Raw genomic sequence first — 55595 nt, forward strand, 5'->3', positions numbered from 1 at the left:
CCACCGTCAGCGCCAAGGCAGCGCTGATCACGGCGGGGATCGGGAAGTTCAGTCCTCGCCCCCTTCCTGCAGCCGACGACTGGATCGGCCGCGGCGTCGAGTTCTTCGTCCCCTCGTTCGCCCCCTACCAGGGCAAGGACGTGGTCATCGTCGGCGGTGGTGACAGCGCGTTCGACTGGGCCGTCCACCTGGAGCCGATCGCCAAGAGCGTCACGCTTGTCCACCGTCGCGATGCCTTCCGTGCCCACGAGCGCACCGTGGAGCAGGTGCGCGCCAGCTCGGTGGAGATCATCACCAAGGCTGAGATCAGCGCCATCCGCGGCGGCAGCAGCGTCGAGGAGATCGACATCGCCGTCGGGGACGAGATCATCACCCGCCCGGCCCAGGCCGTGGTCGCCGCCCTCGGCTTCATCGCAGATCTCGGCCCGATGAAGGAATGGGGCCTGGAGCTCGACAAACGCCACGTCGTCGTGGACTCCGCGATGAAGACCAACTTGGACCGGGTCTTCGCGGCCGGTGACATCACCGAATATCCCGGCAAGGTGCGCTTGATCGCAGTCGGATTCGGTGAGGCCGCCACCGCCGTCAACAACGCCGCAGTTGCCATCGATCCTTCTGCGCATGTCTTCCCGGGCCACTCGAGCGAGGGCAGCTGACGTGTCGGGTCGCGACGGAGTACGGATGGACGCCCAGGAGCTCGACAACTTCCTGCGCGCCAACATCAAGGTCCAGGTCGCGACCGCCGGCAAAAACGGTCGGCCGCACCTGACCACCCTGTTCTACATCGTGCTCGACGACGGCCGGATCGCGTTCTGGACCTACGGGCGCTCACAGAAGATCGTCAACCTCGAGCGGGATCCACGGATCACGTGCCTCGTCGAGGACGGGGTCGACTACTTCGAGCTCCGCGGCGCCAGCATCACGGGCTCCGCCGAGATCGTCCGCGAGCACGACCGCATCCTCGAGATCGGGGGCGCCGTCGCAGCCCGAATGGTCGGGGTGGACTCGGTCGAAGATCTCGGGGAGATCGGCCTCGACGAAATCCGTCGACAAGCAGGCAAACGGGTCGCAGTGATCGTCACACCCGAACGGGTGGGCACCTGGGACCACAGGAAGATGAAGGGATGAATCGATGAAGGTCAAGGTTGATTTCGACCTGTGCGAGTCCAACGCACTCTGCGAGGCGCTCGCGCCGGACGTTTTTGAGCTCGACGACGACGACTACCTGGTGATCAAGCAGGACGACGTCACCGACGAGAACATCGGCAGGATCAAGCAGGCCGTAGCCGCATGCCCGCGCTCGGCGATCTCGATCACGGAGGACTGAGGCAGTGACAGCGCTCGATCTCGATGGCCGCGTCGCCATCGTCACAGGTGCCGGCCAGGGCCTCGGCCGGGCCGAGGCCGTCGAACTGGCCCGATCCGGGGCCCGGGTCGTGCTCAACGACCTTCCGGGTGCCGCCGACGAGGCCGCCGAGGAGATCCGGAGCCTCGGTGGCGAGGCACGCGTGGCCCCGGGCGACGTGGGCGAGCGGGCCACCGCGGACCTGATGGTCTCCACGGCACTGGAGGAGTTCGGCAGCCTCGACATCGTGGTGAACAACGCCGGGATCACCCGTGACCGGATGCTGTTCAACCTCAGCGACGAGGAGTGGGACCTGGTGTTGAAGGTGCACCTGCGCGGTCACTTCCTGCTCACCCGGAACGCTGCCTCACACTGGCGCTCGCTGTCGAAGGAGTCGGGCGCCCCGGTCCAGGGAAGCATCGTCAACACGGCCTCCGAGGCGTTCCTCTCCGGCTCGCCGGGGCAGGCGAACTATGCCGCGGCCAAGGCTGGCATCACCGCGCTCACCCTGTCGGCTGCCCGGGGCCTGGCCAAGATCGGCGTACGCGCGAATGCGATCTGCCCCCGCGCGCGCACCTCGATGACCGCCGCGGTCTTCGGCGAGGACACCTCCGGTGAGGCGATCGACCCCTATTCGCCGGAGCACGTCGCGCCCCTGGTCGCCTATCTCGCCTCCCCGCAGGCCGAGTCCATCAACGGCCAGGTCTTCGTGGTCTACGGCGGGATGGTTGCGCTGCTGGCTGCGCCAGTCGTCGAACAGCGCTTTGACGCGAGCGGCGACACCTGGGACCTCGACGACCTCGGCAAGCAGATCGGCGGCTACTTCGAGACGCGTGAGGACAAGAGCCGCAGCTTCTCGGCCGATTCCGTCATGCAACTGACTGTCTGAACCACCCACCCGGAAGAACGAGGAAGAACATGGGCCGATTGGCCGGCAAGACCGCAATCGTCACCGGCGGAGCACAGGGACAGGGAGCGCAGATCGCGCGCGCCTTCGTCACCGAGGGTGCGCGCGTCGTGATCGCAGACGTGGCCCAGGAGGCAGGCGAAGCGCTTGCCGCCGAGCTGGGTGAGGCTGCGGTCTTCATGAATCACGACGTCAGCAACGAGGAGTCGTGGCAGGCCACCGTCACGGCGGCGAACGAGAAGTTCGGCCCGGTCAACGTGCTGGTCAACAACGCCGGGATCCTCCGCTTCAACGCGCTCGAGTTCACCTCTCTCGAGGAGTACATGCAGCTGGTCAACATCAACCAGGTCGGCTGCTTCCTCGGGATGAAGTCCGTGGCTCGCACGATGCGCAAGAACGGTGGCGGCTCGATCATCAACGCCTCCTCCGTGGAGGGACTCGGCGGTATGCCGACACTGGTCGCCTACTCCGCGACGAAGTTCGCGATCCGCGGGATGACCAAGGTCGCTGCCCTCGAGCTCGGTCCCAAGGGGATCCGGGTCAACTCGGTGCACCCCGGGATGATCGACACCGGGATGACCCGCGTGCACGGCGGGGACGCGGCCATGGAGTTCGGTGCCTCGAAGGTGGCGCTCAAGCGGGTCGGCACGCCGGCCGACGTCGCGCCGCTCTATGTCTACCTGGCTTCGGACGAGAGCTCGTACGTCACCGGAGCCGAGATCGCGATCGACGGGGGAGCGACGGCCACCCACGCATTCGGCGGCTGACCAACCCAACTTCTCACGCCGACCCGGCAGTTGTTGACCGAAGTATGAGTCAACAACTGCCGGGTCGACGCATTGCTGCCCGGCTCGGCGGTCAACAACTGCCGGGTCGACGCATTGCTGCCCGGCTCGGCGGTCAACAACTGCCGGGTCGACGCATTACTACCGGGGGCAGACTGTCAACAACTGCCGGGTCAGCGGACGAGCAGGCGGATGGCGACGGCCATCGACTTCTCGACGTCCTCGGCAGAGGTGCGGCCGGTGACCCAGCCGACCAGCGACGAGAGCCAGACGTCACCGAGGACGCGGGCGATGGCGACCTCCTCCGAGGTCGGCTCGTCGGCACCCTGGCGGGTGCCCATGGCGTCGGTGAGCATCCCGGTCAGCATCATGCCGACGTGATGGATCTCGGCCGAGACACTGGCGTCGGCGAACATGAAGGCACGAGTGAGAGCCTCGGTGAGGTGCGGGTCCTTCTGCAGGATCCGCGTGGTCCGGCCGAGGACGAAGTTGACCCGTTCGGCTGCGGTGTCACCAGGAATGGGCTTGCCGGCGCGCTGTCCCTGGGCGTTCTCGAACTCGCGACCGAGCGCGGAGACGAGCAGGTGGATCTTCGACGGGAAGTAGCGGTAGAGCGTGCCCAGGGCGACATCGGCCTGTTCGGCGACGCCCCGCATCTGCACGGCGTCGAAACCACCGCGGGAGGCAAGGTCGATCGTTGCGTCCAGGATTCGCTTGCGCCGCTCTCGTTGAGCGGCAGATCCGAGATCGTCCTGAGTGAGCGAGTTCAGCGCATTCACGTGGCTCTCCTCTCATCAGGAACAAATGGTTCGTGGCACAAGGCACAATTCATGCGGAAATCCCTGTCCACCCTATGACGTTGACGCCTTGATCGATCCGAGCGTCTAGGCTACTGCCTCGTAGGCCATAATAGGAACACGTTCCACTTTCGGCGAATGTCGGGCGTGGCGCGCCCCCGGTCCCGACTGGCGTCGGGGGAGACGAGAAGGAAGAGGTGACCGCCATGCGCATCGCACTGCTGTCCTACCGCAGCAAGCCGCATTGCGGTGGCCAGGGTGTCTACATCAGGCACCTGAGCCGCGAGCTGGTGGCACTCGGCCACGAGGTCGAGGTGTTCTCCGGACAGCCCTATCCGGAGCTGGACGAGGGGGTCGGCCTGACCAAGGTCCCCAGCCTCGACCTCTACCGCGAGCCGGACCCGTTCCGGATCCCCAAGCTCAAGGAGTTCCGCGACCTCATCGACGTCGAGGAGTTCCTCACCATGTGCACGGCCGGGTTCCCCGAGCCGAAGACCTTCGGCAAGCGCGTCGCTCGGCTGATCAAGGCCCGCCGGGATGAGTTCGACATCGTCCACGACAACCAGGTGCTCGCCCACGGCATGGTCGACATCATGGATGCCGGGATCCCGCTGATCACCACCCTGCACCACCCGATCACCTTCGACCGCAAGCTCGATCTGGCCGCCGCGCCCAACTGGCGCAAGAAGCTCAGCACCCGACGTTGGTACGGGTTCCTGAAGATGCAGGGCAAGGTCGCCCGCCGCGCCGTGAAGATCCTGTCGCCCTCGGAGTCGTCGGCGCGCGACATCGTGACCGACTTCGGCGTCGACCCGGAGCGGATCCAGGTCATCCCGCTCGGGGCGGACGACGTGTTCGCGCCGCCGACCACGCCGCGGGTGCCGGGACGGATCGTCGCCATGGCCAGTGCGGATGCCCCGATCAAGGGTGTGGCAACCCTGCTGGAGGCGTTCGCCAAGCTGCGCACCGAGCGCGACCTCGAGCTGATCCTGGTCACCAAGCCCGAGGTCGGGGGCCGTACCGAGCAGCTCATCGAGAAGCTCGCCATCAAGGACTCCGTCAGCTTCGTCAACGGCATCAGCGACGCCGAGCTCGTCGAGGTGATGGGCTCGGCCGAACTGGCCTGCGTCCCGAGCCTCTATGAGGGGTTCTCGCTTCCCACTGCCGAGCTGATGGCGTGCGAGACGCCGTTGGTCGTCAGCCGTGCCGGTGCGATCCCCGAGGTGGTCGGACCCGACGGGCTCTGCGCCGACCTGGTTGAGCCCGGCAACGTGGAGGCGCTTCGCGAAGCGATCGCCAACCTCCTCGACGACCCGGAGCGCCGGGTCCGGATGGGGCGTGCCGGTCGCACCCGCGTCCAAGAGCTGTTCAGCTGGCACGCCGTCGCCGTGGCGACGGCAGCGGCCTACGAAGAAGTTCTCGCAGACCACCCCACGGCACCGAGCCACAATCAGATTGAGGACACCAATGCTGACCGTTGACTTCGACCGACTCGGCCTCAAGCGCGGCGAGCGCGTGCTCGACATGGGCGCAGGCGCCGGACGCCACGCCTTTGAGATGTACCGCCGCGGGGCAGACGTGATGGCCTTCGACCGGGACGCCGACGAGCTGGCCAACGTGCGCGAGCTCTTCTCCGCGATGAAGGAGACCGGTGAGGCACCTGCCGGTGCCGAGGCGGACATCAAGGAGGGCGATGCCCTCCAGTTGCCCTTCGCCGACGGAGAGTTCGACCGCATCGTCGCCGCCGAGATCCTCGAGCACATCAACGAGGACGTGCGCGCGATCGAGGAGCTGGTCCGCGTCCTGCGTCCCGGTGGCACGCTGGCGATCTCGGTGCCCCGCTGGCTCCCAGAGGTGATCAACTGGAAGCTCTCCTCGGACTACCACAACGCCGAGGGCGGGCACATCCGGATCTACACCGACCACGAGCTCATCGACAAGGTCACCAAGGCCGGACGCCCCAATGACGGGACCCCGGGCGAGGCGATGATCTTCGAGGGCAAGGGCTATGCCCACGGCCTGCACTCGCCGTACTGGTGGATCAAGTGCGCGGTCGGAGTGAACAACGACGACCACGCCCTGGTGAAGGCCTACCACCAGGTGCTGGTGTGGGACATCATGAAGACCCCTCGCTGGAGCGTCGCCACCCGGTTGGCCGAGAAGGCCCTGAACCCCGTGATCGGCAAGAGCATGGTCCTCTACTTCCGGAAGCCGGACGTTGCCTGAGTCGGCCCCGGAGGTTGCCCCGGACACCCCCTCGGTCCCCGGCATCCTGAGCGTCTTCGACGTCATCGAGACGGCGAAGTCCATCACGGCCATGCAGGAGCCCGACGGGGCGATCCCGTGGACCACCGGCGAGCACACCGACGTGTGGAACCACGTCGAGGGTGCGATGGCGCTGCTGGTCGGGGGAGAGCTGGAAGCCGCCGAGCGCGCCTACCAGTGGTGCGTCGACACCCAGCGCGACGACGGCTCCTGGCCGATGAAGATCGTGGCCGGCGTCGTCGAGGACCACAGCTCCGAGACCAACATGTGCGCCTATCTGGCAGTCGGCGTCTGGCACCACTGGCTGGTACGCCGTGACGTGGCGTTCGTGCGCCGGCTCTGGCCCACGGTCCGTCGGGCGCTGGACTACGTCGTCTCGATGCAGCTGTCCTTCGGCGGCATCGCCTGGTCCCAGGAGTGGGTCGACGGTGCGCCCGCGAAGGTCAACGAGGAGGCCCTGCTGGCCGGCTCGTCGAGCATCTACCAGGCCATCCGCGCCGGGGCAGCCATCGCCGAGCTCCTCGACGATCCGCAACCCGAGTGGGAGCTGGCCGGTGGCCGGCTGGCACACGCGATCCGTGAGCACCCGGACGAGTTCCTCGACAAGGCCCAGTTCTCGATGGACTGGTACTACCCGATCCTGGGCGGCGCGGTACGCGGTGAGGCTGGGTTCGACCTCATCGCCGAGCGTTGGGACACCTTCGTCGAAGAGGGCCTGGGCATCCGCTGCGTCAGCGAGAACCCCTGGGTCACCGGGGCGGAGACCTGCGAGCTGGTGATGGCCCTGGACGCCCTGGGCGATCGTGACCGCGCGCTGCAGCTGCTGGCCGACATGCAGCACCTGCGCGACGAGGGTGGGCGCTACTGGACCGGCTACGTGTTCCCCGACAAGGTGAACTGGCCACCCGAGCACACGACGTACACGGCCGCAGCGGTGATCCTCGCCGTCGACGCCCTGGGTCACGGCACGGGCGGCTCGGACATCATGCGCGGGGCCACCTTCGGCCCGCACTTCGCCGAGATCGCCTTGGAGTGCAGCTGCGCCTCAGCCGACTCGCTCTCCGGCCGCGCCTGAGGTCCGCTCCAGGACGCGCATCGAGCCCAGCGCCTCCACCTCGGTGAAGGCGCCGCTCTCGAGCGCGCGCAGGAACACGTGGTACGGCGCCTGGCCACCGTCGGCCGGGTCGGCGAACACGTCATGGATCACCAGCCGGCCGCCCGGCTGGATCCAGTGCGCCCAACCGGTGTAGTCGTTCTGCGCGTGCTCCTCGGCGTGCCCTCCGTCGATGAAGAGCAACGACAGGGGAGTGCGCCAGTGCGGGCTGAGCGTCGTCGACTTCCCGATCACCGCGATCACCTGCTCCTCCAGGCCCGCGCGGGCGATCGTGCGGCGGAAGAACGGCAGCGTGTCCATCAACCCGGTCTCGGGGTCCACGACCTCGGTGTCGTGGTGCTCCCAGCCGGCCTGGTTCTCCTCCGAACCCCGGTGGTGGTCCACGGTGAAGAAGACCCCGCCGACCTCGCGGGCGGCCGCACCGACATAGATCGCGGACTTGCCGCAGTAGGTGCCGACCTCGAGGCCGGGCCCGGTGCTGAGCTGCTCACGTGCAACGCGGTGCAGGAGGAGGCCCTCGTCCTCTGGCATGAAGCCCTTGGCGGCTCGGGCGTGGGCAAGCAGTTCGGCAGGCATCTCAACGGCGGTCACGGCGACAGCCTAGTGGGAGTGCGCGGTGCGGGAACCGCCCGGGCATGGCAATATTGGAACACGTTCTAGTCGACCACGTCTCTTGGAGTTCCCTTGTCCCTCGGCATCAGTGACGACCACCGCGAGCTCGGCTCATCGGTGCGCAAGTGGGCGGCCTCGCTCGCTCCCCTCGACGACGTCCGTGCGGCCGAGGAACGGGTCGACGAGCCGTTCGAGCGGACCTGGCAGGCCGTCGCCGAGATGGGGATCACCAGCATCGCGGTGCCGGAAACCGACGGTGGGGGAGACGGGTCGCCCCTCGAGCTCGCCATCGCCCTCGAGGCGTGCGCCCACGAGCTGGTCCCGGGAGGCCTGCTGGGCACCTCGGTGGCAGCACTGGTGGCTCCGCCGATCGCCGGCGCCGTCTCGGACGGTTCGGCACGGGTGGGTCTGGGCCTCACCGGTTCGCTGCGCAGCGAAGGGGGCAACCTCACCGGGACCGTGGACGTGGTCTGGGACGCTCCCGGCGCCACCCACCACCTCCTCGGCGACACCGACGACCAGTGGTACGTCGTACCCGCGGCTGCGGTGAGCGCCTCACCCTCGTCGGGTCCGGACCTGACCCGCAGGTTCGGCTCAGTGACCGTGTCAGTGCTCCTGTCCGAGGCAACGCCTGTCCCCGGTCTCAACTCGGCCAAGGTCCGCGAGGCGGCCGTCGCACTCGCCGCCGCCGAGGCCTCCGGCATCGCTCGCTGGTCCCTGGAGACCGCGGTGGCCTATGCCGGGGTGCGCGAGCAGTTCGGCAAGCCGATCGGCTCCTTCCAAGCGATCAAGCACCTGTGCGCCGAGATGCTGGAGGTCGCCGAGGCGGTCACCGCCGTGGCCTGGGACGCCGCCAACGCCTTCGGCACCTCGCAATCGGCCTACGCCGCCGACGTGGCCGGCGCGGTCGCCTTCGACGGCGCCGTGAAGCTGGCCCACGACTGCATCCAGGTCCTGGGTGGGATCGGGTTCACCTTCGAGCACGACGCACACTTCTATCTTCGCCGCGCCACGACGCTGCGCAACCTGCTCGGCTCCTCCGACAGCTTCGCCACCAGCCTCGCGGGGCGCGCGGTGGCGGGGGAGCGACGCAAGGTCGAGATCGACTTCGACGGCGCCGACGCCGCGGTGCGCGATCAGGTGCGCCCGATCGTGGCCTCGATCGCCGACCTGGACGACGGCGGTCGACGAGCCGCCCTCGTCGAGAGCGGGCTCTTCATGCCGCACTGGCCAGCGCCGTACGGCCGGGACGCCTCCGCGCTGGAGCAGTTGGTGATCGACGACGAGCTCAGCTCCGCAGGGGTTAGCCGTCCGGACATCAGGATCGGAGCCTGGGCGGTGCCGACGATCCTCGCCCATGGCACCGAGGAACAGCGGGAACAGTTCGTTGCTCCCACCCTGCGCGGGGAGATCACCTGGTGCCAGCTGTTCAGCGAGCCCGGAGCCGGGTCGGACCTGGCCTCGCTGCGTACCCGCGCGACTCGTACCGAAGGAGGCTGGCTGCTCACCGGGCAGAAGGTCTGGACCTCCCTTGCGCGCGAAGCGGACTGGGGGATCTGCCTGGCGCGCACTGACCCGGATGCCCCGTCCCACAAGGGGATCACCTACTTCCTGCTGGACATGCGAGCCGAGGGCATCGACATCCGGCCCCTGCGGGAGATGACCGGCGACGCGCTGTTCAACGAGGTCTTCCTCGAGGACGTCTTCGTCCCCGACTCCCAGGTGGTCGGCGAACCGGGCGGGGGCTGGAAGCTGGCTCGCACGACGCTGGCCAACGAACGCGTCGCGATGGCCGGCGCCAAGCTCGACGTCAGTGTCGAGCGCGCCGTGGCGCTCTGCGGCGATCGACCCGAGACCCACCCGCGCACCGGCCACGCCGTCGCACTGGCCACCGTGTGCGGCCTGCTCGCCACGCGCTCCACGTTGCGGTCCCTGGAGGGCCAGGGTCCGGGTGCCGAGTCCAGCGTCTCCAAGCTGCTGGGCGTGAGGAACCGTCAGGACGCATCCGAGCTGGTCGTCGAGCTGCTGGGAGACAGGGTCGTGCTCGGTGGACCCGAGGTCGAGGCAGCAGTCCACGAGGCGTTGCTGACCCGATGCCTGTCGATCGCCGGTGGCACCACCCAGGTGCTGCGCAATGTCGCCGCGGAGCGAATCCTGGGCCTGCCCCGCTGATCGGGCACGCCTGGCTCCCGAGGTGCAGCCTCGGGTGTGGCCGGCTCCCGGTCAGCGCGACTGGGAGTCGGCCTCAGAGGCTGCCTCGGCTTCGGCGTCGGCGATGATCTGCTCGGCATCGGCCTCGGCCGGGTCCACGCCTTGGCGATAGCCGTTCCAGTGCCAGTGCAGGTAGCGGTCGATCGCCTTCACCACGTGGCCGCAGCGCACTGAGTTGAAAATGTCGTAGGCGTGCTGTGCGCCGGGGAGCTCGGCATACACGACTGAGGCACCGCCGACCTGCCGCAGCTTCTCCACGAAGAGGCGTGCCTGGTTGACGTCGACGAGGGTGTCGTTTGTGCCGTGCATGACGAAGAAGTCCGGTGCCCCAGGCTTGATCCGCAGGAGCGGCGAGGCGGCCTCGAAGTCGTCCGGGGCGTCGCGCCACTTCTTCTTCAGCACCCGCGGACCCAGGAACCGGTCGCGCATCGCGATCGCCGACTTCAGGCCCGTGGCGCCAGCGAAGTCATAGACCCCGTAGTGCGGCACGGCGACCTGGACGCTGGTGTCCTTGTCCTCGAAGCCCGGCTTGAAGTCCGGGTCGTTGCCGGTGACCGCGGCCAGTGCGGCCAGGTGCCCGCCCGCGGACCCACCGGTGATCGCGATGTAGTTCGGGTCGCCACCGTGGTCGGCGATGTTCTCGCGGGTCCAGGCGATCGCCTTCTTCACGTCGATGATGTGCGCGGGGAAGGCGCTGCGCGGAGACAACCGATAGTTGATGGCCACACAGACCCAGCCCTTGCTGGCGAGGTGGGACATCAGCGGTAGGCCCTGCTGGCTCTTGTCGCCGATGGTCCAACCGCCGCCGTGCACCTGGAAGAGCACCGGCGCGTTGTTGAGATCGACGTCGCGGGGACGATAGATGTCCAGCTTGCCCCGGCTCCCGGTCGTGGGGTCATAGATGATGTCGCGGAGCACCTCGACGCCCGGATCGACGATCCGGAACGGATTGACGAGCTTGCGCCAGTTCGTCTTCAGCTCGGCTGGGCTGGGGGCTGCGTCCAGTCGTTCGACGTAGTCCACGCCGATCCCCTCGACCAGCGCCTCCTCCACGCCGTCCTTGACCTGGTTCGCGCTGCGCATGATGTGGACGAATCCGGCCGCATTCGCAGCGGCCAGGGCCAGGCCGAGGCGACTACGACGCTTGGGCGTCAGGTGCGTCAGCGTGTCCGCCGCGGTCAGGGTGAGCAGGTGCGGAGCGAGCTCGTTGGTGATCCATCCCGCCGCGAACGAGGGGATGCCGACGCGGAGCCCGTGCGAGGGGCGCAGTGCGTTGGCGATCAGGGCAGAGGTGATGACTTGTCGACGTAGGTAGGCCACGAGCGCGATGTTAGTGGGCGAGGGAGACGGTCAGTAGTCGAACCGGTCACAAACTAGAACAAGTTCTATTCAGAGGGGTACGATTCGGACATGGACCGACTCAGTGGGCTCGACGCCAGCTTCCTCTATCTCGAGACACCCGAGCAGTTGATGCACGTGTGTGGCCTGATCGTCCTCGATCCGACCACAATGCCTGACGGGTACACCTACGAGGCGTTCAAGGACCACCTCGAGGACAGGGTGAGCGACGTCCCTGAGTTCACCCGTCGGCTGCGCCGGGTCCCGCTCGACCTGGCGCACCCGATCTGGGTCCCCGACCAGCACTTCGACATCGATCACCACGTGCACCGACTGGCCCTGCCGCAGCCGGGCGGCTATGACGAGCTGGTCCAGCTGTGCGGCCATCTCGCCGGCCTCACCATGGATCGAAGCCGGCCGCTGTGGGAGATGTGGGTGATCGAGGGCTATCAGGACAAGGTCGTGGTCTTCTCCAAGATGCACCACGCCACCGTCGACGGGGCCTCCGGATCGAACCTGATCTCCCACCTGTGCAGCCTCGAGCCCGACGCACCGCCGGTGTCGGCGGGGGAGCGCAAGGAGCACGGCCGGAGCGCACGCGGTCTGGAGCTCTTCGGCCGCGGAGTGCTCAGCACGGTCACCAAGCCGCTTCAGATCCCCTCACTGCTACGACCCTCGGCGGCCCTGGTCACCAAGACTGTCGCACGAGCACGCGCCGGCACTGCCATGGCCGCACCGTTCAGCGCCCCCCGGACCTCCTTCAACGGCACCATCACCCGGCGTCGCACGATCGCCTTCGCCGACCTGCCCCTCGACGAGGTGCGGGCCCTGAAGGCCGCCACTGGCGCCACCGTCAATGACGTCGTGCTCACCATCGCCGGGGGAGCGCTGCGCCACTACCTGGAGGATCGCGGGGGACTGCCCGAGACCCCGCTGATGGCAAGCGTGCCGGTCTCCGTGCGCAAAGCCACGCAACGAGGCAACGGCGCCAACAAGGTCTCCGCCCTCTTCGCCAGGCTGGGCACGGACATCGAGGACCCGTTGCAGAGGCTCGAGGTGATGTCGAGCGACAACCGGAACGCCAAGGAGCACCAACAGGCCATCCCCGCGGACGCGCTCCAGGACTGGGCGGAGTTCGCAGCGCCGCAAACGTTCGGGCTGGCTGTGCGCGCCTATGCCGGGCTGCGCCTGGCCGAGAAGCACCCCGTGGTGCACAACCTGGTGATCTCCAACGTGCCCGGTCCACCGATCCCGCTCTACTTCATGGGAGCCAGGATCGATGCCCTCTATCCGCTGGGACCGGTCTTCCACGGCGCCGGTGTCAACATCACCGTGATGTCCAACAACGGCCAGCTGCACGTGGGCGTGATCGCCTGCCGCTCCGCGATGCGTCACCCCGAGGACCTGGTCAAGCACTTCGGTGAGGAGCTCACGCGGCTGCAGGAGGCTGTCGCCGCACGCTGAGTCCCGCTCACAGTGCGCTCACAGTGCGCTCAGCGGGCGAAGTCCGCTGCTCGCGCATGCACGGTGGTGCACGCCTCGACGAAGGCCGGGACGAAGACCTCCGCCTCCATCACCACAGAAGCGTGACCAGCGTCGATGCCGTGGATCGTCGCTCCCGGGATCCGGCGGGCCAGGTCCAGTTGGCGCGCGGCCGGGATCACCTTGTCCCGCAGGGTCACCACGACCGCCGTAGGCACGTTGATCCGACGCAACCACGGCCGCGAGTGGTGGCGACCCAGCGATGCCACGGCGTGGGCCACGGCCCACGGACTCGTCGAGCGGAACTCGGCCAGTGCCCAGTCATGGATGTCGACTGGAACCGGGTCGTGCGCTGCGACATCCACGGCAACCTGACCTGCGACCCGGGAGCGGGACACGCCCCGCAGCGCGGCCATCGAAGTCTCCATCGCCTGGTGGAAGAGTCGCTCCGACACGGTGCCGCGGAAGCGGTCCGTCGTGGCGGCAAGGACCAGACCGGCGACCCGGTCCGGATGCTGGCGCCACGTGCGTTGGGCGATGATCGAGCCCATTGAGAACCCACCGATGATCGCCCGCTCGATGCCCAGCACGTCGAGCAGGGCAGCGACGTCATCGGCGCTGTCACTGAGTGAGAACTTCGCTGACCGAATCCCGCGACCGTGCCATCTTTGGTCGAGCGTGATCACACGGAATCGGGTCGAGAGCACCGGAATCGTGGGGAACCACGTGAGCAGGCCGGTCGTCCCGACTGCGTGCAACAGCACGACTGCCGGGGAGTCGGGGTCCGGACCCGCGGTGTCGGTGACGTATGTCGACCCGCGGCCGGGCAACTCGACCATCCGGCCCGATGGAATCTCGGCCCACGGCATGGGGGCGAGGGTGCGTATGAGACTGCGGGGGGAGGTGAACATCGATGTTCTCCTGTCCTAGACTAGAACAGGTTACAGTTTTGATCCGCGCACGTGAACACGAGGAGCCCCGGTGAATCCACACGGTGTCCAGTCCGAGACCCAGGCGGCCGTCGTCGCGGTGATGACCGAGCTCGTCGAGCGTGAGGACCTGACCTGGTCACAGCTCGCGTCTGCAGGAGTGCTCGGGCTCGCTGTGCCGGAGTTCCTCGGGGGAGAAGGACTCGGACTTGCCGAGCTCTCCGTCGTCCTCGAACGCCTCGGTGCCCGCGCATCTGACCTGCCCGCCTGGGAAACCCTGGTGGCCGGCACGCTCACCATCGCCACCGCAGGGACACCCGACCAGCAGAAGCGGCTCCTCGACGGGGTCGACTCCGGCTCCACCGTGATCGCCATCGCCCTTCGCGAGCCGGGACAAGCCTTTCCCGCCCAGCCCCAGGCCGTGGTGACCGGGTCGGGGGAGGCACTCGTGCTCAATGGCACCAAGCTCGGTGTGACGCACGTCGATGACGCGGCGCACCTCCTGGTGCTCGCCACGTATGACGGCAACCCGGCCGTTGCGGTCGTCGACCCACGCCGCGACGGGATCACCCTGCGTGCCTCGCGCAGCTCCACCGGCGCCGTCCAGCACAGCATCGACTTCAACGACGTCAGCGTGGAGCTCCTCGGTGAGGACCACGTCCTCGCGGCCCGCCTGCTCGTCGAGCACAGCCAGGTGGGCATCGCCCTGCTCGGCGCCGGCCTGGTCGCCGGGGCCCGAGACCTCACCGCCGGCTATCTCAAGGAACGCACCCAGTTCGGTCGCAAGCTTGCGGAGTTCCAGGCGGTGGCCCAGCAGATCGCCGAGGTCTACATCACCTCACGCCTGCTCACCCTCGCGGCCCAGAACGCGGCCTGGCGAGTGAGCGAGGGCCTCCCGGCTGCCGACGACCTCGCGGTCGCGACGTACTGGCTGACCGAGGACGGCCTGGTCGCCCTGCACACCTGTCACCACCTGCACGGGGGCATGGGCGTCGACGAGACCTATCCGCTGCACCACTACTACTCCCAGCTCTCCGACCTGGCGCACGCGGTCGGTGGCGCGGGCCAGGCGCTCGACTCCGTGGTCGTGGAGAGTCCGGCCGCGAAGAACCTCGAGCTCACCGAGGAGCAGCGCCAGCTCAAGGCGCAGCTGCGCGACTACTTCACCAACCTGGCCGCGCACGAGGACCACCTGGACATGATGACCGACCGCCACGGTCCGACGTACCAGCAGACCATCAAGCAGATGGGGCAGGACGGCTGGATGGGCGTCGGCTGGCCCAAGGAGTACGGCGGCCACGGGTTCGGCGAGATCGAGCAGACTGTGTTCGCCAACGAGGCCCAGCGGGCGGACGTGCACCTGCCGGCGGTGACGCTGCAGACGGTCGGACCGACCCTGCAGCGCTTCGGCACCCAGCTGCAGAAGGACCGTTTCCTCTCCGACATCCTTGCCGGTGACGTGCACTTCGCCATCGGCTACTCCGAGCCTGACGCGGGCACCGACCTTGCCGCGCTGCGCACCTCGGCGAAGCGCGACGGCGACCACTACATCGTCAACGGCCAGAAGAGCTTCACCACCGGCGGTCACCAGGCCGACTACATCTGGCTCGCGGTGCGCACGGACCCGGACGCGCCCAAGCACAAGGGCATCTCGATCCTCATCGTCGACACCCGCGACCCCGGCTTCTCGTGGACCCCGATCATCACCTGCGACGGCTCGCACCACGTCAATGCCACCTACTACAACGACGTCCGGGTCCCCGTCGACATGTTGGTCGGCGAGGAGAACGCCGGTTGGAAGCTGATCACGACCCAGCTCAACCATGAACGCGTCATGCTCGGTCCGGCCGGTCGCCTCGAAGGGCTGCGCGACCGCGTGGTCGCGTGGGCCACGAAGCACGGTGTGCTCGAGCGTCCCGACGTCCGGTCCAGCCTGGCCGAGGCGACTGCGGCATTCCGGGTGAACGAGCTGCTCAACTGGGAGGTGGCACGGGCCGCCGAGCGGGGTGTGATGCCGGTCGCGGATGCCTCGGCGAGCAAGGTCTTCGCCTCCGACCGGGTCCAGCGCATCGGCCGGATCCTGGCCGAGATCGTCCACCGCCACGGTGATCCCGGTGATCCGGGCACGGGCGAGCTGATGTCCTACCTCGACGCCCAGGCCAAGCGGAACCTCGTCCTCACCTTCGGTGGGGGCGTCAACGAGATCCAACGTGAACTCATTGCCATGTTCGGACTAGACCTCCCGCGGGTTCCGCGGTGAGCCAAGGAGATGTTGTGAACCACGACCATGACTGGATCATGGCCCAGGCCGATGCGATCAAGGCCAAGGGACCGACCGCGCCTCGCGCCGGACGTGACCCGATCAACCAGCCGATGATCAACAACTGGCTCGAGGCGATGGGGAACACCAACCCGCGCTACAGCGCCGGTGAGGCCCCGCCCTCGATGGCCCAGGTCTGGACGATGAAGGGCCTCAACCCGACGCCCGGTGTCTTCGACCCGCTGCACGCCGCGATGGGCACGCTCAACGAGGCCGGTTTCACCGGGGTGCTGGGCACCAACTCCAGCCAGACCTATCGGCGCAACCCCAGGGTCGGTGAGGAGGTCTTCGTGACCACCGAGCTGGTCTCGGTGGTCGGCCCGAAGAAGACCGGCGTGGGCCAGGGCTACTTCGTCACCTCGCGCAACAACTGGTACGTCAATGGAGCCGACGGCGAGCCGGAGCTGATCGCCGACATGGACTTCCGCGTGCTCAAGTTCGTGCCCGGGCCGCGCAAGAAGCCGAACACGTTCGTGCTCTACCCGACGCGCAACCGCGACACCCAGTTCTTCTGGGACGGCACGGCCGCCGGCGAGCTCCGCATCCAGAAGTGCAATGCGTGCGGCGCCCTGCGTCACCCACCCGGTCCCACCTGCCCGGAGTGCCTCACCTTCGATCGCGGGTACGTCGTCTCCTCCGGCCGCGGCACGGTCTTCAGCCACGTCGTGCACCACCACCCGCCGATCCCCGGCCACGAGCTGCCGATCCAGCTGGCGCTGGTCGACCTCGAGGAGGGTGTGCGGATGCTCGCCACCGTCGACGGCGTCCCTACCGACGAGCTCGAGATCGGGATGGAGGTCGAGGTCGGCTTCCGCACCATCGACGAGGACCTGACCCTGCCCGTGTGGCGCCGTCCGGGCAGCTCTGCGCAGGCGGATGCGTCCGACGCGACGGGTGATGAATCGCCCGCCAGCGACCCGAAGCCTGAGAGCACCCTTGTCGGCACTCCGACTCCGGGACAGGCGCTCCCCGAGTGGAAGCTGCCGATCACCCCGACCCTGGTCGTGTCCACCGCTCTCGCCACTCGCGACTTCCAGGACGTGCACCACGACCGGGTCCTGGCCCAGTCCTATGGCTCGCAGGACATCTTCATCAACATCCTGACCAGCAATGCCCTCGTCGAGAAGTACGTCACCGACTGGGTCGGCCCCGACGTGGACATCAAGTCCATCTCGATCCGCCTCGGCGCACCGGCATACCCGGATGACGAGTTCACGTTCAACGGATCGGTGGCCAGCGTCGAGGGCAACCGCATCGTGCTCGACATCGTCGGCAGCGTCTCGCTCGGCGCCCACGTGACCGGACAGGTCACCCTCGAACTCCAGGAAGGCTCCTGATGGGAATCGGACTCAGCGGCAAGGCCGCAATTGCGGGTATCGGCGCAACCGAGTTCTCCAAGGAATCCGGACGCTCCGAGCTCCAGCTCTCGGCGGAGGCCATCAAGGCCGCGCTCGCCGATGCCGGCCTCGCGCCCTCGGACGTCGACGGCATGGTCACGTTCACGATGGACACCTCCTCGGAGATCGCCCTGGGGCGTGAGCTGGGACTGGGCGACCTGAGGTTCTTCAGCCGGATCAGCCACGGTGGAGGGGCCGCCTGCGGCACCGTCCAACAGGCCGCGATGGCCGTGGCGACCGGCGTGGCCGACGTCGTCGTCTGCTACCGAGGATTCAACGAACGTTCCGGCCAGCGCTTCGGCCAGACCGCGGTCTGGGCGAATGCACAGGTCAACACCAACGGGCTCGACAACGCGTGGAGCTATCCGCACGGACTCACGACCCCGGCAGCGACCGTGGCGATGCAGGCACGCCGCTACATGCACGAATATGGCGCGACCTCTGAGGACTTCGGCCGGGTGGCTGTCGCCGACCGGCGGCACGCGGCCACGAACCCGAACGCGTTCTTCCACGGCAAACCGATCACCCTCGAGGACCACCAGGCCTCGCGGATGATCGCCGACCCGCTCCACCTGCTCGACTGCTGCCAGGAGAGCGACGGAGCGGTGGCGTTGATCGTCACCTCGGTCGAGCGCGCCCGCGACCTCGCCCAGACGCCTGCAGTGATCGCGGCCGCAGCCCAGGGGAGTGCGGCGAACCAGTTCGTGATGACCTCCTACTACCGCGACAACATCGGCGTCCCGGAGATGGGCGTCGTGGCACGCGAGCTGTGGGGCCAGTCCGGTCTTGCCCACGAGGACATCGCCACCGCCGTGCTCTATGACCACTTCACCCCCTACGTCCTGATGCAGCTGGAGGAGCTCGGCTTCTGCGGTCGGGGCGAGGCGCCTGGCTTCGTGGCCGACGGCGGCATCGAGCTCGGTGGTCGGCTTCCGGTCAACACCCACGGCGGCCAGCTCGGTGAGGCCTACATCCACGGCATGAACGGGATTGCCGAGGGTGTGAGGCAGATCCGCGGTACGTCGGTGAACCAGGTCATCGGTGTGTCCGGTGTCGGTGGGCCCCAAGGGGCCTCCAACGTGCTGGTCACGGCTGGTACGGGTGTGCCGACCAGTGGCTTGATCCTGTCCCGCTGATGCTGTTGCGCTGACCCCCGCTGACTTCGCACCCCTGACTTGGGGTGGGTTGTCAGGCGCGGGGTCAGCCTGCGTCGCGAGAGATGGCCAGCGTCGAGCCGGTGCGGTGCTTGGTGACTGACAGCCTGGTCGGGATCCGGCTGCGCATCTCGGCCACGTGGCTGACCACGCCGACCACCCGGCCCCCGTCGCGAAGCGTGTCGAGGGTGTCCATCACGTCGTCGAGGGTGTCGGAGTCGAGCGACCCGAAACCCTCGTCGACGAAGAGGGTGTCCAGATCAGCACCCCCCGCCTCGCGGGTGACCACGTCGGCCAGGCCCAGTGCCAGGGCAAGTGAGACCACGAAGGTCTCACCGCCGCTGAGGGTCGCCGGGTCGCGCGACTCGCCGGACCACTCGTCCCTGACCAACAGGCTCAGCCCGCCACGGGTCTCACCCGCGCCACGGCGTGCGGTGTGCTCCAGGGTGTAGCGCTCGTCGCTCATCTGACCCAGCCGCTCGTTGGCCGCGGCGACCACCTGGGAGAGCCGCCAGGCCAGGACATAGGCGGAGAGCCGCATCCTCAGCTCGTTGTCGGCGGCAGTGCCGTGGACCAGTGCGGCCAGATCGGCGGCGACCTTGTGCGCTGCCCTCGCGGGTTCCCACTTGGCGATGGCAGAACTCAGGTCGGCCGAGAGTGCGGTGAGCCGTTGATCGGCCGTTCGAGCGACGTGGAGCTCGGTGACTGCTGTCTTGAGCGCGAGCTCGAGGCGCGCGAACTCCGCGTCCAGAGCACGCACCTCGGGTGGCGCGAGCTTCTCGGCGGCGACAACCTCGGGATCGTCGAGGCCGGCTCGAGCCTGCTGCTCGGCGGATTCGTGAGCAAGGATCGCTGCGGTGAGGCTCTCGGTCTGATCCGGACCCAGCAGGCCCTCGGCCGCCTCGTCGACGGAGTCGAAACCGCTCTCCTGCAACCAGTCGTCCAACGCTCGTGCGGCGTCCTCGGCGGCCCTGGCCGTTGCCGCCGCGTCGTCGGCGCGCTTCAAGGCTTCCTCGCAGAGCCCGGCCAGCTCCTTGGTCGCCGCGATCAGAGTGGTCAGGTCCGGGTGGTCACCGCGAACTGCGTCGATCTCGGCCGTGATCTGGTCTGCCCGAGCCTGGTCCGAGGCTGCTCGTTCCGAGAGCGTGGCCAGCTCGACCTCGATGGCAGCGGTGTCCTGACGAACGCCTTCGAGAGTGCGCACCGCCAGCGCCAGCGCCGGTTCGAGCCGGCGGCACAGGGCAACCGCCTCACGCACGGTGACCAGGTCGGCGGCGACCTCGTCCTTCTCCGTCTGCAGGTCCTCGATCGTGGTGTCGCCGATCTCGCCCTCGAGCTGAGCGACGACGATCGCGAGCTCACGGACCTTGCCGTCGGTGGCGGTGCGGTTCAGCTCCGCATCGTCCACGAGACGGCGAGCTTCCTTCTCCGACTGCGCGGAGGGGGCGCCGGGGGTGGGCTCGGCCTTGTTCGGGTGATCATCCGACCCGCACACGGGGCAACAGCCACCGATGGCCAGTCCGTGAGCCAGCTCGGCTGCCATTCCGGCGATGCGCGCCTCGCGGATGGACAGCCAGTCCTCCTTGAGTCGCAGGCACTCGTGAACCACGCGGTCGTGTTCGACGCTCGCTTCTGCGAGCTCCGTGCGCACCCCGGTCAGGCGCTCAGCCTGTGCGATGCGATGTGCCAAGGCGTCGTACCGCGCTTCGAGTGTCTCCACGCGACTCGCCTGGTCGGAGGCTGTCGCAAGTCTGCGGGTGAGGTCCTCGATCCGGCCGGGGAGCTCGGCGGCCTGTGCCGTGAGGTTCTCGTGCCGGGTCGCGAGCTCGTGTGCCGAGCGCGTCCCGGCAGCCAGCGAGGCACGCAGTGCAGCCAGCTCGGGCTCGCGGGGGAGCAGGGCGCCGGCGACGGCGATGGTGCGCCGCGCCTCGTCGGCCGCTTCACGCAACGTGGTGTCTGTTGGCTCGTCCTGGCCCAGCGCCACGGCTGCAGTCACTCGGGCCGTCAGGGCAGCAGCGGCCGCGGCCTCGTGCTGTTGACCCGCGGCCAGGGCGTGCCGGTGCAGTGGCGCCATCGGCGCCGCACGGCGGGAGAGCGCGAGCCGCGCCTTCCTCTCCTCGTGCAGACTCCGTTCGGACTCGACCTGATCGAGTTGGGCGCGTGAGCGGGCGGCCCGGGACTGCAGGTCTGCGACCCGGTGGCCGCTGTCCCGGGCGGCACGGGCGGACTCGGTCGCGGACTCGACCGTCTCGGCGTGTGCTCCGGCCTGAGCGAACTTGTTGTCGGCGTCCTCGACCAGGCCCGCGACCCAGGACTGCACCAGCCCGTCGTCGAGCACTTCGGCGAGGTCGTCGCTCGCCCACGTCTCAGGCAGGGACTCACCGCTGGCCTCCTGGACCCGGTCCAGGACGCTCGCCACACCGCGTTGGTGCGAATTGACCTCACGGTTGAGCTGGCGGGCGTGCTCACGCAGCCACTGCTCGATGTCCTCGAAGCGCTGGGTGCTGAACAGGTGCTGGAGAAGCTTGTGCCGGTCCTCGGAGCGGGCCCGCAGGAAGGACTGGAACTCGCCCTGTGGCAGCAGTGCCACCTGGCAGAACTGAGTCATGTTCATGCCGACCAGCCCGGTGATGACGTGTCCGGTCTCGTCGAGCCGGTTGGAGAGCGCCGACCATTCGCCACCGAGGCGCTCCTCGAGCACGACGTGCGCCTGCTCCGGGGTCAAGCCCGTGCCGCGCTTCTTCGGTCGGCTCCATGCGGGCGAACGGGTGATCCGGAACCTGCGGCCCGACAGCGTGGTCTCCAGCACGACCCGTGGCGCCACGCCGGGCGCCGCCGTGTCACAGCGCAGGCGCTTGGCTCCGGCCCGGTCGCCCGGGACGTCGCCGAAGATCGCGAAACAGACCGCGTCGAGCACCGAGGTCTTCCCCGACCCGGTGGCCCCGGAGAGCAGGAAGAGCCCGGCCTCGGAGAGCTGGTCGAAGTCGACCTCGACGGTCTCGGCGAAGGGGCCGAAGGCGGTGATGCTCAGATGGTGCAGACGCATCAGCCCACCACCGTGTCCAGGTCGCGGTCGGGGGAGCACGAGTCGCAGGCGTCACGGAGCAGTGCGGACTCAGCGTCCGAGGCCTTCCTGCCGCGCAGCTCGTCGACAAAGTCGAGGGCGATGTCGTGATCGGAGCGTCCCGGTGCGAGGCGTGCGCTGGGCAGGCCGGAGCGCGACCCGTTCGCAGGCGCGAAGGACAGCACCAGCGTGTGCGGGAATCGGCGGCGCAGACGCTCCATCGCCGCCGACGGCCGGATGTCGTCGGTCAGGGTTGCCTGGACCCATGCGTCCTCGTGCCGGGACAGGGCCCGGTCCTCGAGCAGGTCCTCGACGGTTCCGGTGATCCGGGCCAGACGACGTGGGACCGGCGCGTCGACGAACTCGGCCGTGCTGAATCCCTGGGCGTCGAGCTCGACCAACCATGACCCCTTGCGGTGATCGGTCTCGGAGAACGAATAGGCCAGTGGGGATCCGCTGTAGCGGATCGAGTCGGACAACGTGTGCCTGCCGTGCAGGTGGCCCAGCGCGACGTAGTCCATGCCGTCGAAGACGTCGGTGGGGACCATGCTGACTCCGCCGACACTGATGTCGCGCTCCGAGTCACTCTCGACGAGAGCGCCCGCAGTGGGGGAGACGAACGCGTGGGCCATCGCCACGCTGCGCACGCCGGGTCGCGCCGCGCGATCGGCGTTGACGCGTCGCATCGCCTCGACGAGCGCAGCCTGGTGGCTCCTGCCGGGCAGGGCCCAGGGTTCGCGCACCAGGTCGGGGTCGAGATAGGGCAGTCCATAGACGGCGACCGGGCCGTGCTCGTCATCGACGATCACCGGTGTTCCGACCGAGCTGGCGCTGGTGCGGATGTGCACGCCGGCGGCGTCGATCAGCTCCGAGCCGAAGCCGAGGCGTTGTGCCGAGTCGTGGTTGCCGCTGGTCACCACGAGGCGCGCCCGTGAGCGGGCGATCCTGGTGAAGGTCTCGTTGGCCAGTCGCACTGCGTCGACCGGCGGCAGGGCACGGTCATAGACGTCACCGGAGACCACGACCAGGTCGACCTTCTCCGACTCGACCACCTCGAGCAGGTGGTCGGCGTACGCAGCCTGGTGCCCAAGCAGCCCTTCGCGGTGGAAGGAGCGGCCAAGGTGCCAGTCGGAGGTGTGGAGGATGCGCACAGGAACAACCTAGATCGGAGCACCGACAGCCTCCGGGAGGGCACGCCCGCAGTAGCCTTCTGCCCATGGCCCACACGCTCGACCGACTCGGTTTCGCGGCCCTGAAGGGCACCCGGCACGTGGCCCGGGAGACGGTCAGGCTCGATGCCGACGGACCGGTCGGGGACCGGGAGTGGTGCCTGGTCGAGCAGGAGACCCGTCGGGTGCTTCGCACGGCCGCCCGCCCGCTGATGCACGTCACGGTCACTGCCGATGGGGATCACCTCCATGTCGCCACCGGGGACGGGCACGCGGTCGAGGGTCGCGTCACTGTCGCCGGCGAGCCGATGCTGGTCGACTACTGGCGACGTCCGGCCACGATCACGCCGTACGCCGGGGCGCCGGCCAGCTTCCTGGCCGAGCTGGTGGACCGCCCGGTGCTCCTGGGGCGGGCCCGTCGCGGGGACGTGGTCTATGGGGCCCCGGTCAGCCTGGTAGGCGCGGCGTCCCTGGCGGACCTGGCCGAGCGACTCGGGCGTCCCGAACTGGCAGGAGAGTCGGAACGATTCCGCAGCACGTTCCTGGTCAGGACCGACGAGCCATGGATCGAGGACACCTGGCTGGGACTGGAGGTCGTGCTCGGCGAGGCGACGATCCGGATCAACGAGCCGATCGGCCGGTGCGCGGTGCCGAACCACAACCCGCTCAGTGGCCTGAGCGATGCCTCGACGCTCAAGGCACTCGCAGGCTTTCGCCCGCGCAACCACCGCGGCGAGCCACTGCTGGGCGTGGACGCGCACGTGGTGACGCCGGGGACGGTCAGGGTGGGAGACCCGGTGCAACTGGTGCTGACGGCCGACGGTGCCCGCTAGGCGCCGAACGCCTCGCGCACGGCAACGCGGCGCCGCAGCTCGTCGGTCATGTCGACCAGGTTGCGTCGTACGGTCAGGTCCAGGCCCTCGCTCTCGATGACCGCACCGGCGCGTTCCAGGGTGGAGCTCTGCAGCGAGGTCATTGGGAAGAAGTAGGCGACCACGTCACCGAGCACCCACCCCGAGTGGACTGCCGCGATGCCGGGCAGCTCGTCGAAGTAGCGATCGACGTAGGGCGCCGTCACCTCGTCCTGACCAGCGCGCCAAAGCCCGGTCCCACACGCGATCAGCTCATAGTTGCTGGCGTCCACCGAGCCGTCGAAGCGCTCCCAGGCCCAGGCTTTCGCCTCGGCGTGGGGCAGGCTGGCAACGGCCCTGGCATGGTCGACGCCGGCCTTCGTGGAGGGGCTCTCCGCGAGCTGCCGGTCCAGGTCGTCACGGCCCACTGCGTCCAGGGACGCGAGCCGGACCAGGATGCGCCAGCGCAGGTCGTCGTCGATCTCGACTCCGTGCGGCAGCTCCGACTTGCCCAGCCAGGCGTTGAGCAGCTCGGTGTCGCTTGCGGAGTCGACCGCCCCCTGGAAGGCGGCCAGCTGGACGGTGGTGCCGGCAGTTGCCCGCTCGAGCAGCGAACGGCAGCCGACATGCAGCGTGTCGAGCGCGACCTTTGGGTCGGTCGCGAGAGCGACGGTCTTGCCGGTCAGGAACGGCAGCGTGTAGCTCAGCGCGTCATCGTTGTCCTCGCTCGGCAACGCCGCCGAGGCGACGTCCAGCACGTCGGCAGGAGAGATCAGGGCGTTGTGCAGCCCGTTGCGCACGGTGTTCCAGATGCTCGAGCGGAGCATCGGGTCGCTCGTGGTCGCCATCGTCGTCTTGTACGCCGTCAGCGAGACCGGATCGGGCAGCGGCAGGGCCCAGGTGTCCTGGTCGGGGTCGATCAGGACACCTGTCTCCGGCCCGACCGGGAGCGGAGTGGTCGGCTGCGAGATCGTGATGGCGGACCGCTCCCAGGCGCCAGAGGGCTCCGCGGTGGCGACCTGCACGGTGTGCGCACGCTCGGCGGGGTGCTCGCTGGGTGGCGTCTTCACGATTGCACCGGCCTGGCGGTCCAGCAGCAGCGCGTCCGGCCCGGCGGTACGCAACCAGTTGCTGGTGAAGTTCGAGAGGTCACCGGCCCCGGCCCGCTCCCAGGACGCGAAGAGGTCGGCCATCGTGGCGTTGCCGAAACGGTTCCGCTCGAAGTGGTCGATGGCGCCGGCGAAGAAGACCTCATCGCCCAGGGAGGCGTTGAGCTGGCGCAGGATCGTGGAGCCCTTGGCATAGGAGATGCCGTCGAAGTCCTGCAGCGCAGCCACCGCGTCGACGGCCCCGTTGCCCGCGACCGGGTGGGTGCTCGGCCGCTGGTCCGCGACGAGTCCCCATTGCCGGCGCGCATAGGAGACGTGCACCCACGCGTCGTCGTACTCCGTCACGTCGGCGGTCACCCGGTTGCCCATGTATTCGGCGAAGGACTCGTTGAGCCACAGGTCGTCCCACCACTTCGGGGTGACGATGTTGCCGAACCACTGGTGCGCCATCTCGTGCGCGACAGTCGTGGCGCGCTGGATGCGTTGGCTCCTGGTGACCTTGCTGGTGAACACGAGCGGGTCACGGAAGGTGACACAGCCGGGGTTCTCCATCGCGCCGGCGTTGAACTCGGGCACGAACGCCTGGTGATAGTTGCCGAACGGATAACGGATGCCGAAGAGGCGGTGGAACTCGTCGAAGCACTGCCGGGTCAGGGTGAGCAGCTCGTCGGCGTCCTTGTCGAGGTGCTCGGCGATCGAGCGACGTGCGCTCAAGGAGAGCGGGATGCCGTCGTGCTCGTCGTGGATCATGTGCCACGGGCCGGCCACCAGGGTGACGAAGTAGGTCGAGAGCGGCTGGGTCTGCTCGAACTCCCACAGTGCGGATGATGAGCCGCGCTCCACCTGGGTGCCGGGGGCGTTGCCGATCACGGTCCAGTCGATGGGTGCGGTGACGTGGAAGGTGAACGGCGCCTTCAGGTCGGGCTGGTCGAAGCAGGCGAAGATGCTCGGGGCTGCGTCCATGAACGACATCCCGTAGACATAGGCGCGACCGTCTGCGGGGTCGACGCTGCGGTGCAGTCCCTCGCCGTCGTTGCGAAATGGCATCACCGCGTCCACGACCAGCTGGTGCTCGCCGGCGGTGGCGGTGATCGGGAGCCGGCCCCGTTCGACCAGGTCCGGGCTGATCTCCGCGCCGTCCAGGGTGATCCGGTGGACGTGGGCCGCCTTCAGGTCGACGAACGTGTCGCCACCCTGGCTCGTGAAGGTGATCGTGGTCAGGGACGTGAACGTCTTGTCGTCGGCGGCGAGGTCGAGCACGACGTCGTACGCCGTCACCTCGATCAGGTCGAAGCGCTCGACGGCCTCGGTGAACTGGAGGCTGCGGTAAGGGCTGCTCGATTCGGTCACACCGTCACCCTAGCGGCGTCGCGAGGACCGGGCCGATGGTGGGGGAGATCACCCGAGAAGTGGCAAGAACCGATAACTGTACCGGCTAGACTGTAAGAGTCGCAGACGCGGCACACAATTACATCTACACTGCGCAACGGCGCGCAGGGAGACGAAGGAAATCATGAAGGCGCAGCTGTACGTGGCACAAGGAATCGTCGCAGGACGGGTCCACCACGAGCAGGATCCCACCTGGCTCCGTCAGGTCCAGCTGGCTCGGGCCGAGGCCCGGGCCGAGCGACGCGCGCGCCGCGCCCGCCTCTGATCCCTTCTCCGCACAACAGCACTGGCCCCGGACGATGTCCGGGGCCAGTGCTGAGTCAAAAAACGGTCAGGCCTGTGGCGCGAGGGCGAACTGCACCCCGCCCTGCTGGTCGACCGCGGCGTCGAGGACCTTGTCGCCGAGCTGTTCGGCGGCGGGCGCGTCGAGGAAGATCGTGGCCCCGTCCTGCTCGACGACTTCGTCGCCGGGCTCGGCAGCGCCCACGGCGTTGACGGCGAAGGCCTGTTCGGCATCACTGGAGATCCGGAGTCCGGCAGTCTCCTCGGCCTGGTTGGCGATTTCCTTGACGATCGTGCTGGCGTTCTCGGTGAGGGTGAGCATGTGCTCTCCTTACGCAGATTGCGTGCATGACGACTACACCATTGCGCGGCCACCGGGCGTATGCAAGGCGACGTACGGCCGGTGCGCCCTGCATTACCATCTGGCAGGCTCGACCCATGAGCGAGAACGAGACACTGCGCAGCGTCGATCTGGAACGGATCGGCATCGCCCGCTACAAGGCCGTGAACAGCCGTGGGGGAGTGCTCCCGATCGGCAGCGGCGAGGACCCGGACTTCACGCCCGTCGAGCTGCTGCTGGCTGCGATCGCCGGTTGCAGCGCCATCGACGTGGACCTGATCACCGGCAAGCGCGCGCAGCCCGAGGCCTTCTCGGTCCACGCGAGCGGCGACAAGGTGCGCGACGAGAACGGCAACCACCTGACCAATCTGCGGGTCACCTTCGACATCGCTTTCCCCGACGGTGAGGACGGCGACCGGGCGCGGGAGTTCCTGCCGCGCGCGATCGAGCAGAGCCGTGATCGGCTGTGCACGGTGAGTCGCACCGTCGCCCTCGGGTCGCCCGTGGAATTCGGTCAGGACTGACCTCCGGCGGCCCTACACTGCCGCCATGCCGATTCCTTCCAGCCTGATCGACCACCCCGGGCAGATCCCGTCCCAGACCGGACGCCGGTTCGTGGTCACCGGTGCCACCGGCGGACTCGGCATCGAGCTGACCCGTGCCCTGGCCACAGCGGGTGCCGACGTGGTCATGGCCGTGCGGAACACCACGGCAGGCGAGCAGGCCGCCGAGCGGGTACGTCGTACCGGCGCGCCCGGGAGGGTCGAGGTGAGGCAGCTCGACGTCGCCGACCTCGCGTCCATCCACGCCTTCGCCGGCGACCTCGAGCAGGTCGACGTGCTGATCAACAATGCCGGGATCATGGGTGTGCCTCAGGGGCAGACGGTCGACGGCTTCGAGATGCAGATCGGCACCAACCACCTCGGACACTTCGCCCTGACCAACCTGGTGCTGCCCAAGCTGACCGACCGGGTCGTGCTGCTGGGCTCACACGCCCACTGGTCCGGTCGCCTCGACGTCGACGACCTCGATCACGCCACCCGCCGCTACGGCGGCTATCCGGCCTACGCCCAGTCGAAGCTGGCCACCCTGCTCTTCATGGGCGAGCTCCAGCGGCGACTGACCGCTGCCGGCTCCTCGGTGCGTGCCGTGGGCGCTCACCCCGGCTACACCGCCACTGGGATCACGATGCACACCGGCAACGGTCTCTTCACCTCAATCAGCCGGTTGGGCAACCTCGTGGCCGGGATGAAGCCCTGGCGCGGGGCATTGCCGGTCCTCGCCGCTGCCACGCTCGACATCCCCGGGGACACCTACCTCGGACCGCGTGCCGCGGGTGGGTTCCTCGGGTCGCCGGCACCGGCGCGGCGCTCACGCGCAGCGAGCGACACGGGCCTGGCTGCCGACCTGTGGCAGAGGTCCGCCTCGCTCACCGGCGTGGACTTCCCGCTCTGAGCCGTCCGGCTCTGGGCGTACTTGTTTCGGGCGGACCTGCTGTAGGTCAGCTCAGTCGCTGACCACCACGTCGGTCAGCGTGACCGGTGTATTGGGTGCGCCGCCGCCTGCCGGGTTGGAGCCGTCGTCGCCGGCCTTGCCGACCTCGAGGAGTCGCGCGACTCCGGCCTCGTCGATGGTCCCGAACACGGTGTAGTCGGGCTGGAAGCCCGAGTCGTCGAAGACCAGGAAGAACTGCGAACCGTTGGTGTCCTCGCCCGAGTTGGCCATCGCGATCGTGCCCTTGGGATAGGTCTCGTCACCGCTCAGCTCGTCGTCGAAGCGGTAGCCCGGCCCGCCTGCCGTGGTGCCCGTGGGGTCGCCGCATTGGAGGATCGCGAACCCGGGGGCATAGCCCAGTCGCGGGCACGCGGTGTCGTCATAGAAGTCCTGCTCCGCCAAGGAGACGAACGAGTTCACCGTGCACGGAGCCTTGTCGGCGTCGAGGGTGAGCGGGATGTCGCCGACCGTGGACTTGATGGTCACCGACACCTTGCCGGTCCGGCTGGGCTCGCTCGGCGGTGCCTTGATCCCGTCCTTGGCCGACTGGCCCTCCGGGGTGTAGGTGCAGGCGGCCTTCGTCTCCTTGCCGCTCTTCTTGGAGTCGTCGGTGTCATCACCACTGCACGCAGTGAGGGAGAGCAGGGTGACGGTGGCCAGCACGGCCAGGGTTCGCTTCAGCATGCGCGGCAGCCTACCGAGGCCCCGGCGCCGGCCGTGCGGGTACGTCGTACCCACGGATCGTGCTCGACGCCGAGGCGTGGCGACGACCGGTTGCCTCAGATGCCGCAGCTGGGTGCCGACCAGAAGATCCGGTCGGGGCGGATGTCCACGTGGACATGGTCGTTGTGATCGGGATAGCCCGGGCCGAGCAGGGTTCCGAAGCTGACGTAGCGAGCCGCTTGCGCGATCCGGCACAGGGTGGTGTTGCCGTTGACCGGCACCACGTCGATCGCCCTGCCATAGGTGTGCTGCCCCGTGCCGGAACCGCCGACCGAGCGGTCGCACGACTGCGAGCGGAAACCGGACGTGACGCGCAGCGGGATGTCACCCATCCGGTGGCGCAACGCCTCTGCGCGCCACATGGCTCGGAGCAGGTTCGCCTTGACCGTCGAAGAGCTCACCGAGCCGCCGCTGTAGCCGCCGACTCCACACCCGCCGTCCACCTCGGTCCAGGAGAAGTGGGCGGGCGAACAGTCGTCCTTCTGCAACCCGTAGAGCTTGGTGAAGGTGTCCGGCCCGGCGACCCCGTCGGCGGACAGGCCGTAGGCAGCCTGGAAGTTCTTCACGGCCGTGGTGGTCTGCGGACCATAGCTCCCGTCGACGGCCATGTTCGTGCGATATCCGGCCCATCCGGCGACCCGGATCTGCAGCTGGGACACGTCGGCGCCGGTGGCACCGGCCTTCAGGGTCCTGCTCCACGTGTAGCAGGCATCGGCATTGGCCGGAGTCGTGCTGCTGAGCACGACGAGGCCGGTCATCGCGAGTGCGATGGCAGCCAGGAGGGTGGAGAGACGACGGCGCATGGTTGAGCTCCTTGTTCCTGAGACGGCCCCCAAGGGCCCGTGGGAACAATCTGTCGCGTCCCGCTCGGTTTGGGAAGGCGCTGCAGCTCAGCAGGCCTTCTCCTCGAACTCGCCGTAGGCCGCCACCTGCTTGCGCTCCTGGGCGGTGGCCCCTTTGAGGACACTGCCCATCTGATCGAGCGAGGTGGCCTTCTGCACGAAGTCGTTGAGCCAGACCAGCCCGGCGCGGGCTTCGTCGCTCGCGTCGGTGGGCAGGAGCCGGACCAGGTCGGCGACGGCGGTCTGCAGGTCGTCGATGGTCTCGGCGTCGTTGGCGGCCTCGGCCGCGGTGCAGTAGGCGGCGTACTTGCCCGCGGGCACGCTCGGGCTCGCCGTGGCGGTCGTCGGGTCGCTGGGCGCAGCAGTCGGCGAGGTGGCCGAGCCGCTGGGGGAGGAGCCGGACGAGGCACCGGTGGTGCTCGACGCACCGCGGCCGCCCCGGTCACCGTCATCCGTCCCGCAGGCTGCGAGAGGCCCGACCGCGAGCAGGATTGCGAGACGAGCCAGGGTGGTGCGGCGCATGGGGGCTCCTTGGTGGGGGACCGGCGTGAACTATCGGTGGGGCCGTGCGACCAAACTAGGACGTGCGGGCAAGCAGGACCATCACCTCGTGGTGGTCGGTCTGCGGGAACATGTCGAAGAGCCCCGCGCTGACGATCCGGTAGTTCCCCATCGCCGTCATGTCGCGGGCCAACGTGGTCACGTTGCAGCTCGAGTAGAGGACGTGCGTGGGGCCGTGATCATCGAGCCTGCGGGCCAGGTCGGCGCCGATGCCACGGCGGGGCGGATTCACCACGACCAGGTCCGGCACCGTCTCGGTGAGGAATTCGGTGGCGTCCCCGACATGCCAGTCATGGGCGTACGTCGTCCCGGCGGCCAGCTGGGAAGCGCTTTGTCGAGCGCTCCTGATCGCCTCGCCGGAGACCTCCACGCCGATCACCCGACGGGCGCCGTGTCCGAGAGCGTGCAGCGCGAATCCACCCACTCCGCAATAGAGGTCCAGGACGGTTTCGGGACGGATGCGTGAGGTCCACTCGCGAGCCTGGGCATAGAGCGCGGCAGCGATGTGGGTGTTGGTCTGGAAGAAGCTCTGCGTCCGCAGCTGGAGGACCACGTCGTTGACCCGCATCGGGAGGGCGTCGTGCTCGGTCAGCACGATCTCCTCGGGGCCCTCGAGGATCGCCTTGTGCTCGGGTTGCAGGTTGATCGACACCACTCGCGCTTCGGGGAGGGCGGCCCGGATGATGTCGAGCTTCTCGGCGATCTTCGTCGCCTGGCCGCGCGAGCGGAGCACGAACCGGATCATCGCCTCGCCGTCGGGGGAGTGCGTGATCAGCAGGTGCTTGAGCTCACCGGTGCGGGCGGGCACGTCGTACGGCGTGAGCTCCAGGTCGGTGACGAGTTGCGGCAGACGCTGCACGATGTCGGCGAGGCCGGGCTCATAGAGACCGCACCGGGTCAGGTCCACTCCGCGTTGCTGACCGTCGAGGATCCCCAGTGTGGGGGCGCCCCTGCGGCCGCCCACGACGAGCTTCGCCTTGTTCCGGAAGCCCGACTCGGGGCCGGTCGTCGGCTCGGACCAGGGCAGTTCGGCGCCGAGGATTCCGGCGACCACGGCATGCTTGCGCCGCACCTGATCGGCATACGGCTCTCCCATGTGGGCGCACGAACGGCACACGCCCGCATCGAAGTAGCCACACTGCACGCGGCAACGATACGGCTGGTCGCCGCTGGTCTCGCCGTTGCCATTGCGTGGGGAGGATCAGGGGAGTGCGCGTGCCTGGTCGAGCAGGAGCCGGAGCAGCTCGGTGACCGTGTCGGATCGGACCCGGCGGCGATCGCCGGGCAGCATCAGCCGCAGGTGGGCATCACCACCGGGTCCACTCACTGCGACATGGACGAGGCCCACGGGTTTCTCGGGTGTGCCGCCACCCGGTCCCGCGACACCGGTGGTCGAGATCCCAAAGCTGGTCTCGAGCCGGTGGCGTGCACCTCGCGCCATCGCGAGGGCGACCGGCTCGCTCACTGCGCCGTGTTCTGCGAGCACGTCGGCGTCGACGCCGAGCTGGGAGATCTTGGCGGCGTTGGAGTAGGTGACGAAGCCTCCGACGAGATAGGCCGACGAGCCGGGCCGATCCGCGAGGCGGGCCGCGACCAGCCCTGCGGTGCAGGACTCGGCGGTGGCGACGGTGAGTCCCTTGGCCAGGAGCTCGTTGGCCAGGTCCTCGTCGAGACGATCGGGCGCCATGTCAGCGGTCAATGTGACGGGCCCATGCGAAGCAGAAGAGACCGAACGCGATGAAGCCTGCGCCCACCAGTCCGATCATTATCGGGCCGAAGGGCTGCTCCAGGACCGTCAGCAGCGCCTCGTCGAGCCCACCGGACTTCTTGGCCTCGTGGGTTGCTGCGGCATAGCCGAACAACGCGGCGACGGAGAGCACCCCGGCACCCTTGGCGACATAGCCGATCCGGCCGAGCCAGACGTATGCCGTTCCGACCTTGCCGTCGGTGCCGTCCGAGTCGATGTCCTTCAGGAACGTCTTCAGCACCCCGCGTCGGATCAGGTATCCCGCCACGATCGCAATGCCCAGGGCCACGGCACCGACGATGAACTGGCCGAGGGGGAGATCCATCAGCTTGGCGCTCGTGGAGTCGGTGGAGTCACCTTGGGAGGAGGACCGTGAGCCGACGGCCACGCGCAGCGCGCTCTGGGCGATCGCGGCATAGACGACTGCCTTGCCGAGGCTGATCAGCCGCTTGCGCAACCGCTTGCCCCCGTTGAGGTCGCGGTGCCCAACCACGGCGTCCACGAGCTGCCACAGGGCAAGGAGGACCATCCCGATCCCGATCGCCCAGACCAGCGCCTTGCCGAACGGCTGCTCGGCCAGTTGCTGGATGGCGCCGTTGCTGTCTGCCTTGCCCTCGCGATCTCCGAGGGCGAGCTGAATCGACAGCCAGCCCATGACGAGATGGACCACACCGAACGCCAGGAGGCCGACCCGCGCCAGGTGGTCGATGGCTTCGCTGTTGTCGACCTTGCGCGCAGTCTGGGTTCCGGGGGCTGTCATGGCCGAAGCCTATAGCGGTGAGCGGTGGAGCGGATCGCACGACGAGTGGGAATACGGTGGTGCCATGCCACTGACCGGTGCCGTCCGCACGGCTAAGAGAGCGCCCCTGCTGCAGATGGTGAAGACCGCCCTCGCCACGATCCTTGCCTGGATCGTGGCCGGTCTGCTGATCCCGGACGGACCCGCGCCGGTGTTCGCCGCCATAGCGGCGATGTTGGTCGTGCAGCCGAGCCTCAACCAGTCCCTGACCAAGGGGGTCGAGCGAAGTGTGGGGGTGATCGCGGGCGTCGTGCTCGCCTCGGCACTGGCCCTGGCGTTCGGCAGCGCGACGTGGGTGGTCCTGATCGCCACCGCCGCGGCCCTCGCCCTCGCCTGGGGACTGCGGATGACCATGGGCTCGGCCAACCAGGTCGCGATCAGCGCCCTGCTGGTCCTGGCCATCGGCTCCGGGACCGTCGACTATGCGCTGGCCCGGATCCTGGAGACCTTCATCGGCGCGATCATCGGCATCGTCGTACACCTGGCACTTGTGCCCCCGGTTGCGATGGTGCCCGCGCGTCGCGCCCTGGACAACTTCGGTGAGGAGATCGCCAGGTCACTCGAACGGCTCTCGGCGGATCTCTCCCATCCACGCTCACCCAAGCAGCTCGAAGCCCTGATGATCGACGCTCGCCGGCTCCATGGTGTGCGCGAGGAGACCTATGAGGCGCTTTCCGAGGCGGATGACTCGCTCGCCCTCAATCCCCGCGGCAGACGGCACCGCGACGAGGTTGCCGGCCTGAGGCAGACGGTCGACATTTTCGCGTTGATCGCCACCCAGGTGTTGGGGATGGCCCGCGCCTATGTCGATCAGTACGACGAGGGGGTGCACTCCGAGCTCGCCGTCCGCGGGATCGCCGAGGAGCTGCGACGCGCCGCCCATGACACCAGGCGACAGGTGCGCCTCACCTTGGCCGAGCCGTCCTCGCCATACGTCGAGGAGGCGCCCGCGCTCACCGCGCCGCTCACCCTGGGTGCTCCGTCGGGGATGCGGTGGATCCTGATCGGTTCGTTGATGGAGGACCTGCGCCGGATCCGCGAGGAGCTCGGGGCCCGCACCTGAGCTCGCCGCTGGGGCCGCGCGGCTGCCTCACACGAGACAGGTACGAGGCGGGGGAGAGGTGCACATAGGCTGGCTGGGTGCTCTACGAGGTTCTTCATGCCGCCGTTCCGCCAGTGGCCCGCGCCGTGTGGCGCCCCACGGTCGAGGGCGTGGAGAACGTCCCGATGACCGGGCCCGTGCTGCTCGCCAGCAACCACCTCAGCTTCGTCGACAGCGTGGTGATCCCGATCATCGCGCCGCGGAAGGTGGCCTTCCTCGCGAAGGCCGAATATTTCACCGGGCCCGGCCTCAAGGGCAAGCTGAGCAAGGCCTGGTTCGAGGGTCTCGGCATGGTGCCCGTGGACCGGACCGACACCCGTGCCGCACTGAACTCACTGGACATCGCCCTGGACATCCTGGGTCGCGGGGGAGCGTTCGGCATATATCCCGAGGGGACCCGATCACGCGACGGGCGGCTCTATCGCGGTCGGACGGGCGTCGCTCAGCTCGCCCTGTCAGGCGGGGTCCCGGTGGTCCCCGTGGGGCTGGAGGGCACCGCTGACCTGCAGCCCATCGACTCGGTGCTCCCACGGCGGGCGAAGGTGACGGTGCGGTTCGGCACCCCGTTGGACTTCTCCGGCCGCTTCGAGGGAGTCGCTCCCGGACGCGCCCGCCGTGAGGCCACCGACGAGATCATGGATGCCATCCACGCGCTCACCGGCCAGGAGCGCGCCGCGTCATACAACGAACGGCCCTCCGAACCGGCAGACTGAGGTGGCATGACCTCCGAGACACGGACCTCACAGCAGCCACCCGACCACTACGACGCCTTCGCTGACGCCTACGCGAGGGCGAACGAGGACGGGCTCTTCAACCGGTGGTACGCCCGCCCGGCGGTGCTGGACCTGCTCGGTGATGTCGCAGGGCGTCGGATCCTGGATGCTGGCTGTGGTTCGGGACCCCTGCTCGCGGACCTGGGGGAGCGGGACGCCAGCGTGGCCGGGTTCGATGGGAGCTCCGCGATGATCCGGCTGGCCCGGGAGCGGCTCGGAGACGAGGCGGACCTGCAGGTGGCCGACCTGACCCAACCGCTTCCGTATGGCGACGATGCGTTCGATGACGCGTTGGCCGTGCTGGTGCTGCACTACCTCGAGGACTGGTCGCAGCCGTTGGGGGAGTTGCGCCGAGTGCTGAAGCCCGGCGGTCGGCTGATCGTGGTGGTCAACCATCCGGTCATCCCGCCGGTGATGTACCCCGAGATCGACTACTTCTCGACCGTGCCGAACGAGGAGGAGTACGACTTCGACGGCGTCTCCGCGACCCTCACGATCTGGTATCGGTCGCTGAGCGCGATGTCGGATTCGTTCACCGCCGCGGGCCTGAGGATCGTGTCGATCAGCGAGCCGCCGGTGTCACCTGACACGCCACCCGAGCTGCTGCCGCAGAGCGAAGCAGACCCCAGGCGCTTCATCGGGTTCCTCTTCTTCACCCTCGAGGCCGTGTCCCAGACCAGTGGTGGGACGGCGGAATCCACCGTTGGTTCATAGACTGCGGTGATGGTGCTCCAACTGATCGGTGCCGGCTTGCCCCGCACCGGCACGTCCTCGCTCCGTGAGGCTCTGCGACACCTCCTGGGCGCGCCGGTCTATCACATGAGCGAGGCCTTCGCGCACCCCGAACACGCGCAGACCTGGGTGGGCGCGATCGACGGTGACACGCCTGATTGGGAGGACTTCCTGGCTGGGTACGCCGCCGGGGTCGACGCACCTTTCTCCAACTGCTGGCGCGAACTGTCCAGGGCATATCCGGACGCCCCGGTGTTGCTGTCGCACCGTGGCGATCCCGAAGTGTGGCTCCGCAGCATGGAAGCAACCGTGCTTCCGCGCACTCGCGAGATGCTCAGCAAGGGCGATGACGATCCCATGGTTCCGCTGTTCAGGGTCGTCTTCCGCGACCTCTTCACCGACATCGACGACGGGGAGCAGGCGATGGCCGGCTATCAGCGTTGGCTGGACGACGTCCGCGCCGAGGTCGCTCCGGGGCGGCTCGTCGAGTGGCAGCCGGGTGATGGCTGGGAGCCGATCTGTCGTGCGCTCCGATTGCCTGTGCCGGACCGGCCCTTTCCTCACGAGAACAGCACTGCGGACTACCGGGCCCGTCATGAGACCCGTGCCCGCAAGGACGAGCAACGGGTTGCTTCAGCGGGTTCATCGACCTCGGACGCACCCGGACGGCCGGAGGCTTCTCACTGAACCTGTCGCGACTCGTCAGTTCGCAGGCCGGCACCGAAGACCAGGGCGGGCCCACCGTTCTTGTGGACTTCACGCTGGAGCGTGAGCCCAATCTTGGAGGCAACGCGTTGTGAGGCGACGTTGGTCGGCCGGATGATCGCGACCAGATGCTCGATCCCAGCAGCGGTTGCCGCGGTCCGAACCGCTGCGGCCGCCTCGGTGGCGTATCCCTGACGCTGAAGCGGGGATCGCACGTGCCAACCGGCCTCGACGAACCACTCGTCCTCGACCTCCTGCATCGTCAGGCCGCAGTCGCCCACGAACTCCCCGGCGTGGGTCTCGATCACCCAGAGCCCGAATCCATGCTTCTCGTAGTTGCGTTGTGTCCATTCGATCCACGACGCCGGGCTCCGCGAGCCACCTAGCTTCAACGTGGCGACGTCGCGCAGGTCTGCCTCCGTCATCTGGCGAAACCGGAGTCTTTCGGTGGGGGCTGGAAGCACGTCCACACCATAGGGGAGCCAGGAGTGACGATCCGGGATGTACAGGGAGGAGGTCCCAATGAGTTATGTCAGCCAGGCGCTGGGATGTCTCGGTCGCGTGGGCACGAGCGTTGGAGGTCGCGCGGACAGGCTTGACGTCTCTCGCTGCTGGGCTCGGCGACGCGGGCGTTGATCACTTCACCGGTGCCGTCAGCGTCGAGCGAGGGCCTCGGGACAACGCACGAACAACAGGCTCACGGCCTTGTCGAGGGGAGTCCATCTCCGTGCAGAATGACATAATGTCGCTTATCGGCGATTCCTCACGTGGCGTTCAGACGCCAGAAGCGCTCGCGATCTACGGTCAGTTCGCGGCACGACGCAGACCTACGGGCACATGAAAAGAACGCCGTCGGCCTTCAGTCGCATGATCTTCCCGCCGCTGGCGGTCCGTCTGAGTCGTCCGGCTTGACGGTCGTGGCGGTGGGTACCGCGCGACATGGACGGACACGAGGACGACAAGCGACCAGCAACGGGCGACAAGCGCGCTCCCATCGACATCGAGGGCGCACCGTCGGAAGAGGGTGTCTCCCCCGCCGACGCAGCAGCACGTCTCGACCTGGACCCGGAGGAGCAGGTCAATCGTTCGGACCAACCGGACGCCGACCCTGCTGAGCGACGGCAGTTCGAGAACCCGGACGAGGCGACGTCCATGGCCGACGCGGACCACCCCGAGGACCGCTGAGCAAGCCCGCGTCTGCTTGGGTCAGCGCTGATCCGGAATCAGCCTCGCGCCGGTGACGTCAGCAGTGCGGTGGGTCGGAAGTGCGGCCTGCGATCCTCGTCTTCCTTGTTCGCGCGGATGAACTCGAAGCTCGACGCAGTCACCAGCACCCAGTCGCCCGGGCCTGTCTGCTGTCCCAGCAACGGCTCATCGAGCTCGGCATAGGCGGCCAGCAAGGACTCGGCGCACTCGACGTGGGAGGCCGGGAAGTGAAAGGCCATCCGGTCCAGCTCCTGGGGCGCACCCAGGAAGGCGAGCGGACGGCCCAGGGCAGCCCCGCACACCCCGCACACTCGGCTCAGCGCGCACTGGGTGACCCGACGCTTGTCGAGGTGCTGGGCCGACGGCGCGGCCCCCTCCGGCCGGTCGCCATAGCCCACGTCGGTGCCCGCGGCGAACGGAACCGGCACGAAGAGCTCGGGGTCTTCCGGGAGATCGGCAAACGCTCGTGGGGCGGCGTCCATCAGTCGTGGCTCCGCTCACGAGGACTGCGGGACCATCCCCCGAGCTCGGCACGGCGCGACTGCCGCTCGTCGTCGGACCTCCGCTTGCGGTCGGCCGGCTGGGTGGGCGGCTCGGGTTGATCGCTGCTCGACATCTTGTTCGGCAGCGACAGCTTCATGATCGTGCGCAGCGTCTGGCCATACTGCCGATAGAGCGGACCCGTCGTGTAGGGAAGGTCGTACTTGTCGCACAGTGCCCGCACCTTGACTGCGATCTCGGGATAGCGATTGCTGGGGAGATCCGGGAACAGGTGGTGCTCGATCTGGAAGCCGAGGCTGCCGCTGAGGATGTGCAGCGTCCGGCCACCCTCGAAGTTGGCCGAACCCAGCATCTGGCGCAGGTACCACTCCGCCCTGGTCTCGTCCTCGAGCTCCTCCTCGGTGAAGTGCAACGCACCGTCCGGGAAGTGACCGCAGAAGATGATCATGTACGACCACAGGTTGCGGGTCAGGTTGGCGGTCGCGTTGGCCTTCAGCGTCGACTTCCACTGCTTCCCGGAGAGCGCCGGATAGACGACGTAGTCCTTGAGGATCTGGTTGCGACCCTTCCGCAGGATCTGACGAAGCTGTCGCTTCATCTCCTTCGGGTCCTTCTCGAGCTTGCGGATCCGCTCGATGTCGAGGTCGTGCAGCGCGACACCCCACTGGAAGAGCCCGGCCAGCAACGCGTTGTAGACCGGCTGCCCGAGGTGGACCGGGTGCCACTTCTGCTCGCGCGCCATCCGCAGCACGCCGTAGCCGATGTCGTTGTCGTGGCCCAGCACATTGGTGAACTGGTGGTGGATGTAGTTGTGCGAGTGCTTCCACTGCTCGGCGGGCTGGGCGGTGTCCCACTCCCAGTTGCTGGAGTGGATCTCCGGATCGTTCATCCAGTCCCACTGCCCGTGCATGACGTTGTGGCCGATCTCCATGTTCTCGAGGATCTTGGCCAGGCCGAGCATCGCCGTACCGGCGACCAGGGCGGGCCTGCCACCCTTCGCATGTGCGCTGGCGAGCATCGCCCCGCGCCCAGCGGCGGCCAGCCCACGCTGGATCCGGATCAGACGGTTGATGTACGCCGCATCCGCGGCGCTGCGTGATTCCTCGACCTCGGCACGGATCGCGTCGAGCTCGCGCCCGAGCTGCTCCACGTCCTCGGCGGTGAGGTGGGTGTATTCCTTGACGTCAGAGATGGCCATTTCTGCCTGCCTTTCGTGGTTCGAGGGTCAGATGTCGAACGTGCAGTCGCCGACCGCGGCGGTGATGCAGGTCTGTACCGGCTCATTCGGTTGACCGAACTCGTCGCCGCTGCGCAGGTCGCGAACCGTGCCGGAGACCAGGGTGAGGGTGCAGGTGTGGCAGATGCCCATCCGGCACCCGAAGGGCATCCCGACGCCGACTTCCTCCCCTGCCTCCAAGATGGTGGTCGCGCCGTCAGCCTCCACCTGCTTGCCTGAGTTCCGGAAAGTGAGCGTTCCGCCCTCTCCCCCGGCTCCCCCGAGCTCCAGGGTGAACCGCTCGAGATGGAGTCGATCCTCGAGGCCGGCCGCCTCGAAGTGCGCGGAGATCGCGTCCAGCATCGGCGAGGGACCGCAGGCCCAGGTCTCCCGCTCACGCCAGTCCGAGCAGATCGCGTCGAGCTCGCCGAGGTCGAGGATGCCGTCGGTGTCGGTGTGCAGCTGATGGAGTGTGAAGCCCTCGTGCTTCTTCTCGAGCGCGAGGAGCTCATCGCGGAAGATCATCCGATCCGGCGTCGGTGAGGAATAGTGCATCACCACCTCGGGCATGGTCCCGCGTCGATCGAGAGTGCGCAGCATGGACATCACCGGGGTGACGCCGCTGCCGCCGACCAGGAAGAGCATTCGGGCCGGCGGTGGGTCCGGCAGCGTGAAGTCGCCCTCGGGAGCGGCCAGGCGGACGATCGTTCCGGGCGCGAGGCCGTTGACCAGGTGCGAGGACAACAGGCCCTCGGGCATCGCCCGGATTGTGATCGCGATGGTGTGGCCCCGGCGCTTGGTGGGCGAGCTCACCGAGTAGGAACGCCACTGGAACTTGCCGTCCACCGGGACGCCGATCCCGATGTACTGACCCGGCCGGTGGCTCCAGCGCCAACCCCAGCCAGGCTTGATCACCAGGGTGGCGGCGTCCTCGGTCTCCTTGACGACCTTCTCCACCCGTCCCCGCAATTCACGCGAGGTCCACAGCGGATTGATCAGGCGCAGGTAGTCGTCGGGGTGCAACGGTGTGGTCAGCTTGGACCCCGCCTTGCGGACGCGGTCCCACGAGATCGTGCTTCCGGCAGTCATGCGCTCCCCTGTCGTTCGGCGTTCGTCTACTCAGTGAACACATGTTGACTGAGTAGGTCAACAGCCGATCCGATCCGTGAAAAGCGTGACGCTCAGCCCTCCTGTCGGATACCGCCCCGGAGACGCTCGAGACCCGACATCCCGTGGTAGATCACCAGCACGGCAGCGGTGCCGAGTGCGATGCCACCGAGGTCCAGGTCACCGAAGCTGAGCACCCCGTTGCCGATGCCCATGGCGATGATCAGGGCCACGGCCACGGAGTAGAGGTTCTTCTGGACGCCGAAGTCGACCCGGTTGTCGATCCACATCCGGACCCCGATCAGGCCGATGATGCCGTAGAGCGCCAGCGTCACGCCGCCGATCACACCGACGGGGATCGTGTGCAGCAGGGCGCCGAACTTCGGCGAGAGCGAGAGCAGGACGGCCACGATGCCTGCCACCCAGTAGGCCGCCGTCGAGAAGACCCTGGTGGCGGTCATCACCCCGATGTTCTCGCCGTACGTCGTGGTGGCCGAGCCTCCACCGATGCCTGCGATCACGGTCGCCGCGCCATCGGCGAAGAGAGCACGACCGGTCTCGTCGTTGATCGAGTCATCCCCGACCAGGTGCGCCACGCTGCGGACGTGCCCGACGTTCTCGGCGACTAGGACGAAGACGACCGGCAGGAACATCGGCAGGATGGACCACTCCACCGAAGGGGTGGTCAGCTCGGGCAGCCCCACCCACGCGGCCTTCTCGACGTCGCCGAAGTCCACCATGTCCTTGCCGAGCGCGACCAGATATCCGACGACGAACCCGACCAGGATCGCCACTCGACCGATCATTCCCCGGGAGAGGCCGGCGACGACCACGACGGCGAGCACCGTGACGAAGGCCAGGAACACGCTGTCCATGTCCGGCCCGTCGGGACTGCCCGCGGCGTTCACGACGTTGCCCCACGAGGCCTGCGCGAGGTTGAACCCGATCAGCGCGACGATCGCACCCATCACCACGGGCGGCATCAGGGCATGGATCCACCCCGTGCCGACTGCCTGGACGATCAGACCGACCACCGCAAGCAGTGCGCCGGTGAACACGATGCCGAAGAGCGCGGCCCCCATCCCGGGTCCGGCCATCGCCGCTCCCACCGGGCCGAGGAAGGCGAAGGAGGAACCGAGATAGCTGGGCACCCGGTTGCGGGTGATCAGGAGGAACAGCAACGTCCCGACGCCGGAGAAGAGCAGGGTCGTGCTGGTGTCGAAACCGGTCAGGATCGGCACCAGGAAGGTCGCCCCGAACATGGCAATCACGTGCTGTGCACCGAGCCCGATGGTGCGAGGCCAGGAGAGTCGCTCGCCGGGAGCGACGATTGCCTCGGGAGCGACGGTGCGTCCGTCGCCATGGGTGGTCCAGATCAAGGGAAACCTCCGGGGTGAGCACGAGCGCCGGGGCGGACTTGGGCCCGGAGCGCGCTGAGCCTACTGGCCCCCGGGCACCGAGGTTCCGCGGCCTCTGGTTGCGGCGGGATCCGGCATCGCCACGTGCATCCCGCCCGAGTGCAGCAGGTCAGCCGGCGACGTACTCGCGCAGGTGCTTCCCGGTCAGCGTCGAGGCGCGCTCGACCAGCTCGGCGGGCGTTCCCTCGAAGACGACCGAGCCGCCGTCGTGGCCGGCTCCCGGGCCCAGGTCGATGATCCAGTCGGCGTGGGCCATCACGGCCTGGTGGTGCTCGATCACGATCACGGTCTTCCCGGAGTCGACCAGGCGGTCCAGCAACCCGAGCAGGTTCTCGACGTCGGCCAGGTGCAGTCCGGTGGTGGGCTCGTCGAGGACATAGGTCCCACCCTTCTCCCCCATGTGCGTGGCCAGCTTGATCCGCTGCCGTTCCCCGCCGGACAAGGTGGTCAGGGGCTGGCCGAGGCTGATGTAGCCGAGGCCGACGTCGTCGAGGCGCTGCAGGATCTTGTGCGCAGCGGGGATCTTCGCCTCGCCCTCGGAGAAGAAGGTGAGCGCCTCCGCCACCGACAGCGCCAGGACCTGGCTGATGTCGCGGCCGCCGAGCTCGTGCTCCAGCACAGCTGCCTGGAAGCGCTTGCCCTCGCAGTCCTCGCAGGGCGTCGAGACGGTGTCCATGAAGCCCAGCTCGGTGTAGACCACGCCGGCACCCTTGCAGGTCGGGCAGGCGCCCTCGGAGTTGGCGCTGAACAAGGCGGGCTTGACCCCGTTGGCCTTGGCGAAGGCCTTGCGGATCGGCTCGAGCAGACCGGTGTACGTCGCTGGGTTGCTGCGTCGGGAGCCCTTGATGGCCCCTTGGTCGATCGCCACGACGTCGTCCAGGCTCGCCACCGAGCCGTGGATCAGGGAGCTCTTCCCCGAGCCGGCGACACCGGTGACGACAGTGAGCACACCGAGCGGTACGTCGACGTCGACGTTGCGGAGGTTGTGCCGGGAGGCACCTCGGATCTCCAGGGTGCCGGTCGGGGTGCGTACGTCGTCCTTGACCCGGGCCCGGTAGTCGAGATGACGACCGGTCAGGGTGCCGCTGGCGCGGAGGCCCGCGAGGTCGCCCTGATAGACGACCTCTCCCCCGCCGGTCCCCGCGAGCGGGCCGAGGTCGACCACCTCGTCGGCGATCGCGATCGCTTCGGGCTTGTGCTCGACGACCAGCACCGTGTTGCCCTTGTCGCGAAGGCGCAGCAACAGGTCGTTCATCCGGTCGATGTCGTGCGGGTGCAGGCCGATCGTCGGCTCGTCGAAGACGTAGGTGACGTCGGTGAGCGAGGAGCCCAGGTGCCGGATCATCTTGGTCCGCTGGGCCTCACCGCCGGACAGCGAGCCGGAGGGGCGGTCCAGCGACAGGTAGCCCAGGCCGATCGCGGTGAAGGAGTCCAGCAGGTGCTGGAGGCCCGCGACCAACGGGCCGACCGAGTGCTCGTCGAGCTCACGGACCCAGCTTGCCAAGTCACTGATCTGCATCGAGCAGGCATCGGCGATGTTGATCCCCTTGATCTTCGAGGAACGGGCCTCGGCGGCCAGCCGGGTGCCCTCACACTCCGGGCAGGTCGTGAACACGACCGCCCGCTCGACGAACGCGCGGATGTGGGGCTGCATCGCCTCGACGTCCTTGGAGAGCATCGACTTCTGGATCTTCGGGATCAGGCCCTCGTAGGTGACGTTGATGCCGTCGACCTTGATCTTGGTCGGCTCCTTGTGCAACAAGGAGTGCAGCTCGCGCTTGTTGTACTTCTTGATCGGCTTGTCCGGATCGAAGAAGCCGCTGCCCCGGAAGATCCGCCCGTACCAGCCGTCCATCGAATAGCCGGGAACGATGATCGCGCCCTCGTTGATCGACTTCTCCTCGTCGAAGAGCGCGGCGTTGTCGAAGTCGTTGACCGCACCCTTGCCCTCACAGCGTGGGCACATGCCGCCCAGCCTGTTGAAGGTGACCTTCTCGGCGATGGCCTTGTCGCCCTTGCCCACGGTGACGGCTCCGGAGGCGGAGACCGAGGGCACGTTGAACGCGAACGCGCTGGGTGGACCGATCTGGGGCTCCCCCAGGCGGCTGAACAGCATCCGCAGCATCGCGTTGGCGTCGGTGACGGTGCCCACCGTCGAGCGCGGGTTGGCGCCCAGTCGCTCCTGATCGACGATGATGGCCGTGGTCAGGCCCTCCAGCCGGTCCACGTCGGGGCGTGCCATCGACGGCATGAAGCCCTGCACGAAGGTGCTGTAGGTCTCGTTGATCATCCGCTGCGACTCAGCTGCGATCGTCGCGAAGACCAGTGAGCTCTTGCCCGACCCGGAGACTCCGGTGAACACGGTCAGCCGGCGCTTGGCCAGATCGATGCTCACGTTCTTGAGGTTGTTCTCGCGTGCGCCCTGCACGCGGATCAGGTCGTGACTGTCCGCAGCGTGAGTCGTCATGGACCAAAACTAGCGGCCAGGCCGGGCTGCCGGCCTCAGGGCCAGCCCACACCCTGCGCGATGAGCAGCAGACCGAAGATCAGGAACGCCGCGGCCGCGCCGTACTTGATGACCTTCTCCGGCAGCTGGCGCCCGAGGAGCACGCCTGCGGCGATGGCGAGTGCGTCCGCGGCCACCATGCCCACGGTGCTGCCCAGCCAGGTGCCGAACCAGCCCTCCTGGGTGGCCAGGGTGATCGTGGCGAGCATCGTCTTGTCACCGAGCTCGGCCAGGAAGAACGCCACTCCGACCGCGAGGATCGCCATGCCCTTGCTGTTCTTGGCCTTCTGCGCCTCGTCCTCGGTGAGCTCGTCGCCGCGCAGCGTCCACGCGGCGAAGATCAGGAAGGCGACGCCGGCGACGATCGAGATCCAGTCCTGGTAGTCGGCGAACGACGACCCGATCGCCACTCCGATCCCGACCGAGGCCAGGTGCACGATGGCGGTCGCCGCAGTGATTCCGAGGATCACGTCGCGGGCGCGATAGCGGGTGGCGAAGGTCATCGCCATCAACTGGCTCTTATCCCCCAGCTCCGCGACGAAGATGACCGCGGTGCTGAGCAGGAAGGCATACATTTCTTGTGTTCTCCTCGGCCCGGCCGGAGGAGACGAGATGTGGACGTCCCTTCGACCGGACACATCCATGAGTGGGTGTGCGTCTGGTCGAAAGTCTCGTCCGCCAGATGTCTGGCCCGATCCGCCGGGCCCGGGGGCCAGTGTGTCGACGAACCTGTTGGGGACTACTCCCTTTCGGCCCAAAGAGTACATGAAACCCCGTCCCATGGGCGTGTCGCGGCTGCCCTCCCGGGATTTCAACCCAAAACCTCGTTAGTTTCGGAGCGTACGCACATCCCCGATTCCTGAAGTGGTGGAGAAATTGAACAAGCGTGAACTGGTCGACGCGATCGCCGAGCAGACCGGCGGCACCCGCAAGGACGCCGAAGCAGCCCTGGCTGCCGTCATCAACACCATCAGCGACGCGGTCGCCGAGGGTGACCGGGTGCAGATCCCCGGCTTCGGCACGTTCGAGAAGCGTGAGCGCGCGGCCCGCGAGGCCCGCAACCCGCAGACCGGCGAAACCATCAAGATCAAGAAGACCAACGTCCCGGCCTTCAAGGCAGGCAGCGGCTTCAAGACCTACGTGGCAGCCAGCAAGAAGGACCAGGCCGCCACTCGCAAGGCGCGCGGCTGACACCAGCCACGACGAACCCCGCCACCGGATCACCGGGTTGGCGGGGTTCGTGCTTTGTGACGTGCCATCCTGACCGGCACACAGACATCTGCTGCTCAACGGACGAGGAGAAATCTCGTGCTGGACGTTCTCTGGGGCCTCGGGGGCATGGCGGTCGTGCTCGCCATCGCCGTGCTCTTCTCGGTCGACCGACGAAGGATCCGCTTCCGCACGGTCTCGATAGCCCTGGCCCTGCAGGTCGGCTTCGGGGTGCTCGTGCTCTTCGTGCCGTGGGGAAAGACCGCACTGAACAAGGCCTCATCGGGGGTGCAGGCGGTGATCGACTCGAGCGCCGACGGCATCGCCTTCCTGTTCGGCCCGATCATCCCCAAGGAGGGCACCGGAACGATCTTCGCCTTCCAGGTGCTGCCCGTGATCGTCTTCGTGGCCTCCTTGACCGCCGTCCTATATCACCTGGGCATCCTGCAGATGGTCGTGCGATTCGTCGGCGGTGGGCTGTCCAAGCTCCTGGGCACCACCGAGACCGAGTCGATGAATGCCGCCGCCAACATCTTCGTGGGCCAGACCGAGGCGCCGCTGGTGATCAAGCCCTACATCGCCGGGCTGTCCCGCTCCGAGCTCTTCGCGGTGATGGCAGGCGGTCTGTCCACCGTGGCCGGCTCCGTGCTCGTGGGCTACTCGCTGCTCGGCGCCAGGCTCGACTACCTGATCGCGGCCTCGTTCATGGCCGCTCCGGGCGCCCTGCTGATGGCAAAGATCCTGGTCCCGGCCGGCGCCCTGGAGGGCGCGGGGCGCGACACTGCGGAGAAGGAGACGACCGAGACGGACGGGGAAGGGACGGCCGGGTCGACGGGGCCAGACGCGCCCGTCGCGGAGAAGGACGAGGAGGAACCACCCACCAACGTCCTGGACGCGGCAGCGCGCGGTGCCGGTGACGGCCTGAAGCTGGCCGCGAACGTCGGCGCCATGCTGCTCGCCTTCATCTCCCTGATCGCACTGGGCAACCTGATCCTGGGCGGTGTAGGGGGCTGGTTCGGCCAGGACGACCTCAGCATCGAGCAGATCCTGGGCTACGTCTTCGCGCCTGTCATGTTCGCCGTCGGAGTCCCCTGGCACGAAGCGCTGGACGCCGGCAGCTTCCTGGGCCAGAAGATCGTGCTCAACGAGTTCGTCGCCTTCGCCGACTTCGCACCCCAGGCCGGGGAGTTCAGCGAGAAGTCCCGGGCCGTGATCACCTTCGCCCTCACCGGCTTCGCCAACCTCGGGTCGCTGGCGATCCTGCTCGGAGGCCTGGGCGGCATCGCCCCGACCCAACGTTCCCGGATCGCCGAGCTCGGGTTGCGCGCCGTCCTGGCCGGCACGCTCGCCAACCTGATGAGCGCTGCGATCGCCGGCGTCCTGGTCGGCTGAGTCAGCGTCGCCGCTGCAGGGTGACCATGATCAGGGCGACTCCGAAACCGGCGATGAGCGGACCGGCGTACGCCCAGAACTTGCTGCCCGTCATCGGACTGCCCTCGATCGCCCCCAGGCCCTGACCCCAGAGGACGAAGCCGGCGATGATCATCACCACGCCGAGCGCGATCGGAACCCCGCGCTTCACGGCTGCAACAACACCTTCACGGCGCGACGCTCGTCCATCGCTCGGTAGCCCTCGGCGACGTCCGGCATCGACAGGGTCAGGTCGAAGACCAGCCCCGGGTTGATGGCCCCCGAGGTGACCAGCTCGAGCAGCTCGGGCAGGTAGGCGCGGACAGGAGCCATCCCGCCGCGCAGGCCGACGTTGCGCTGGAACATGGTGCGGATCGGGAGCTCCACGCCGTGCGGGACTCCGACGAAGCCGACGTTGCCGCCGGGTCGGGCCACCTTCAGGGCGGTCTTCATCGACTGGTCGGTGCCGACGCACTCGAGCACGGAGTCGGCGCCGACACCGTCGGTCATGTCTGCGATCCGGGCAGCGCCCTCCTTGCCGCGTTCGACCACGATGTCGGTGGCCCCGAAGGCACGCGCGATCTCCTGGCGTGGCTCGTGGCGCGACATGGCGATGATCCGCTCGGCGCCCAGCCGGGACGCGGCGAGGACCCCGCAGAGCCCGACAGCCCCGTCGCCGACGACGACAGCGGTGCTGCCGGGGGTGACGCCCGCCGCGACGGCGGCGTGCCAACCGGTGGGCATCACGTCGGAGAGGGCGAGCAGCGACGGGATCAACCCGGCATCAGGAGTGCCGTCGACCTTGACCAGCGAACCCTCTGCCTCGTGGACCAGGGTGTACTCGCCCTGGCCGCTGGTGGTGAAGCCGAGGTTCTCGCAGACCGAGGTGAACCCGTGCCGACAGTGCGCGCAGGTGTTGTCGCTGTGGCAGAACGGCACGATCACGAAGTCGCCGGGGCGGAACGAGCGCACCGCTCCCCCGACCTCCTCCACGATGCCGACGCACTCGTGGCCGATGGTGTCCCCCGCAGTGATCGGGTTCTCACCTCGATAGGGCCACAGGTCGGAGCCGCAGATGCAGCCCGCCACCACCTTCACGATGGCCTCGGTGTCCTTGGTGATCTTCGGGTCGGGAACCTCTTGCCACCGGATGTCACCAGCGGCGTGGATCGTGGCTGCATGCATGGCTCGATCCTGCCAGACGGCCCGAGTCGGGGCTGTCGGGGAGGACACGTCTCCGAGCCCTTGGGCCTATCTCATATCTGAGATACGGTGGCCGGCATGACACAGGACTACCTCGGTCGCATTGGCAACCTGATCCGCGACGCACGCAAGCACCGCGGGCTCACCCAGCAACAGCTCGCCGATCTGCTCGGCACCAGTCAGTCCGCCGTCAACCGCATCGAGCGCGGTCACCAGAACCTCTCCCTCGAGATGCTGGCCCGGATCGGGTCGGCCCTCGACTCCGAGATCGTCGCCCTCGGCGCCGGTGGCCCCACGCACCTGCGCGTCACCGGTCCGACCACGCTCTCGGGCACCATCGACGTGAAGTCGTCGAAGAACGCGGGTGTCGCCCTGCTCTGCGCCTCGCTGCTGAACAAGGGCCGCACGACGCTGCGCAAGGTCGCCCGCATCGAAGAGGTCAACCGACTCCTCGAGGTGCTCGACAGCATCGGTGTGCAGACGCGCTGGCTGAACGACAACAACGACCTCGAGATCGTCCCCCCGGCGCACCTCGACCTGGCCAACATCGACGAGGACGCGGCACGCCGTACCCGCTCGATCATCATGTTCCTGGGCCCGCTGCTCCACCGTGAGGACGTCTTCGACCTCCCCTACGCCGGGGGCTGCAACCTGGGCGACCGGACCGTCCAGCCGCACATGGCGGCGCTGCGCCCGTTCGGTCTCGACGTGAAGGCCACCGAGGGCAGCTATCACGCCCAGGTCAACCGCACCATCGAGCCGGGTCGCCCGATCGTGCTCACCGAGCGCGGTGACACCGTCACCGAGAACGCGCTGATGGCCGCTGCGCTGCACCCGGGCACCACGGTGATCCGCAATGCGTCGTCCAACTACATGGTCCAGGACCTCTGCTTCTATCTCCAGCGGCTCGGAGTGAGGGTCGACGGGATCGGCTCCACCACGCTGACCGTCACCGGGTTGGAGACCATCGACGTCGACGTGGACTACGCCCCCAGCGAGGACCCGATCGAGGCCATGTCACTGCTCGCCGCGGCGATCGTGACCAAGTCCGAGATCACCATCCGCCGGGTGCCGATCGAGTTCCTCGAGATCGAGCTGGCCACCCTGGAGGAGATGGGCTTCGACTACTCCCGCTCCGAGGAGTACGTCGCCGAGAACGGAGCCACCCGACTGGTCGACCTGACCACGAAGAAGTCCGACCTCAAAGCCCCCCTGGACAAGATCCACCCGATGCCGTTCCCGGGCCTCAACATCGACAACCTGCCCTTCTTCGCCGTGATCGCCGCCGTGGCCGAGGGCCAGACCCTGCTCCACGACTGGGTCTACGAGAACCGGGCGATCTATCTCACCGAGCTGACCAAGCTCGGTGCACAGGTGAAGCTCCTCGACCCGCACCGGGTGTTGGTCGAGGGTCCGACGCGTTGGTCCGGCACCGAGATCGTCTGCCCGCCGGCGCTGCGCCCGGCAGTGGTCATCCTGCTCGCCATGCTCGCCTCGAAGGGCACGTCGGTGCTGCGCTCGACGTACGTCATCCACCGCGGTTATGAGGACCTGGCCGAGAGGTTGAACACGCTGGGCGCGAACATCGTCACGTTCCGCGACATCTGAGACCTGAGCGGGACCCGGGTGATGCCTGGGGCCCGCTCAGTTCAACCGCGGCTCAAAGCACCCCGCCGCTCAGTGGAACAGGGTGGCGATCCAGGCCGGAGCCTTGGCCGGGGACGGCGGCGGCGCGTTCATGTCAGCGGTGATCCGCGGCAGCGGCGCGGTGTGGAAACCACCGCCACTGGTGTGCCAGTCGTTCTCCGCGTCGATGAGGTCGCCCAGCTCGGCGCGGGCCAGGAACACACCATGGCCGTCGGGGCACCGGCTCACGGTTGCCCGACCGATCGAGCGAACTTCCATCTCGTTGCCACAGCGGGGACAGTTCAGCGATTCCTCCATGGATCGAGGCTACTCCTCGAACTGGGCGGCGTCCGATCATCCGGGCTGATGCCGCACGGCGGTTCGGCCACGAGGATCGTTCCATCGACGTGTTGAATGCAGGGGTGACCCGCGCACGCACTGGATATCGTTATCTCGATGACCCCGAGGGGGTGATCGCCTTCGCCCACCGCGGGGGCGCCTTCCACCCGGAGATCGAGGGCCTGGAGAACACGATGGCGGCCTTCAGGCATGCCGTCGCCCTGGGCTATGACTACCTCGAGACCGATGTGCACGCCACGCGCGACGGCAGGCTCCTCGCGTTCCACGACACGGTCCTGGACCGGGTCACCGACCGCAAGGGCGAGATCGCCTCGCTCACCTGCGCCGAGGTCCAGGAGGCCTTGATCGGCGAACGTGAGCGGGTGCCCACGTTGGAGCAGCTCTTCGACGAGTTCCCCCACGCCCGGTTCAACATCGACATCAAGTCGGGCAGCGCCGTGGAACCCCTCGCCGAATTCGTCACCTCGCGAGGGTTGCAGGACCGCGTGCTGGTCGGCTCCTTCTCGGCCAGCAACCTCAACCGCTTCCGCAAGATCACGGCCGGCGCGGTGCCGACCTCGGCCTGCCCGCTCGAGGTCGTGATCTGGGTGCTCTCCCCCACCGGCCGGATCGCCAAGGCGTTGACGCGGGGCAGGGTGAGTGCGCTGCAGATCCCGCACCGCCGTCGCGGCATTCGCGTGGCCAGTCCGTGGCTGGTGCGCAAGGCTCACTCGGTCGGCGTGCAGGTCCACGTGTGGACCATCGACGACCCGGTGGAGATGAATGACCTGGTCGACACGGGCGTCGACGGCTTGATGACCGATCGCACAGACATACTGAAGGACGTGCTGCAGGCACGCGGGCTCTGGGAGGGGACGGCATGAGCGGGACGGACACCGGTGCAGGCACCGTGAATGGAACTGAGCCGAAGGCACGCTTCGGCTGGCCGGTCTATGCATGGGGACTGTGGGACTGGGGGTCGGCCGCCTTCAACGCGGTGATCACCACGTTCGTCTTCAGCGTCTACATCACCTCGGACTCCTTCGGTCCGGGGGCCAGCTCCAAGCTCGGCTGGGCGCTCGCCACGGCGGGTGTCCTGGTGGCCGTCTTCGCCCCGATCACCGGCCAACGTGCCGACCGCTCCGGTCGGCGCTCGTTCTGGCTCGCGGTCAACACCGTTCTGGTGGTCCTGGCATCCGCCGGCCTGTTCTTCGTCAAGCCGGGGGAGGACTATCTCTGGCTGGGCCTGTTCCTGCTGGCGGCGGGAAACGTCTTCTTCGAGTTCGCGTCGGTCAACTACAACGCGATGCTCAACGAGATCTCCACGCCCAAGACCGTCGGCCGGGTCTCGGGGCTCGGCTGGGGCCTGGGCTACATCGGCGGCATCGTGCTGCTGCTGCTGGTCTACTTCGGCCTGATCAACCCCGAGGTCGGCATCTTCGGGATCACTGACGAGGAGTCGCTCGACGTCCGGGTGACGATGCTGATCTGTGCCGCCTGGACGCTGCTGTTCTCGCTGCCGGTGTTCATCACCCTGCGCGACGAGAAGGTCCAGCGTGAGGCGAAGGGCCCGAAGATCGGCATCATCGCCTCCTACAAGCTGCTCTTCGCCACCGTCGCCGACCTGTGGCGCACCGACCGCAACACCGCCTACTTCCTGCTCGCCTCCGCGGTCTTCCGTGACGGACTGGCCGGTGTCTTCACCTTCGGTGGCGTTCTCGCGGCCGGAACCTTCGGGTTCTCCGACGGTGGCGTGATCATCTTCGGCGTCGCGGCCAACCTCGTGGCCGGCGTCGCCACCATTGCATTCGGAGCCCTCGACGACTTCCTGGGCCCGAAGCGGGTGATCATCCTGTCCCTGGTCTCGATGATGATCGCCGGCAGCTGCGTGTTCATCTTCCACGACGGCGGAAAGACCATCTTCTGGATCTTCGGCCTGATCCTGTGCATCTTCGTGGGTCCCGCACAGTCCGCGTCCCGCACCTTCCTGGCCAGGTTGATCCCCGAGGGCCAGGAGGGCCAGGTCTTCGGCCTCTATGCCACGACCGGGCGCGCGGTCAGCTTCATGGCGCCGGCGGCCTGGTCGCTGGCGATCATCATCGGCGCGGCCGTCAGCGGTGTGAGCGACAACGACGACGCCGAGCACTGGGGCATCCTCGGCATCCTGGTGGTCATCGCCACCGGCCTGCTGCTCCTGATCCCGGTGCGGAGCAAGGTCAGCGACGACTCGGCCCTGGTCACCCAGGCGCCACCCCGATGACAGGCCGAATGACGGGCGACCTGTGACCTGTGCGCCCTGAGTGTGCTCGGACACATTCGTTTCGGTTACGGAATCTTGCGTGGCCCACTAACGTTGAAAGTCATGACGGCTGACAAGAGCCGTCGATTTCGGCGTCACGGAGAGACGGCCAACCCGTCTCAACAGTGAGAAGTGGCCGAGAACTAGCAATGGAGGTGGCTGATGGCAGAGCGCACACTGCGTGGAGCACGGCTGGGAGGCCAAAGTTTCGAGGACGAGCGGGGCATCGAGTTCGCCGCCCGGCAGCAGGTGGGTTATGCCTGCCCTCAGGGACACTCCTTCGAGATCCCGATGTCGGTCGAGGCCGACATCCCGGCGAACTGGGAGTGCCCGCGCTGCGGCGCCGTCGCCCTGAGCGTCGATGGGATCCTGCCCGAGGAGAAGGTCGAGAAGCCGGCCCGAACCCACTGGGACATGCTGCTCGAGCGTCGCTCCATCAAGGAGCTCGAGGACATTCTCACCGAGCGGCTCGAGTTGCTGCGTGGCGGAGAGATCGGTCCCGCTCACCTGCACCGCGCCAAGGGCAAGAAGAAGAAGACTTCCGCCTGAGCACGGAGGACTAGTCGTCCTCCACGACCTCGCCCTCGACCACCGGTCCCCCGGACCCAGGTCGGGGGCGATCGTCATTTCGGCGGTACGTCGTACCGTCACCGCCCCTGCCCGGCTGTGCCGCGCCGCCGAACGGGAGATCACCCACCATCCGTGCCGCCACGAAGGCCGTGAGCCCCTTGCGCGCGATCGGTCGGGTGAACGGAAACACCAGCACCAGGCCGACCACGTCGAGCACGAAGCCCGGCGAGAGCATCAGGATGCCGCCGGCCAGGACCAGGATGCCGTCGGCAATCTCCCGAGCCGGCATCCGCCCGCTGGAGAGTGCGGCGCTGAACGCCCGGAACGCCTTGCCGCCCTCGCGCTTGATCAACCAACCGCCGAGCAGGCTGTCGGCGATCAGGAGCAGGATCGTCCAGCCGACGCCGATGACCTGGCCGACCTGGATCAGGACGTAGAGCTCCAGCAGCGGGATCCCCAGGAAGAGGATGGCCAGCAACCAGACCGGAACCCGACGAACGCGAGTCATCGCCGCACCGTCCTCGCCCGGAGCCTGTTCCACCGCTCACGCAGGCCCCATCGGGTGACCATCTTGAGCGACTCACTGGCCACTGCTCCGCTCATCTTCGAGTCCCCCCGCTCTCGCTCGATGAACTCGATCGGCACCTCGGCCACCCGAAGTCCGGCCTGCAGGGTGCGCCACGCCATGTCGGTCTGGAAGATGTAGCCGGCCGACTCCACGGTGTCGATCGAGATCGCCTCCAGCGTCGAGCGACGGAACACCCGGAAACCCGCGGTGGCGTCCTTGATCCTGACGCCGAGCAGCAGGCGCACATAGAGGTTCCCGCCGCGGGAGAGCAGCTCGCGCGACATCGGCCAGTTGACCACCGAGCCGCCCGGGATCCAGCGCGATCCGATCACCAGGTCTGCCGTGACCAACCTGTCGAGGAGTCGGTGCAGCTGCTCGGGCTGGTGGGACCCATCGGCATCCATCTCCCCGATCACGTCATAGCCCGCGTCGAGGGCGACCTGGAAGCCGTGCAGGTAGGCCGCGCCGAGCCCGTCCTTCGCGGTCCGGTGGACGACCGAGACCTGTGCGTCGTCGAGGGCGAGCTTGTCGGCCAGGTCACCGGTGCCGTCGGGTGAGTTGTCGTCGACGATCATCACGTCGACCCCGGGCTGGGCAGCACGCAGCCGGCCCACGATCCACTCGATGTTAAGGGCTTCGTTGTAGGTCGGAATGACCATCACGACCCGCCCGAGCCCGTCGTACGTCACGTCTTCTCCCCTGGTGCCGCGCTCGAAGTGGTGGTCACTGCATCGGGCTCGACAGGCTCCTCTGCCGGGCCCGCAGCGGGCATGAGGTCCGGCCTCGCGCCGGCCCTCCGATTGCGACCTCGACGATACGTGAGCACGCCCAGCACCAGGGCACCCAGGGCCACGACCACACTGAGACGACCCAGCCAGGGGCCGACGACCATGGCCGGGGTGCTCTCCTGGACCAAGGTCACCTCGTCGACCAGCACGTCGCGGGTGCGTGGGTCGATGTCCGAGATGACGTCCCCGTCGGGACCGATCACACCGCTGCGACCGTTGACCGCTGCGACCACGACGCTGCGACCGGTCTCCAGGGCGCGGATCCGGCTGATCGCCCACTGCTGCTCGATCTGGCCGGTGTGGATGAACATCGCGTTGGAGGTCTGCACGGCCAGCAGTTCCGCGCCGGCCCGCACCTGTTCGGTGATCGTGTCGTCGTAGGAGATGTCGAAGCAGATCACGTCGGCGACCTTGATGTCACCGATCCGCAGAGGCGAGGTCCTGGTGCCGCTGAGCATGTCGCGCGGCACCATCGCCAGACGTCCGAAGTTCTTCTTCCCGAAGGCGTCGCGATAGGGGATGTACTCACCGAACGGGACCGGGTGCCGCTTGGTGTAACGATCACCGGCCCCGGTCACCGGGTCATAGACGATGCCCTGGTTGAGCACGTGGTCCGGGTCGGTGGCGTCGACGATGGCACCGACCAGGATCGGCGAGCCGAGGTCGGCCGCCACCTCGGCGAGGGAGCTGCGGATGTCGGCATCGCGGAACGGGTCGACGGCGGTGGCGTTCTCCGGCCAGATCACGAAGTCGGGGCGTTCGATCGCACCGGAGCGTACGTCGGCTGCCAGCTCACGGGTGGCCTCGAGGTGCGACCGGGTCACGTCACGGTGGTAGGCGAGCAGGTCGTCGCCGTTGCCGGGCACATCACCCTGGACGATCGCCACCCTGGCCGTGCGGCTCTCCGAAGTGGTGGCGCCGATCGGCACCAGCCACGGCACGAAGGTGGCGGCCAGGCCGGCCGCGGCGACGCAGCCGACCAGGGCTGGTCGGGCGCGGACATGAAAAGCGCACCACACTCCCCCGGCGGCCAGCAGGGCGACCAGGAAGCTCACCCCGTTGGCGCCGATCCAGGGGAACCAGCGTTCGAGGGGGGTGTCGATGGTGGCGAACGAGATCCGGCCCCAGGTGAGCCCGCCCATCGGCCAGGAGCCGCGGATCACCTCGACGGCCAGCCAGACCGCGGCGGTCCACACCGGCCAGTAATGCAGCCGCGCGACGACCGCCATGCCGGCAGCCGCGCCGGCGAAGTAGAGCGCCTCGAACAGCGACAGCGCCAGCCAGGCGTCCA

General features: G+C 68.0%; 55 protein-coding genes (2 of these 55 cut by a window edge). 28 read left to right on the top strand and 27 right to left on the bottom strand.

Going from position 1 to position 55595, the window contains the following annotated elements:
* The 5 genes in view from BJ980_RS02545 to BJ980_RS02565 are tightly spaced (at most 29 nt apart) and all read left to right on the top strand, a layout consistent with a single transcriptional unit that may run on beyond the window.
* Window positions 1–656: the 3' portion of an NAD(P)/FAD-dependent oxidoreductase gene (locus tag BJ980_RS02545; RefSeq protein WP_179500837.1), read on the top strand. The gene continues 328 nt to the left of window position 1, outside the view; the window shows 656 of its 984 coding nt (coding positions 329–984); its start codon lies beyond the left edge, outside the window; its stop codon occupies window positions 654–656.
* Window positions 657–681: 25 nt separating this feature from the next.
* Entirely contained in the window at window positions 682–1128 is a 447-nt protein-coding gene (locus BJ980_RS02550; RefSeq protein WP_246279913.1) for a pyridoxamine 5'-phosphate oxidase family protein, read from the top strand.
* 4 nt (window positions 1129–1132) lie between these two features.
* Window positions 1133–1327 carry a ferredoxin gene (locus BJ980_RS02555; protein WP_179500839.1) on the top strand — a complete coding sequence of 65 codons (195 nt, stop codon included), beginning with the start codon at window positions 1133–1135 and terminating at the stop codon, window positions 1325–1327.
* Between the two features lie 4 nt (window positions 1328–1331).
* Complete coding sequence (locus tag BJ980_RS02560; protein WP_179500840.1) at window positions 1332–2234, top strand: 3-oxoacyl-ACP reductase; 903 nt, start codon at window positions 1332–1334, stop codon at window positions 2232–2234.
* A gap of 29 nt (window positions 2235–2263) precedes the next feature.
* Window positions 2264–3019, top strand: a complete 756-nt coding sequence (locus BJ980_RS02565; RefSeq protein WP_179500841.1) for an SDR family NAD(P)-dependent oxidoreductase — start codon at window positions 2264–2266, stop codon at window positions 3017–3019.
* A gap of 191 nt (window positions 3020–3210) precedes the next feature.
* Here BJ980_RS02565 and BJ980_RS02570 read toward each other — a convergent pair whose 3' ends face one another.
* Window positions 3211–3816, bottom strand: coding sequence for a TetR family transcriptional regulator (locus tag BJ980_RS02570; RefSeq protein WP_179500842.1), 606 nt, complete (start codon window positions 3814–3816; stop codon window positions 3211–3213).
* 224 nt (window positions 3817–4040) lie between these two features.
* Here BJ980_RS02570 and BJ980_RS02575 point away from each other — a divergent pair, with 224 nt between their 5' ends.
* From BJ980_RS02575 to BJ980_RS02585, 3 genes are read left to right on the top strand one after another with little or no spacing between them, the layout of a single operon-like run.
* Window positions 4041–5315, top strand: a complete 1275-nt coding sequence (locus BJ980_RS02575) for a glycosyltransferase family 4 protein (protein ID WP_179500843.1) — start codon at window positions 4041–4043, stop codon at window positions 5313–5315.
* Window positions 5302–6060 carry a class I SAM-dependent methyltransferase gene (locus tag BJ980_RS02580; protein WP_179500844.1) on the top strand — a complete coding sequence of 253 codons (759 nt, stop codon included), beginning with the start codon at window positions 5302–5304 and terminating at the stop codon, window positions 6058–6060. The genes BJ980_RS02575 and BJ980_RS02580 overlap by 14 nt, the downstream gene beginning before the upstream one ends.
* On the top strand, window positions 6053–7174 hold the full coding sequence (locus BJ980_RS02585) for a glucosidase family protein (protein WP_179500845.1): 1122 nt from the start codon (window positions 6053–6055) through the stop codon (window positions 7172–7174). The genes BJ980_RS02580 and BJ980_RS02585 overlap by 8 nt, the downstream gene beginning before the upstream one ends.
* Here BJ980_RS02585 and BJ980_RS02590 read toward each other — a convergent pair.
* The gene (locus BJ980_RS02590; RefSeq protein ID WP_343047656.1) at window positions 7145–7804 is read right to left on the bottom strand and encodes a class I SAM-dependent methyltransferase; all 660 of its coding nucleotides are present in this window, start codon (window positions 7802–7804) and stop codon (window positions 7145–7147) included. The genes BJ980_RS02585 and BJ980_RS02590 overlap by 30 nt on opposite strands.
* 93 nt (window positions 7805–7897) lie before the next feature.
* Between BJ980_RS02590 and BJ980_RS02595 the strand changes: the two genes are divergently transcribed.
* On the top strand, window positions 7898–9997 hold the full coding sequence (locus BJ980_RS02595) for an acyl-CoA dehydrogenase family protein (RefSeq protein WP_179500846.1): 2100 nt from the start codon (window positions 7898–7900) through the stop codon (window positions 9995–9997).
* A gap of 51 nt (window positions 9998–10048) precedes the next feature.
* Here the strand turns inward: BJ980_RS02595 and BJ980_RS02600 are convergent, their stop codons facing one another.
* The gene (locus BJ980_RS02600) at window positions 10049–11356 is read right to left on the bottom strand and encodes an alpha/beta hydrolase fold domain-containing protein (protein ID WP_179500847.1); all 1308 of its coding nucleotides are present in this window, start codon (window positions 11354–11356) and stop codon (window positions 10049–10051) included.
* 90 nt (window positions 11357–11446) lie between these two features.
* Here BJ980_RS02600 and BJ980_RS02605 point away from each other — a divergent pair, with 90 nt between their 5' ends.
* Window positions 11447–12838 carry a WS/DGAT/MGAT family O-acyltransferase gene (locus BJ980_RS02605; protein WP_179500848.1) on the top strand — a complete coding sequence of 464 codons (1392 nt, stop codon included), beginning with the start codon at window positions 11447–11449 and terminating at the stop codon, window positions 12836–12838.
* Window positions 12839–12867: 29 nt separating this feature from the next.
* On the opposite strand, the gene BJ980_RS02610 is transcribed toward BJ980_RS02605, so the two are convergent.
* Window positions 12868–13725, bottom strand: a complete 858-nt coding sequence (locus BJ980_RS02610; RefSeq protein WP_246279914.1) for an alpha/beta fold hydrolase — start codon at window positions 13723–13725, stop codon at window positions 12868–12870.
* A gap of 112 nt (window positions 13726–13837) precedes the next feature.
* Between BJ980_RS02610 and BJ980_RS02615 the strand changes: the two genes are divergently transcribed.
* Genes BJ980_RS02615 through BJ980_RS02625 form a run of 3 tightly spaced genes read left to right on the top strand, consistent with a single transcriptional unit; the run spans window position 13838 to window position 18638 of the window.
* Window positions 13838–16045: an acyl-CoA dehydrogenase family protein gene (locus BJ980_RS02615; protein WP_343047657.1), complete on the top strand. Its 2208-nt coding sequence runs from the start codon at window positions 13838–13840 to the stop codon at window positions 16043–16045.
* A gap of 14 nt (window positions 16046–16059) precedes the next feature.
* The gene (locus BJ980_RS02620) at window positions 16060–17442 is read left to right on the top strand and encodes an OB-fold domain-containing protein (protein ID WP_343047658.1); all 1383 of its coding nucleotides are present in this window, start codon (window positions 16060–16062) and stop codon (window positions 17440–17442) included.
* Window positions 17442–18638 (top strand): lipid-transfer protein, encoded by a 1197-nt coding sequence (locus BJ980_RS02625; RefSeq protein ID WP_179500850.1) that lies wholly within the window; start codon window positions 17442–17444, stop codon window positions 18636–18638. Before BJ980_RS02620 ends, BJ980_RS02625 begins: the two co-directional genes overlap by 1 nt.
* A 64-nt stretch (window positions 18639–18702) precedes the next feature.
* Here BJ980_RS02625 and BJ980_RS02630 read toward each other — a convergent pair whose 3' ends face one another.
* Window positions 18703–21702: an AAA family ATPase gene (locus tag BJ980_RS02630; RefSeq protein WP_179500851.1), complete on the bottom strand. Its 3000-nt coding sequence runs from the start codon at window positions 21700–21702 to the stop codon at window positions 18703–18705.
* Entirely contained in the window at window positions 21702–22871 is a 1170-nt protein-coding gene (locus BJ980_RS19395; protein WP_179500852.1) for an exonuclease SbcCD subunit D C-terminal domain-containing protein, read from the bottom strand. Before BJ980_RS19395 ends, BJ980_RS02630 begins: the two co-directional genes overlap by 1 nt.
* A gap of 65 nt (window positions 22872–22936) precedes the next feature.
* Between BJ980_RS19395 and BJ980_RS02640 the strand changes: the two genes are divergently transcribed.
* The gene (locus BJ980_RS02640) at window positions 22937–23722 is read left to right on the top strand and encodes an MOSC domain-containing protein (protein ID WP_179500853.1); all 786 of its coding nucleotides are present in this window, start codon (window positions 22937–22939) and stop codon (window positions 23720–23722) included.
* Here the strand turns inward: BJ980_RS02640 and pepN are convergent.
* Complete coding sequence (pepN, locus tag BJ980_RS02645; RefSeq protein ID WP_179500854.1) at window positions 23719–26199, bottom strand: aminopeptidase N; 2481 nt, start codon at window positions 26197–26199, stop codon at window positions 23719–23721. The genes BJ980_RS02640 and pepN overlap by 4 nt on opposite strands.
* A gap of 163 nt (window positions 26200–26362) precedes the next feature.
* Between pepN and BJ980_RS02650 the strand changes: the two genes are divergently transcribed.
* On the top strand, window positions 26363–26503 hold the full coding sequence (locus tag BJ980_RS02650; RefSeq protein WP_179500855.1) for a hypothetical protein: 141 nt from the start codon (window positions 26363–26365) through the stop codon (window positions 26501–26503).
* A gap of 66 nt (window positions 26504–26569) precedes the next feature.
* Here the strand turns inward: BJ980_RS02650 and BJ980_RS02655 are convergent, their stop codons facing one another.
* Window positions 26570–26842 (bottom strand): Fe-S cluster assembly protein HesB, encoded by a 273-nt coding sequence (locus BJ980_RS02655; RefSeq protein ID WP_179500856.1) that lies wholly within the window; start codon window positions 26840–26842, stop codon window positions 26570–26572.
* A 116-nt stretch (window positions 26843–26958) separates the two neighbouring features.
* Here BJ980_RS02655 and BJ980_RS02660 point away from each other — a divergent pair, with 116 nt between their 5' ends.
* Together BJ980_RS02660 and BJ980_RS02665 are read left to right on the top strand one after the other, a co-directional pair.
* Window positions 26959–27384, top strand: coding sequence for an OsmC family protein (locus tag BJ980_RS02660; protein ID WP_179500857.1), 426 nt, complete (start codon window positions 26959–26961; stop codon window positions 27382–27384).
* A 25-nt stretch (window positions 27385–27409) separates the two neighbouring features.
* Complete coding sequence (locus BJ980_RS02665; protein WP_179500858.1) at window positions 27410–28315, top strand: oxidoreductase; 906 nt, start codon at window positions 27410–27412, stop codon at window positions 28313–28315.
* Between the two features lie 51 nt (window positions 28316–28366).
* On the opposite strand, the gene BJ980_RS02670 is transcribed toward BJ980_RS02665, so the two are convergent.
* From BJ980_RS02670 to BJ980_RS02695, 6 genes are all read right to left on the bottom strand, one after another.
* Window positions 28367–29038, bottom strand: coding sequence for a peptidylprolyl isomerase (locus BJ980_RS02670; RefSeq protein WP_179500859.1), 672 nt, complete (start codon window positions 29036–29038; stop codon window positions 28367–28369).
* A gap of 95 nt (window positions 29039–29133) precedes the next feature.
* Window positions 29134–29880: a D-Ala-D-Ala carboxypeptidase family metallohydrolase gene (locus tag BJ980_RS02675; protein WP_179500860.1), complete on the bottom strand. Its 747-nt coding sequence runs from the start codon at window positions 29878–29880 to the stop codon at window positions 29134–29136.
* Window positions 29881–29967: 87 nt separating this feature from the next.
* A complete protein-coding gene (locus BJ980_RS02680) occupies window positions 29968–30441 on the bottom strand; it encodes a hypothetical protein (protein WP_179500861.1) in 474 nt (157 codons plus the stop codon).
* Between the two features lie 55 nt (window positions 30442–30496).
* Complete coding sequence (locus BJ980_RS02685) at window positions 30497–31576, bottom strand: methyltransferase domain-containing protein (protein WP_218855390.1); 1080 nt, start codon at window positions 31574–31576, stop codon at window positions 30497–30499.
* Between the two features lie 105 nt (window positions 31577–31681).
* Window positions 31682–32167: a CinA family protein gene (locus BJ980_RS02690; protein ID WP_179500863.1), complete on the bottom strand. Its 486-nt coding sequence runs from the start codon at window positions 32165–32167 to the stop codon at window positions 31682–31684.
* 1 nt (window position 32168) lies between these two features.
* The gene (locus BJ980_RS02695; RefSeq protein WP_179500864.1) at window positions 32169–32987 is read right to left on the bottom strand and encodes a DUF1206 domain-containing protein; all 819 of its coding nucleotides are present in this window, start codon (window positions 32985–32987) and stop codon (window positions 32169–32171) included.
* Here BJ980_RS02695 and BJ980_RS02700 point away from each other — a divergent pair.
* From BJ980_RS02700 to BJ980_RS02715, 4 genes are all read left to right on the top strand, one after another.
* Window positions 32986–34089 carry an FUSC family protein gene (locus BJ980_RS02700; RefSeq protein WP_218855391.1) on the top strand — a complete coding sequence of 368 codons (1104 nt, stop codon included), beginning with the start codon at window positions 32986–32988 and terminating at the stop codon, window positions 34087–34089. The two genes, BJ980_RS02695 and BJ980_RS02700, sit on opposite strands and share 2 nt — an antisense overlap.
* 77 nt (window positions 34090–34166) lie before the next feature.
* Entirely contained in the window at window positions 34167–34841 is a 675-nt protein-coding gene (locus tag BJ980_RS02705; RefSeq protein WP_179500865.1) for a 1-acyl-sn-glycerol-3-phosphate acyltransferase, read from the top strand.
* Window positions 34842–34847: 6 nt separating this feature from the next.
* Entirely contained in the window at window positions 34848–35615 is a 768-nt protein-coding gene (locus BJ980_RS02710) for a class I SAM-dependent methyltransferase (RefSeq protein ID WP_179500866.1), read from the top strand.
* Window positions 35616–35624: 9 nt separating this feature from the next.
* A complete protein-coding gene (locus BJ980_RS02715; RefSeq protein ID WP_179500867.1) occupies window positions 35625–36320 on the top strand; it encodes a sulfotransferase family protein in 696 nt (231 codons plus the stop codon).
* Here the strand turns inward: BJ980_RS02715 and BJ980_RS02720 are convergent.
* The gene (locus tag BJ980_RS02720) at window positions 36314–36808 is read right to left on the bottom strand and encodes a GNAT family N-acetyltransferase (protein ID WP_179500868.1); all 495 of its coding nucleotides are present in this window, start codon (window positions 36806–36808) and stop codon (window positions 36314–36316) included. The two genes, BJ980_RS02715 and BJ980_RS02720, sit on opposite strands and share 7 nt — an antisense overlap.
* 469 nt (window positions 36809–37277) lie before the next feature.
* Between BJ980_RS02720 and BJ980_RS02725 the strand changes: the two genes are divergently transcribed.
* Window positions 37278–37523, top strand: a complete 246-nt coding sequence (locus BJ980_RS02725; protein ID WP_179500869.1) for a hypothetical protein — start codon at window positions 37278–37280, stop codon at window positions 37521–37523.
* 38 nt (window positions 37524–37561) lie between these two features.
* Here the strand turns inward: BJ980_RS02725 and BJ980_RS02730 are convergent, their stop codons facing one another.
* From BJ980_RS02730 to BJ980_RS02755, 6 genes are all read right to left on the bottom strand, one after another.
* Complete coding sequence (locus tag BJ980_RS02730) at window positions 37562–38026, bottom strand: hypothetical protein (protein WP_179500870.1); 465 nt, start codon at window positions 38024–38026, stop codon at window positions 37562–37564.
* Window positions 38026–39243 carry a fatty acid desaturase family protein gene (locus tag BJ980_RS02735; RefSeq protein ID WP_179500871.1) on the bottom strand — a complete coding sequence of 406 codons (1218 nt, stop codon included), beginning with the start codon at window positions 39241–39243 and terminating at the stop codon, window positions 38026–38028. The genes BJ980_RS02730 and BJ980_RS02735 overlap by 1 nt, the downstream gene beginning before the upstream one ends.
* A 27-nt stretch (window positions 39244–39270) precedes the next feature.
* Window positions 39271–40350 carry a ferredoxin reductase gene (locus BJ980_RS19195; RefSeq protein WP_179500872.1) on the bottom strand — a complete coding sequence of 360 codons (1080 nt, stop codon included), beginning with the start codon at window positions 40348–40350 and terminating at the stop codon, window positions 39271–39273.
* 92 nt (window positions 40351–40442) lie between these two features.
* On the bottom strand, window positions 40443–41747 hold the full coding sequence (locus BJ980_RS02745) for a uracil-xanthine permease family protein (RefSeq protein WP_179500873.1): 1305 nt from the start codon (window positions 41745–41747) through the stop codon (window positions 40443–40445).
* A 148-nt stretch (window positions 41748–41895) separates the two neighbouring features.
* Window positions 41896–44253 (bottom strand): ATP-binding cassette domain-containing protein, encoded by a 2358-nt coding sequence (locus BJ980_RS02750; protein WP_179500874.1) that lies wholly within the window; start codon window positions 44251–44253, stop codon window positions 41896–41898.
* A 35-nt stretch (window positions 44254–44288) separates the two neighbouring features.
* Entirely contained in the window at window positions 44289–44867 is a 579-nt protein-coding gene (locus tag BJ980_RS02755) for a TMEM165/GDT1 family protein (protein WP_179500875.1), read from the bottom strand.
* 301 nt (window positions 44868–45168) lie between these two features.
* Between BJ980_RS02755 and BJ980_RS02760 the strand changes: the two genes are divergently transcribed.
* Both BJ980_RS02760 and BJ980_RS02765 read left to right on the top strand, forming a co-directional pair.
* Window positions 45169–45483: an HU family DNA-binding protein gene (locus BJ980_RS02760; RefSeq protein ID WP_179500876.1), complete on the top strand. Its 315-nt coding sequence runs from the start codon at window positions 45169–45171 to the stop codon at window positions 45481–45483.
* 117 nt (window positions 45484–45600) lie between these two features.
* Complete coding sequence (locus BJ980_RS02765) at window positions 45601–46893, top strand: nucleoside transporter C-terminal domain-containing protein (protein WP_218855393.1); 1293 nt, start codon at window positions 45601–45603, stop codon at window positions 46891–46893.
* 1 nt (window position 46894) lies between these two features.
* Here the strand turns inward: BJ980_RS02765 and BJ980_RS02770 are convergent, their stop codons facing one another.
* Together BJ980_RS02770 and BJ980_RS02775 are read right to left on the bottom strand one after the other, a co-directional pair.
* Window positions 46895–47083: a hypothetical protein gene (locus tag BJ980_RS02770; protein WP_179500877.1), complete on the bottom strand. Its 189-nt coding sequence runs from the start codon at window positions 47081–47083 to the stop codon at window positions 46895–46897.
* The gene (locus BJ980_RS02775) at window positions 47080–48096 is read right to left on the bottom strand and encodes a zinc-dependent alcohol dehydrogenase family protein (RefSeq protein ID WP_179500878.1); all 1017 of its coding nucleotides are present in this window, start codon (window positions 48094–48096) and stop codon (window positions 47080–47082) included. Before BJ980_RS02775 ends, BJ980_RS02770 begins: the two co-directional genes overlap by 4 nt.
* Before the next feature lie 96 nt (window positions 48097–48192).
* Between BJ980_RS02775 and BJ980_RS02780 the strand changes: the two genes are divergently transcribed.
* Window positions 48193–49722 carry a helix-turn-helix domain-containing protein gene (locus tag BJ980_RS02780; RefSeq protein WP_179500879.1) on the top strand — a complete coding sequence of 510 codons (1530 nt, stop codon included), beginning with the start codon at window positions 48193–48195 and terminating at the stop codon, window positions 49720–49722.
* A 69-nt stretch (window positions 49723–49791) separates the two neighbouring features.
* Here the strand turns inward: BJ980_RS02780 and BJ980_RS02785 are convergent, their stop codons facing one another.
* Window positions 49792–50058, bottom strand: coding sequence for a TFIIB-type zinc ribbon-containing protein (locus tag BJ980_RS02785; RefSeq protein ID WP_179500880.1), 267 nt, complete (start codon window positions 50056–50058; stop codon window positions 49792–49794).
* Between the two features lie 104 nt (window positions 50059–50162).
* Between BJ980_RS02785 and BJ980_RS02790 the strand changes: the two genes are divergently transcribed.
* From BJ980_RS02790 to BJ980_RS02800, 3 genes are all read left to right on the top strand, one after another.
* On the top strand, window positions 50163–50963 hold the full coding sequence (locus BJ980_RS02790; RefSeq protein WP_179500881.1) for a glycerophosphodiester phosphodiesterase family protein: 801 nt from the start codon (window positions 50163–50165) through the stop codon (window positions 50961–50963).
* Entirely contained in the window at window positions 50960–52339 is a 1380-nt protein-coding gene (locus BJ980_RS02795; RefSeq protein WP_179500882.1) for an MFS transporter, read from the top strand. Before BJ980_RS02790 ends, BJ980_RS02795 begins: the two co-directional genes overlap by 4 nt.
* 201 nt (window positions 52340–52540) lie before the next feature.
* The gene (locus BJ980_RS02800; RefSeq protein ID WP_179500883.1) at window positions 52541–52927 is read left to right on the top strand and encodes an RNA polymerase-binding protein RbpA; all 387 of its coding nucleotides are present in this window, start codon (window positions 52541–52543) and stop codon (window positions 52925–52927) included.
* Between the two features lie 10 nt (window positions 52928–52937).
* Here BJ980_RS02800 and BJ980_RS02805 read toward each other — a convergent pair whose 3' ends face one another.
* The 3 genes in view from BJ980_RS02805 to lnt are tightly spaced (each overlapping or abutting the next) and all read right to left on the bottom strand, a layout consistent with a single transcriptional unit that may run on beyond the window.
* Window positions 52938–53456: an FxsA family protein gene (locus BJ980_RS02805; RefSeq protein ID WP_179500884.1), complete on the bottom strand. Its 519-nt coding sequence runs from the start codon at window positions 53454–53456 to the stop codon at window positions 52938–52940.
* Window positions 53453–54205, bottom strand: a complete 753-nt coding sequence (locus BJ980_RS02810) for a polyprenol monophosphomannose synthase (RefSeq protein WP_425490276.1) — start codon at window positions 54203–54205, stop codon at window positions 53453–53455. Before BJ980_RS02810 ends, BJ980_RS02805 begins: the two co-directional genes overlap by 4 nt.
* Window positions 54202–55595 carry the 3' portion of an apolipoprotein N-acyltransferase gene (lnt, locus tag BJ980_RS02815; protein ID WP_179500885.1) on the bottom strand. Its footprint extends 208 nt past the window's final position, so only the last 1394 of its 1602 coding nucleotides appear in the window; its start codon lies beyond the right edge, outside the window; its stop codon occupies window positions 54202–54204. The genes BJ980_RS02810 and lnt overlap by 4 nt, the downstream gene beginning before the upstream one ends.

The sequence above is a fragment of the Nocardioides daedukensis genome (assembly GCF_013408415.1).
Classification (GTDB): Bacteria; Actinomycetota; Actinomycetes; order Propionibacteriales; family Nocardioidaceae; genus Nocardioides; species Nocardioides daedukensis.

What these genes read in the sequence shown, in the direction of transcription:
- BJ980_RS02690 (WP_179500863.1), bottom strand. Translation starts at nt 32,167, where the DNA reads ATGGCGCCCGATCGTCTCGACGAGGACCTGGCCAACGAGCTCCTGGCC.
- BJ980_RS02805 (WP_179500884.1), bottom strand. Translation starts at nt 53,456, where the DNA reads ATGACTCGCGTTCGTCGGGTTCCGGTCTGGTTGCTGGCCATCCTCTTC.
- BJ980_RS02565 (WP_179500841.1), top strand. Translation starts at nt 2,264, where the DNA reads ATGGGCCGATTGGCCGGCAAGACCGCAATCGTCACCGGCGGAGCACAG.
- BJ980_RS02575 (WP_179500843.1), top strand. Translation starts at nt 4,041, where the DNA reads ATGCGCATCGCACTGCTGTCCTACCGCAGCAAGCCGCATTGCGGTGGC.
- BJ980_RS02580 (WP_179500844.1), top strand. Translation starts at nt 5,302, where the DNA reads ATGCTGACCGTTGACTTCGACCGACTCGGCCTCAAGCGCGGCGAGCGC.
- BJ980_RS02695 (WP_179500864.1), bottom strand. Translation starts at nt 32,987, where the DNA reads ATGACAGCCCCCGGAACCCAGACTGCGCGCAAGGTCGACAACAGCGAA.
- BJ980_RS02630 (WP_179500851.1), bottom strand. Translation starts at nt 21,702, where the DNA reads ATGCGTCTGCACCATCTGAGCATCACCGCCTTCGGCCCCTTCGCCGAG.
- BJ980_RS02750 (WP_179500874.1), bottom strand. Translation starts at nt 44,253, where the DNA reads ATGACGACTCACGCTGCGGACAGTCACGACCTGATCCGCGTGCAGGGC.
- BJ980_RS02795 (WP_179500882.1), top strand. Translation starts at nt 50,960, where the DNA reads ATGAGCGGGACGGACACCGGTGCAGGCACCGTGAATGGAACTGAGCCG.
- BJ980_RS02675 (WP_179500860.1), bottom strand. Translation starts at nt 29,880, where the DNA reads ATGCGCCGTCGTCTCTCCACCCTCCTGGCTGCCATCGCACTCGCGATG.
- BJ980_RS02650 (WP_179500855.1), top strand. Translation starts at nt 26,363, where the DNA reads ATGAAGGCGCAGCTGTACGTGGCACAAGGAATCGTCGCAGGACGGGTC.
- BJ980_RS02680 (WP_179500861.1), bottom strand. Translation starts at nt 30,441, where the DNA reads ATGCGCCGCACCACCCTGGCTCGTCTCGCAATCCTGCTCGCGGTCGGG.
- BJ980_RS02700 (WP_218855391.1), top strand. Translation starts at nt 32,986, where the DNA reads ATGGCCGAAGCCTATAGCGGTGAGCGGTGGAGCGGATCGCACGACGAG.
- BJ980_RS02775 (WP_179500878.1), bottom strand. Translation starts at nt 48,096, where the DNA reads ATGCATGCAGCCACGATCCACGCCGCTGGTGACATCCGGTGGCAAGAG.
- BJ980_RS02800 (WP_179500883.1), top strand. Translation starts at nt 52,541, where the DNA reads ATGGCAGAGCGCACACTGCGTGGAGCACGGCTGGGAGGCCAAAGTTTC.
- BJ980_RS02655 (WP_179500856.1), bottom strand. Translation starts at nt 26,842, where the DNA reads ATGCTCACCCTCACCGAGAACGCCAGCACGATCGTCAAGGAAATCGCC.
- BJ980_RS19195 (WP_179500872.1), bottom strand. Translation starts at nt 40,350, where the DNA reads ATGACTGCCGGAAGCACGATCTCGTGGGACCGCGTCCGCAAGGCGGGG.
- BJ980_RS02780 (WP_179500879.1), top strand. Translation starts at nt 48,193, where the DNA reads ATGACACAGGACTACCTCGGTCGCATTGGCAACCTGATCCGCGACGCA.
- BJ980_RS02755 (WP_179500875.1), bottom strand. Translation starts at nt 44,867, where the DNA reads ATGTATGCCTTCCTGCTCAGCACCGCGGTCATCTTCGTCGCGGAGCTG.
- BJ980_RS02605 (WP_179500848.1), top strand. Translation starts at nt 11,447, where the DNA reads ATGGACCGACTCAGTGGGCTCGACGCCAGCTTCCTCTATCTCGAGACA.
- BJ980_RS02735 (WP_179500871.1), bottom strand. Translation starts at nt 39,243, where the DNA reads ATGGCCATCTCTGACGTCAAGGAATACACCCACCTCACCGCCGAGGAC.
- BJ980_RS02785 (WP_179500880.1), bottom strand. Translation starts at nt 50,058, where the DNA reads ATGGAGGAATCGCTGAACTGTCCCCGCTGTGGCAACGAGATGGAAGTT.
- BJ980_RS02730 (WP_179500870.1), bottom strand. Translation starts at nt 38,026, where the DNA reads ATGGACGCCGCCCCACGAGCGTTTGCCGATCTCCCGGAAGACCCCGAG.
- BJ980_RS02555 (WP_179500839.1), top strand. Translation starts at nt 1,133, where the DNA reads ATGAAGGTCAAGGTTGATTTCGACCTGTGCGAGTCCAACGCACTCTGC.
- BJ980_RS02710 (WP_179500866.1), top strand. Translation starts at nt 34,848, where the DNA reads ATGACCTCCGAGACACGGACCTCACAGCAGCCACCCGACCACTACGAC.
- BJ980_RS02640 (WP_179500853.1), top strand. Translation starts at nt 22,937, where the DNA reads ATGGCCCACACGCTCGACCGACTCGGTTTCGCGGCCCTGAAGGGCACC.
- BJ980_RS02670 (WP_179500859.1), bottom strand. Translation starts at nt 29,038, where the DNA reads ATGCTGAAGCGAACCCTGGCCGTGCTGGCCACCGTCACCCTGCTCTCC.
- BJ980_RS02660 (WP_179500857.1), top strand. Translation starts at nt 26,959, where the DNA reads ATGAGCGAGAACGAGACACTGCGCAGCGTCGATCTGGAACGGATCGGC.
- BJ980_RS02625 (WP_179500850.1), top strand. Translation starts at nt 17,442, where the DNA reads ATGGGAATCGGACTCAGCGGCAAGGCCGCAATTGCGGGTATCGGCGCA.
- BJ980_RS02725 (WP_179500869.1), top strand. Translation starts at nt 37,278, where the DNA reads ATGGACGGACACGAGGACGACAAGCGACCAGCAACGGGCGACAAGCGC.
- BJ980_RS02715 (WP_179500867.1), top strand. Translation starts at nt 35,625, where the DNA reads ATGGTGCTCCAACTGATCGGTGCCGGCTTGCCCCGCACCGGCACGTCC.
- BJ980_RS02665 (WP_179500858.1), top strand. Translation starts at nt 27,410, where the DNA reads ATGCCGATTCCTTCCAGCCTGATCGACCACCCCGGGCAGATCCCGTCC.
- BJ980_RS02550 (WP_246279913.1), top strand. Translation starts at nt 682, where the DNA reads ATGGACGCCCAGGAGCTCGACAACTTCCTGCGCGCCAACATCAAGGTC.
- BJ980_RS02685 (WP_218855390.1), bottom strand. Translation starts at nt 31,576, where the DNA reads ATGGGAGAGCCGTATGCCGATCAGGTGCGGCGCAAGCATGCCGTGGTC.
- BJ980_RS02610 (WP_246279914.1), bottom strand. Translation starts at nt 13,725, where the DNA reads ATGCCGTGGGCCGAGATTCCATCGGGCCGGATGGTCGAGTTGCCCGGC.